Source organism: Pedobacter sp. GQ55, from assembly GCF_059758925.1.
Genome location: NZ_JCAXEI010000002.1, coordinates 1 through 57,671, shown reverse-complemented (window position 1 = coordinate 57,671; position 57,671 = coordinate 1). Strand labels below are relative to the sequence as shown.

Sequence of the window (57,671 nt, the reverse complement as noted above, 5' to 3'; positions counted from 1 at the left end):
ATCTGTTTCTGATGAAAAATACCGCTGCAAGTGGCACACTCCTTGGCTATTGGATCATCACTAAAGGTGGCGGGATACGTTTAAATGCCAATACCATGCAGGAAGATCCAAAATACCCTAACACCATTGCTGATAACTTTTTTGCCGCCCCTGATGATCTGGAGGTTGGCCAGCTCAAACAGCACCCTCAGGGTATCCTGGCTGGTGTGATCAGCAACGCACTAACCTACGGAACAACCAATACCTGGGATCAGTCACCTACTTATGGCATGTTCAGCGCGGCGGAGGGAGCGTATCAGCTTTCACCTTCATTTATCATGAATTTTAACCAAAACCTGGGGACTTACTTTATCGGATTCGAACGCAATCTAAAACAGTTTGTCAGGCTCAACGTATATAATGGGCCTACCTATTTCGGTACGCAGTACGATGCTGAATCGACGGCTATATTTGATCCGAAAAACGTTGGTATGGACCTCATTCATATGGAACAGCTCAACGGCAGCGATTGCTTTGCGTATTGCAAAAATGGAGAAGGAAAAGTCTATGAGCTCTCTTTCAATGTGAAATTTACCGGTCCTTTTACCTTCAGTCCATTAAAAAAACGTCTTTTTATTCGCCAGGAACTCATCACAGAGAAAACCAAATGGCAAGGGGCCAAAAACGGAATCATCTATCTCAGTTCAGGATCCAAAGTATATAGATACAACCCAATCAATGAAGATGTAAGGGAACTGTTAACTGACTTTGGCGGGGGGGAAGTAACGATGATCAGGCTTGCTGAAAATGAAGAAAGCATTATGGTGGGTGTGGCCGGTAGTATTTACTACCTGGATATCTCGACGGGAAAACTGGGCACATTGATTAAAAAGATTGAAGGAATCCCGGGTGCACCGATAGATGTGGCAGTACGATAAATATAACTTATAAAACATATGAAACTAAAATTTTTAATTCTTGCCGCCCTGGCACCCGTTGCTGTGGCCGCACAAACGCCTAATTTTACCATCACAGGAAAAATAGGAAACTTAAATAAACCGGCAAAGATATACCTGGATTATACCGCTGAGGGTAACGGCCGTACCGATTCTGTGGAATTGGTTGATGGGAACTTTAAGTTTTCCGGAAACATCTCGGGGATTGCTTCCTCAAGGATAACACTTTCACGTGAAGGCATTAAAGACAAGGAAATCTATGGTTCCAAGGGTGTAGGTGATGTCATCTATGTTTACTTTGGTAAGGAGAACATCAGCATTACCTCTGCAGATTCATTGTACAATGCGAAATGGACAGGTTCAAAGGTTTACGATGAAATGAAGGCTTTTGATCAGCAGGTGGGACCTACAGTAATGACCGTACACCACAATGCGAATGCTACCATCAACAGGGCAACGCCAGAACAGCAAAAAGACACGATGTACTTTAAAGTATTGGACAAACAGGTGCAGGCGTTTAGAAAATCGCGTGGGGAGAAGATAATCGAATTTGCCAAAGCCAACCCCAAATCTTATTTCGCCTTACAGGCATTAGCGGAGTCGGTAAGTGGTTATAGCCTGAAATCAGATATAGCCATGCCCATCTTTGATAAGCTTAGCGAAGAACTTCGCCTTTCCTACGGTGGCCAGGGACTTTATAAGCTTTTAAATGCACATACAGTAACTGCTGTCGGTGCTGTGGCCCCAAATTTTACCTTGAAAGATGTAAACGGGAAGTCCGTTTCCCTGTCAGATTACAAAGGGAAACTGGTACTAGTAGAATTCTGGGCGAGCTGGTGTTCACCATGCCGTGCGGAAAGCCCAAATCTGCTTAAGCAATATGCTGCTTTTAAAGATAAAGGGTTTGAAATCCTTGGTGTTTCCGTAGATAGCGATAGAGCCAAATGGTTGGATGCGATAAAGAAAGATGGCCTGACCTGGACCCAGGTATCTGACCTGAAAGGTTGGGATAACGATGCCCGAAAAGTATATGGCATTTCTGGTGTTCCTGCCAACTTCCTGATTAGTGCTGATGGAAAGATTGTTGGCAATCACCTGATGGGCGAGGAGCTGAACAAAAAGCTGGCTGAATTACTGAATTAACCAAAATTTCTGTCACTGCATTCCTGCCCCGACAAATTGCTTTATTGCATTGCCGGGGCAGGAATGCTAAAATGAATGGAAATCGACGGCTGTCTAAAAAATTGTAAATGATCTTAATTAAAAACACCCTTAAAATAGCATTGTTCCTGCTGTTTTTGCTGCCCGCTGCCCAATCCTTCGGTCAGAAATTTCATCCCAAAAAACTAGAAGAAACACTATCCCTGGCTATAAAAAAAGCTTACGGTGCCAGTGTAAGAATATGGGGGTATGATACGTTGAAAAAGGTGCAGACCAGTGCTCAGTTTACGGGGGTAGTGGTTTCTGCCGAAGGCCATGTGCTGACAGCGGCGCATGTGAATCAACCTGATAATACGTATTTAATCATGTTTCCTGACGGGAAATCACATGTCGCACGCGGCCTTGGCGAAATTGAATTTAGTGAGAATAAGATGTTTCCTGATGTAGCACTCATAAAGATCATCGGAACCGGTGTCTGGCCCTATGCTGAAATGGGCTGGTCATCTTCCTTAAAACTAGATGAACCTTGTTTGAGTATTGCCTATCCCGAAACGTTAAATCAAACATTACCCACCATTAGATCTGGCCGGATCACAGACCTGAACAATCAGTATGGGTTTATTCAGTCAAGCTGTATGATGGAGCCGGGTGACTCCGGAGGCCCGCTGTTCGATCATTTTGGACGGGTAATCGCTTTACACAGTGCAATTGGAACCAATGAGGATGAAAATTATGAAATCCCGGTAGATCTCTACCGAAAGTATTGGACAGCCTTAAATATTCCTAAAACCTACGGATCACTTCCTTCAACTGAAGACGCTGTCGGCAGGGATGCACAACAGTCAACTATTCTCAGTATTCCGGGCCTCAGGAATCTGCAATCAGACTTTGCATCATTACCTGCTAAGTTAAAGGAAAGCCGTTTGCGTATTAGTAGCATGATCAATGGCAAAGAACAACAAGTCAATGGAACTTTGTTTTCGTTATCTGCAGGTGCTGCCGGTAAGGACATGGTCGGCAGTCTTGTGATCAGTAAAAATTCCTTAATTGGCGATCATCCTGTTGTATTAGCCCAAAATAGATCCTTTGCCCTTAAAATTATTTTGCGTGATTCCGAAAACGACCTTGTGCTGTTGCAGCCGCTAGTTCCGATTCAAGGTGGTATACCATTAAAACAATTTAACCGGGACAGCCTCTCCTTTGACAGACTGGGTAAATTTCTGATTTCTCCGCTACCGGATCATCGTGATCAGATTAGCATTATTGGAAGTATGTATTTTAAATCTCCAAAAAGATTTAGCATTGGATATTTAGGCGCCATGGCTACATTAAAAGACAATAATATTGTGATTGCAGCAGTGCAGGCAGGCTCTCCGGCAGGAGCAAGTGGGATAGCCGTAGGCGATCAAGTGGTAAGCATTAATGGCATAGACATTAATAAACCCGAAGATTATGGAACTGAGCTGATGAAGTTTTGGCCATATGATCATCTTAGCTTTAAAATAAAGCGTTTAGATAGCTTTTATTCCAAAAACCTGACTTTAGATGTATTTAGACCACCTTTGACAAATCATCCTGCTGAGCAATTTGCAGGAGGTAAAAGCATAAGACGTGATGGATTTGCAAAGGTATTTAGTCATGATGCCAAAATTAAGCCGGAGGAATGCGGCGGACCTGTTTTTGATATTAATAACCGTTTCTGTGGCATTAATATCGCACGTTCCAGCAGAACAACTACACTTGTTGTTCCTGCAATTGTGCTACTGGGCGTGATAGAGAATTATTTAAGCACATTAACCAATTAAACACATAACATATGAAGAAAATACTAGTAGTTACGCTGTCACTGCTGTTAAGCCTTTCGGCAAGCAGCCAAATTCTTAAGCCAGTGAAATGGAGCTATGCGGCCAGGAAAACTTCTAAAACAGAAGCTATCCTCTATCTCAAAGCGACTATTGAAGACGGTTGGCATATCTACTCCCAAGACGTTAAAGAGGGTGGTCCTGTAAAAACAACGTTTACATTCACTCCTGGGAAAGCATACAAACTAAGTGGAAAAACCATCGAGCCCAAAGCCATTACCAAATTTGAAAAATCTTTTGAAATGAATGTCAGCTATTTTGAAAAATCTGTCGTTTTCCAGCAAAAGATAAAATTAACAGGCCCCAAAGCACTGGTCAAAGGAACCCTTGAATTTATGGTTTGCGATGACCATCAATGCCTGCCTCCGGAAAGCGTCGGATTTTCTATCCCTGTAAGCTAGTATAAAATGAGAATGATTCGCTCCCTGATGACTTTATGTTTAAATTAAATGGCATCCGAAGAATAGGAGATTTCAAGGTGCCAATGTGGTGCCTTGAAATAAGGTGATAAGGTATGCATTAATTTATCGTGGTGGCCGTGCTTAAGTTCGTGTGGTCGACCATTAATCTACGATAATCTCACTTTAATCTGAGCGAAAAAATACCGTTTGGTGTCGTTTCAAAACCATAATTATTCAAAACATTACTCATTATTCAGTTTCCTAAAAGCAGCACTAACCACTACGATTAAAGCATGCATTTATTAAGTCGATGGATAATTTACATTATTTACATTTCTTTTTACAATACGGATTCTCCTTTATTCATCTTACCGCCTTAGGTTTGTTAAAGAAGCCCAACACAGTATGGAAATGACAATAAGAAAGTTAATACTCCTATGTTTACTATTCAGCCCAATCGCAGGACGTACCCAGGTAAGGGAAAACTGGATTGATAAGCCTGTGTCCGCATGGCCGCGGATCGCATTGATCAACCATGTTCAGTATAAGAACGGCGACCGCTATGTGGACCCGTCATTTAAATACGCCGCAACAGGTTTTCTGATTGATAACGGTAAAGATACCCTGGCAGCGACCGCCAAGCACATTCTGTGGATCGCAAAAAACAGGAAGACCAAAAGCACGGAAATCAATAAAGAGCTAAAACAATGGGTAATGACGCCAAAAGGAGTGGGTAAAGATTCAGCCCTTATCGGCAGGCTGTTGAATGAAGATCCTGGCGAACAGCTGGAAGGCAAGGGTTCAACGAGTCTGGATCGGGATTGGATTGTTTTCAGTACCACAAAAGTTACTTCAGGTTTGTATCCCTTAAAACCACGCTATACCCAGGTGAAACCTGGTGAAAAGGTTTACATTCTGAGCTGTGCCTACGAAGACAGTTTGTGTACGGTGCATGAGGGGAAGGTGTATAAAAAGCTGGGAATGGACATCCTGATCCGAAGAGATATGAAAACACATAAAGGAGGCTGCAGTGGCTCTCCTGTAATTGATGCAAACGGATATTTAATCGGCGTTTTGTCCCGTAGCTCTTACTCCGCGCAGGGGAATGTTTCTGTGGCCATATCCACTGAATATCTAAAAGAGGTACTGGCTAAAAATCCGGATCTGAATATACCTAAGAAGGACTATGGAGAGCTCCTTTACCATACGGTGCTTAAAGATGGAACTGAAAAGGCAATCAGACAGTATCGCGCCTTAATTAAGGATCCGCAGAATTATTATGCGTATAACCTATACAGCCCTGACCGGAATGGACTGCGAGAAACCGGAGAAAAGCTAATGCTGCTGGGAAGAAATAAAGAGGCAATAGAAATGCTGAAATTTACCATCCAAATGACGGGAGATTTTTATGTTCATTACAACCTCCTGGGCAAGGCACAAATATTGGTAGGTAATCAAGCCAAGGCCATTGAAGCCTATAAAGCCTCTGTCAAGGCAAATGGGGACAAAGAAAATGAAGCCTATGCGGAGCTGGAGAAATTACAAACTAAACCTTAGCGCGGAGGGAAATGGAATTCTGCAAGAGATTTCCATTTTTAAGCACTGTTCCTAATGCGGTTTTAGTTTCACTTTCAGAACTCATTTGCCTCCCCACAAACGCACTAACATAGGCAGATCAACATTGTTGTAAGATCTAATAAGGAATAGTCTCCTTTCTTAACCTTAAAACAACCTTCTGACTCTGTGGTAAACAAAGAAGAATAGCAATGATGAAAACTACCTACAAGCATCAGATCGTAATAATCTCGGGTAGCACGGGGGAATATTTGTTGTCTTACTAGTTTATTAAAATACGCTCCTGAAGCTCCTTTTGCTGTATAGATATCGCTACGGGCATTTATATATTTGTTTTGAATGTCCAGTAAGGTAATAGGCAATTGCGGGTTAGTTTCGGTTAATGTTTCTCGAATCTTCTCCCTAACTGCAGATTTGGAAAACAATTGAATTTCGTTATTAAGAGCCAGGCTGGCTGTAAAACCAGTGAACCTCGCAAATATTCCGACAAGTGACGCATTTAATGCAATCTTTAATTTAAGACAATGCCAAAAGTGTAGAATAACATTTAAACTATGGTAGGAGGCTGCCGCCAGAGCACCTGAAAGTATGGCCGCACGCCTAACTCTAAAAAAATAGAATTTGATGACGACGGTATAGCATTCTTCTTGAAAAGTTGAAATACTTTGTTATTTTTGATAAAACAATATTATTTAACGCTTCTTATTAATGCACTATAAGCCTGGTCTTCATATCCTCTCTGAATTTAATTCAGATAAGAGAGATTATCTTTTTTCGTACGCGGCCTGTGAAGTTTTATTTAATGATCTGATAGATAGATACGAACTGGCAAAGGTAGGTGAGGTGTATCATGATTTTGAAAATGGTGGCTTCACTGCAGTGGTCTGTCTTACGGAATCTCATTTATCTATTCATACATGGCCTGAATTCGGGTTGGCCACATTTGATATTTTTTTGTCTAATTACCAAAAAAATAACGAGGAAAAGGTCAAAGCGCTTTATGCTGAGGTATTAACTTTCTTTGATGGAGTAGAACGTCAGAAAACAGAACTGATCAGATAAGGTATGGCTACAATTTCTATGACTTGCTTTCCGATCCCAGAAAAAATTACCTGTCAGCATTGTAATTCAGTAATCACCTTATATGATCCCGCCGGAAGTGAATTTTGTGTTTGCGGATTTTGCCACACCTATATTCAGTTCGTGGATGAAGTCCCCAAAGAAGTAAAAACGTTAAGTCCGCCACAATTGAAGCCCACTATTCCATTGGGAACTGAAGGTATATTGCAGGATATTCCCTTTAAGGTAATCGGATATATGGAAAAGGACGAGGGAAACAGTGCGTATGCGGGATGGAGAGAGTATTTGCTCTATAACTATGAAAAAGGGTATGCCCTGCTGTCGGAATATAACGGGCATTGGAACCTGATTTTTGATAAAACCTATTTACCAAAACTGGAAAAGGTGCTGTACGGGAATGACTATGTGATGTATGATGATGTTGAATATAAGTTGTTTCATAAGTATAAGCCAAGGGTACTTTCCTTAATGGGTGAGTTTGATTGGGATGTGCTAAAAGAAAGAATAAGGACCGCTGAATTTATCGCACCGCCTTATATTATCGCCCGTGAAGCGGGGCTTGGAGCAAATCATAAGGATATCAATTATTACCGAGGAGAATACCTCGAAGAGGGAACAATTGCCGATGCCTTTAATCTGGACCTTGCTTCATTTCCAACTAAGGTTGACCTCATATCCAATCAACCTTCAAAAGCTTATAGCAATTGGAAGTGGTCATTGCAGACTAGCCTTGCTGTTATTCTCGCTTTACTGCTAATTGAGTTGTTTGTAGTGTGGATAAAGCCTGAACAGGTACTGGTAGATAGTGTATACAACCTAACCTATGATCCGGAAAAGGGAATCAATGAGTTTAAGCCATTTGTGACCTCAGCATTCAATGTTGAAGACGACTCCTCGCCACTGGAAATAGGTATCAGCTCCGCTGTAAATAATAATTGGCTGGAAACCACGATTGTACTGGTAAATGAAGCAAGTAATCAAACCTGGGAGGTAACCAAGGGATTTGAATATTATGAAGGTATAGAAGCTGGCGAAAGATGGACTGAAGGAGAAACAAGCGCGGAAGTATTGCTTTCCGAAATTCCCAAAGGAAGGTATCACCTGAATATTTATCCAGCCTCGGGCGATTCAATGAGGAACGTATTGGCCGTGAAGGTGGTTGGCAATGTAACCTTATGGAGAAACCTATTGGTTTGCCTCCTTGTTTTAAGCATTTTTCCGGCTTACAGCTATATAAGGATGCGCAATTTTGAAAAACGACGCTGGTCGAACTCTGATTATTCACCTTTTGAAGAATGATATGAATAAAATTTTTAGAACTATTTATCTTGCTTTAAGCCTGGGTATCACGGGTTACTTTGGCTATGCTGTTTATTACGGAAAAGCTTTCTGGGAAAGCAGCACGGTACAGAAAAACACCCAATATAACGGTAAAAGATTCTATGGCGGTTACGGAAACAGATTAAATCATAAATAATTACAACGATATGAACCTAAGCGAACTCATCAATTACAAATACATAGTTGCCTCTATGGTCTTCTCTGTATTGGGCATTCTGATCTTATTTCTGGCCTTCTGGATCGTAGAAAAGATTACACCAGAAAATCTTTGGAAAGAGATTTTGGAGAAACAGAATATGGCATTAGCTATTGTCTTTGCTGCCTTTATTATTGCCATAGCAATTATTATAAGCTCTTCAATCCATGGATAGCAATGCATAAAAAGCTACCTGTTTTATTATTGACTTCTGTATTTGTTGTGGCCACCTGCGGGTTGATCTACGAACTGGTCGCCGGGACACTTGCCAGTTATTTACTTGGAGATTCTGTTACCCAGTTTTCAACAATTATCGGACTGTACCTCTTCTCCATGGGCATTGGTTCCTGGATATCCAAGTACTTCGAAAAGGACATTTTGTTCTGGTTTATTCAGATTGAAATTCTGGTTGGTCTTGTCGGAGGAACCAGCTCCAGCATTTTGTATATGGTTTTTGAAAGTGCCGCTTCTTTTCGTGTCATTTTATATAGTCTGGTGGGCATCACAGGAATCCTGGTCGGACTGGAAATCCCTTTGCTCATGCGTATTTTGAAAGATCGTTATGAGTTTAAGGATTTGGTTTCGAAAGTATTTACCTTCGATTACATAGGAGCGCTGTTGGCTTCTATTGTTTTTCCATTACTACTGATTCCCTATCTCGGACTGATAAAGACTTCTTACCTTTTTGGTATTCTTAATGTCGCTGTTGCCTTAATCGTATGTTTAAATTTTCATAAAGAGATTAAACGGGCAAGTTATCTTAAAGTAGCTTCAATAGTTTGTTTATTGGCACTAATGGCCGGATTTGTTTTGGCTGATGCCATAACCAGATACTCAGAAAGTTTGGGATATAATGATACGGTCATCTATTCTAAAAGTACCAATTACCAGCGTATTGTATTGACCAAAAAAGGGAAAATGCTGCGCCTTTATTTAAACAGTAACCTGCAGTTCAGCTCAGATGATGAGTACAGGTATCATGAAGCGCTGGTACATCCTGGTCTTTCGGCAATACCAGACGCTAAAAAAGTACTGGTAATGGGAGGAGGTGATGGCTTGGCAGTAAGAGAAATTCTTAAGTACCCAGGAGTTGACCAAATCTCGCTAGTTGACCTTGATCCGGGCATGACAAATTTGTTTAAGTCTAACCCAATGCTGACGGAATTGAATAAATCTTCATTGCTGTCGCCCAAAGTTAAAGTCATCAATGCAGATGCTTTTTCCTGGATCAGGTCTCAAAATGAAAAGTATGATTTTATAATTATAGACTTTCCTGATCCTTCTAATTATTCAGTTGGTAAGTTATACAGCAACTCTTTTTACCGCCTGGTTAGATCCATTCTTTCAGAGGGCGGCAGGATTGTGGTGCAGTCGACTTCACCTTTCGTGGCGCCTAAATCCTTTTGGTGTGTGAATAAAACACTGGAATCTGTTGGGTTCTTTACCACACCATATCACAATTATGTTCCTTCTTTCGGTGACTGGGGATATATTATGGCAGCAACCAAACCTGGATACAAAGTTCCCGAACATTTTCCTGAAGAGGTAAAGTTTCTAACTAAAGAAGGAATAGCTCAGATGCTGTATTTTCCTAAGGACATGCAGAAGCAGGATGCAGAAGTTAATAAACTGAATAATCAGGTGTTGGTTAAGTATTTTGAAGAGGAGTGGGGATCGGTTTCCTATCAGTAATATGGGGTTTAACAGAAAAGGCTTCTTATTGCGTTCTGCACTGGCTATGGGAGGGATCTTTTTAAGCGGTTGCGTTCGGAAACTTAGTGGCAGGAATGAAAAATACAGACACATAAAAGGTCGCCTTAATGGACCTAATGAAAAGGCCGGGCACATGCTGAGGGATAAAATTCCTATTGCGGAACCCACCTACTCCAAAAAAGTAAAAACGCTGATTATAGGGGCCGGGATTTCGGGGCTTTCTGCTGGCAGATGGCTGAAAAAACAAGGTGTAGTGGATTTTGAAATACTGGAACTCGAAGACCATGCAGGTGGAAACGCACATAGTTCAGGAAATTCTGTGTCATCCTATCCCTGGGGGGCACACTATATTACCATCGCAAATAACGATGACGAATTATTGATCGATTTTCTTGAAGAAAATGGGGTCATTACTCATTTTGAAAACGGATTGCCATTTTACAATGAATTTTACCTGTGTTTTGATCCCGAAGAGCGTTTGCTCATCAAAGGTCAGTGGCAGGAAGGATTAATCCCTAAATTTGGCATTTCAAAACAGGATCAGGAACAAACAGATAAGTTCTTTGCACTTTGTCAACAATTAAAGTATGCAAAAGGAGGAGACGGGAAATATGCATTCAATATTCCCCTTGATGCTTCGTCTGAAGATCAGCTTTACAGGAACCTTGATCAGATCTCTTTTAAAGATTACCTGACAAAAGAAGGTTACACCTCTTCTCATCTGCTATGGTATCTGAATTATTGCTGTAAAGATGATTACGGCCAGCAGATTAAAGATATTTCGGCATGGGCCGGTTTGAATTATTTTGCAGGACACAAAGGTACAGCTGCAAATGCGGAACCCGGAGCGGTACTCACCTGGCCAGAGGGAAATGGTTTTTTGGTGAATAAATTGAAGGGTTATTTAAAGCCACACATCAGAACTTCTGTAATGGCTACTGCCGTGGTAAGTAATAAAGATCATGTTGAGGTTACAGTTTTTGACCTGCTTAAAAACCAAACTTATGCAATAGTGGCTGAACAGGTAATTATGGCCTGTCCACAGTTTGTTAATAAACGGATTTTGAAAAATGTGAACAGGAATCTGTTCGACTATGATCAGCTAAATTATGCACCCTGGGTAGTGGCAAACATAACATTAACTGATTTTCCTGCTTCAGGTCTGCAAACTTTGTCCTGGGATAATGTTCCTTTTGGAAGACCGTCGGTAGGCTATGTGTATGCAGGCCATCAGCAGGTTGATCGTGGTCAGCAGGCTAAAGTGATTACTTTTTATTTGCCCTTATGTGATCGTGAACCCAGGGTTTCTAGGCTGGCCGCTTATTCGAGGGGTTATGAGCAGTGGCTGGATATAATTATTCCGGAACTGGAATATATGCATCCGGAAATCACCCCCTTAATTGATGGTATAGATGTTTGGGTATGGGGCCATGGAATGATCAGCCCATCGGTGAATTATATTTGGGGTGAGCAAAGGAAAAAAGCCCGGTCTTCAGTTGCAGATCAGATTTTCTTTGCACATACAGATTTGAGTGGCATTTCTTTGTTTGAAGAAGGGTTTCATCAGGGGATAGATGCAGCCAGATCTTTATTGGAGGCCAGTCGATGAGCAGCGCGGAAACTGAATGGAAACAACCCTGGATAAATACCGCCTTATCGGACAGTATATTTATTTTATCACCACCATTTTTATCATTGTTGCTGGTGTTCATTTTTCCAGAGCAATTTAAGGTAAGTACGACCATGCCTGTTGAGTATTGGGTTTTGTTGGTGGTATTTATCGATGTTGCACATGTTTATTCAACACTTTACAGAACTTATTTTAATGCAGCCAGGTTAAGGAAGCAACATACTTTATTGACAATAGCGCCATTGCTGTGTTATGTTTCTGGTGTCCTGTTATACCATATAGACGCGTTGTTGTTTTGGAGGGTATTGGCCTATCTGGCTGTATTTCATTTTATCAGACAGCAATATGGTTTCATGCGTTTATATTCAAGAACGGAAAATACCTCTAAAATTGCCCGGATTATTGACGTTATTTCCATTTACACGGCAACATTATTTCCGATGCTATACTGGCATTTTGGTGAGTCCAGAAATTTTAACTGGTTTGTAGCGGATGATTTTATCTATTTTCCTTCTAAAGCTTTGGCTGCACTTTGCAGCGCTTTATACCTTATTGTGATATTGGTTTATATCGCAAAGGAAATCTGGTTGTTGGTCGGCAAACGCGGCTTAAACATTCCAAGGAACATGTTGATCATGGGAACGTTTTTATCCTGGTACTTTGGTATCGTCTATTTTAATGGTGATATGGCTTTTACTACTTTAAATGTGATCTCTCATGGTATTCCCTATATGGCATTGATCTGGTTTTTTGAAAAGAAAAGTAATGCCCAAATCTCTTCCCGGAAAAGCACGCTGGTACGGGCTACATTTGGTAAATATGGTATTTTGGTATTTATCCTGCTACTTATTTTACTGGCTTATATTGAGGAAGGTTTGTGGGATGGTTTAATATGGAAGGAGCATGCTGGTGTATTTTCTATTTTCTCTTCGTTACCAAAAGTAATGGACATCAGTATACTGACTTTACTGGTCCCTTTACTTGCATTGCCACAAAGTACACATTATGTACTGGATGGCTTTATATGGAAATTGAAAAGCAGCGAGGAAAAATGACCTTTCCTGATTTCCATTGTCTTACAGGCTGTAGAGAGGGTTTTGTATTTTAGTAAGATTTTTATCGGCTTTAAGGCTGCTTTATGGTTCGAGCCCATTAGCCGTAAACTCAATGTGCAATAAAATTATTCTTTTAAAAGTCGAATAAAACTCTTTGGTAAGAAACCCTAAGTCTATAACCTATCTGGGTGTAAGATACTTTATTATAGATATTACTGCAAAATACATAATCTTTATTGATTTTACTGCAATGTTAATCAAATTACTGCATTTGATGCAAGTCATTCAAAATGACTGATGTAAGTGTTTTACTGCATTTGAACTTGTATCAAACCACTGTTTTTAAAACGATGATGAATTACTTGCGGCAAAGTCTTGTTTAGGGATCGACATAATTAATTAAGCATGTGACATTCTATTATTTATAAGGTGAATCAGACCAGCTGGCGCAAGAACCGCATGCTTTAATTCACAATAGTAATAGACTCAAAACTCAGGTAATCAAAAGGGGGTGGAAGAATTCTTCCACCCCCTTCCAGCATTTTTGACTTATAAACTTATACGTTAAAGTTTGACTATGTGGGCACCTGAAAACACCCCTTTAGCTTCGATAAACCTGCTGCCTGAGGACAATGTACCCAGATCGACAGGAGCAAAGCCGATTGTATTGATCAGTTCGATTGTTTCTGTTTTTGCACCTTCATCATCTCCGGCAACAAAAACCACCCGGAGGCCTTCATCGACTACTGGATCTGCTGCGATCCTTGCTGCAAAAAGGGTATTGAATGCTTTAACAATACGGGCACCCGGAATCTGTTCCAGCACAATGCCTGTTGATGTTTTATCTCCTAAGTCTGCGATCTTACCATTCGGGAGGAACTCGTTGGTGATATCGATCACAAGTTTATCTTTCCAGTCAATCAGGGTGGTCAGTTTATTAACTTCCCACCAGGGCAGGGCCAGCACCACAATTTCAGCGGTGGCTGCTTCCGCAGTTGTTACCGCCTTTGCATCCTTGCCTAATTTCTGAATGACAGGTTCAAGCGTTTGAGGCCCCCTGCTATTACTGATCAAAACTGATATGTTATTTTTCAGCAGTTGTCCGGCAACCGATTGTCCGATATTGCCGGCGCCAATTATCCCTATTGTTTTCATGCTATTCTTATTTACTGATGATTGTTAAAATGCAGATTTGATCACTCCGCCATCGGCACGAAGTGCCGCGCCGCTTGTGGCCGCTGAAAGGGGGCTGGCGATGTAGGTGACCAGGCTCGCAATTTCTTCCGGCTTGATAAAGCGCTTAAGTAGTGAGGTGCCACGCATGCTTGTGAAAAACACTTTTTCCATTTCCGCACCGCTGATGCCTTGCTGTTCAGCGGTGGCTTTCATGAAATTAGTAATGGCCTCCGTTGATGTCGGCCCCGGTAAAACGGTATTCACCGTAACTGCTGTGCCTACGGTCATTTCTGCTAATCCACGTGACAAGCCGATTTGCGCGGTTTTGGAAACCCCGTATTGTATCATCTCCGCAGGGATCTGAACACCCGATTCGCTGGAGATAAATATGATGCGGCCCCAGTTGGCTTTCAGCATCTGGTCTATATAGGCACGCGAAAGACGCACACCACTCATTACATTCATCTGATAGATATCCAGCCATTCTTCATCTGGAATATCTTTGAATGCTTTCGGCTGGGCAATACCTGCGTTGTTCACCAGGATATCTACTTCTGGATATTGCTGAATAAGGGTATTTACCTGGTCGACCTGTTCTAGATCTGCTACCGCCCCATAGATGTTCCGGTTACCGGTTTCCGTTTTGATCTGCTCGATAGCTGCGTTAACCCGCTCCGGGCTGCGCCCGTTAACAATAACCTTTGCGCCTTCATGTGCCAGCGACCTTGCTATGGCAAAGCCTATCCCGGTAGTTGAGCCGGTGACAAGGGCGGTTTTTTCTTTTAATTGGAGATCCATGATCTTTATGTTTTAATTGTTTTTATAATTTTTTCTAAAATGCAACCTGCGAAAGGGGTCAATGCCTCTTCCGAAGGTCTTTCCTTCCGGGATTTATTTGCCTGCTGCCATTGCTTCTGCTGCAACTTTAAGCCTTTCCACCCAATACTGGTGGTAAGTGTAAAGGCCTCCCGGATGTTTGTGGCCCAATATGTCCAGGAACCATTCACCCTGCTGTGTTTCTTCAGTCAGGACATGGACGCCCCCTTCCGTGGGTGTGATCACCCAGCCGTGGTAAGCGGTTGAACCGGTCTGGTCACCGTCAACGGTCGTTTTCCAGGCCAGTCTGTGGTTAGGTTTAAACTCGGTTACGGTCAGGTGCATCAGGTAGCCAACAGTTGTGCGGGTCCATTTGGTACCCAGTTCCAGTTCTTTTTTATCACCTAATATCTTCACCTGATCTTCAGGCGGGAAATAACTTACCCAGTTTTCTGCGTCGACCAATAATTTCCAAACCACCTCTGCCGGTGCTTTAATATCGATATCATTCAGCGCATAGATTGCAGACATTTTTGGATCCTGATCTACCGGCCAATTTGTTTTGTTATACATACTATTATTCTCCTTTATTTTTTACCAAAGTTCCGGTAACCTGCTCCAAACAACGAGGACATTTGAACGAATTTGTATGTGATAAATGTCACAGTATATCATTCCAAACGGACCTGTGTGCCATGAGAGATTCATAAAATCCGATCACCTTTATCCCGATTCTATTTGCAGTAAGGCGGATTATATTCAGCGTGGTATTACGTTTTATAGCTGTCTGTGTAGAACTCTATAATGATCATGTACAGCTAAGAATCAATTTTGATTGTCGGATTTACTGGAAATAAGAACCGGTTTTGCAGAGCCGTTTGTTCATTGGCTACAGGAGGATTTTAATGATACATGGAATTCAGCTTATTTGGTGCGGATCAGCGCTAATTGCCCTGCATGGTGAAAAAGGTGGGCATTTCTGTTCAACAGCACATTGAATTTGTTCCTCCTGGGTTCAAAGATAAAATCAGTTTCGCTGATATAATTATGTTTTGATTTCCAGTCAGCCGGACTCAGTTGCCTGAGATAGGCAGACAATACTTCATTGATGGAAACCCATTGCTGCAATAAAAGCTCATAGGCAGGATATTCATTTGCATGATGTTGAGGCGTAAGAAAGAGCTCGTCGTATTCCGGATAACGTCTTGGTTCAGGCTCCAAAGCCGCCAAAAAGCAGTCACTCGCAACGATCAGGTGGCCTAAGAGATAAATCACCCTGTTTTTTCCCGGAGCTACCGGTTCCATTGCAAACTGTTCTCCAATAGCTACAAACAGATCGGTCGTTTCCTGTATCTTGTTTTCCCATTGATCCAGGAGTTGATCAATCATAAAATTATAATTTCCCATTGACCTGTTAGAAAAGCTATTTGAATAAAGTACGGAACAATATCTGTCTTTTCTATTGCAAAGTTGCTTATATTGAAGCCTAGCTAACAAGGACATTTAACACAAATGGAGCGTGACATTTATCACATTAAAGGTTCGTCTGAAACATTTTGTGACATGAAAGGAAAACTTTAAGAAGCCTGTTTTGGGAATTGGCTGTGCATAACCAGTATAGTTAATGCGCTTTAGCGTATTGCGTTCTGATCCGGCTTAATGTCTCGCGGGACACACCAAGAAAAGAGGCAATCATATGAAGTGGTACGCGGTTAAAGATGTCCGGATAAGATTTTATAAAATTTGTATATTTTTCTTCGGCAGTGTCGCTGATATTGCTCATGATTCTGTTTTGACTGACATCATAACTCCTGGCTTTTAAGGTATCCCTGAAAGTCCTAAAATTTGGAAAGTCACTGACTATACGGTTGAAATCATTTTTCTCGATCAGTAAAAGTTCACTGTCTTCGAGTGCGTCAATATTGTTTTTGGAAGGAATTCCATTATTATAACTCTCCTGATCGCTGATCCACCAATTTTCTACTGCAAACCTCAGAATGTGTTCCACGCCGTCCTCGCCAACGCGGTATAATCGCAGGCAACCTTTTGCCACGAAACAATTATAGTGACATACATCGCCCTCCTGCAGGAGGTATTGCCTTTTACGTAATCTTTTGTTGATTGTAACGGCACGTACTTCTTCTAATTGTTCGTCGGTAAGACTGGCTTTTTCCTTTAAATACACTGCGAACTTTTCAAACATTCAGGTCACTTTTTAACAAATCTATTTAAAAAAAACTTCCGATGATCACGGCAAATTACAAATATGGATTTAATGTGACTAAATTATAAAATGCGTAAATGACTTAAAAAAATAGTACAGATGTTGCAGGGACGTCTACTCCAAAGGATTCTTAAGGCTGCTGTTGAAGTTAATATAAATTTTGCCTCATAATAGGGCGGTTAGGCTAGAAGACTCATAATCGTTTATCCCGGTAACCAAAGTTGTCCCGGGTTGGTGCCGGTCGTTCTGCCAGGTTAACCATAATGGATGCTGAAAGTAAGCAGTACCCGCAGTCAGATCCGATGGAAGAACAAAATAAATACCTGCTTTTTTCAGTACATTACTGTGCCTCGCGGTACATTTTTGGGGTAATGCCTTCCAGTCTTTTGAACAGTTTTATAAAAAAGTTAGGACTATTGAATCCGGACATGTAACAGGCCTCTGTTGTTGTTATAGTTGAATCTGCCATGATCTTTTTGGCCAGCTCAATCCTTTGCCGGATAACGTAATCTAAAGGTGACATATGGAATGTCTCTTTAAAGGCCTGAAAGAAGGAAGGCTTACTCATACATGCCTGCTTTGCAAGTATATCCACGCTAATCTTTTCTGTGAGGTGATCATGAACATATTGTATCGCGGGCATAAAGCGATGGTCTTGTTTTGACGACCGCTCATGGATGTTTTCCATGTTTTGGGTCTGGATTATCCTAAGTAACAAAAATTTCAGGGAAAGGTCTGCCAGTGCGTCCTTAGCCATATTTTCTTCCATACTGATGCTGATCAGCTTGTTGATGCTGCTGGCCAGCTCCCTGTTGTTAGAAAAGTGATACCGTGTAAAATTAAGTTTCCACTGGAAAGGGTATTCGGTATTGGGGTAGTGCTCGTTAAGGAAAGCCAGGTTTTTATTGACCATGTCCCAATCAAGAGCAAGTGTGGCGCACTGTACAGGATGTTTCAGGTCGGCTTCTGGAAAATCGACCTTCATCGAGATGCCTCCGGGAAGAATAACGCTTTCTCCCGGCAAAAAAACAAACCCATCTTCGCCGTCAAGTGACAGCACTTTTCTTCCACGCATCATACTGGAAATGACCAATCCGTCATAAGACAATACCACATCACTACACTGGTGAAAAGTTTCAAAGATATTCAACTCACAATTTTTCAGATTGAATACTCTTCTGTGTTCCACCAGGGTGTCCAGCGCCGTGCTGTCACTCAGGTTTATCGGAGCAAGTTTGCAAATATGGTCCATAATTTATAGATCAATTTATTTTTTCTACTAAACGCAAGGCGGATATCTATTTCTAAAATTAGGGAAAATAATCATAACCTGAGATTACTCGCTTGGTTTTCAAGAGGATCGTTCCATTAAAAGATAGGATCGTTCGGTATCCTCAGGAACCCTTTGGCTATATTGTACAAGCATATTCCAACAAAAAAAACAAATTATGGACATTACCTTAAAACAGGCAGAAGCCGCCATTGCAGCGGCAAAAGCCAAAGCGACCGAGATCAACACTTTGATGAACATTGCAGTAGTGGACAGCGGCACCAACCTGGTTGCCTTCGCGCATATGGACCAGGCCTGGCTCGGATCCATTGACATTTCCCAGAGAAAGGCACGCACGGCCAGGTATTTCAACATGAATAGCGGGGAAATAGGTAAACTCTCACAACCCGGCGGCCCGCTTTACAACATCGAACATTCAAATGGGGGGCTTATTTCCTTTCCCGGTGGCGTGCTTATCAAAAGTTCTGATGGTGTGATCTTAGGAGCAATTGGCGTCTCTGGTGATTCGGTGGAAAACGACCATATCGTTGCCCAGGCCGGTGCAGATGCGATTCTATCAACTATTTAAAATCTAATTTTATGTGTCAAAACCATGGAGTAGCTTACATCAAACCCGGAGTGGTAGAAGTAAGAGAAATAGACTATCCCAAGCTTGCACTGGGTAACCGTAAATGTGAGCATGGCGTAATACTGAAAATAGTATCAACCAATATATGCGGGAGCGACCAGCATATGGTCCGAGGACGGACCACCGCACCAGAGGGGCTTATACTTGGCCATGAAATTACCGGGCTGGTGATAGAGGCCGGGCGGGATGTTGAGTTCATTAAGACCGGCGACCTGGTTTCGGTTCCGTTTAATATTGCATGTGGCCGTTGCCGCAATTGTAAAGCAGGCCAGACCGGTATATGTCTGAATGTGAATCCGGCCCGGCCTGGTGCTGCCTACGGTTATGTCGATATGGGCGGATGGGTTGGCGGCCAGGCTGAGTATGTCATGGTTCCGTATGCAGATTTCAACTTATTGAAATTTCCGGACAGCGATCAGGCTATGGCAAAGATAAAAGACCTCACATTGCTCTCGGACATATTTCCTACCGGTTTTCATGGCGCGGTAACAGCCGGTGTAGGACCGGGAACTATTGTTTATGTTGCCGGGGCAGGTCCGGTGGGACTTGCCTGTGCGGCTTCCTGCCATTTGCTGGGTGCGGCGCTGGTAATCGTTGGGGATATGATCGATGAAAGGCTCGCGCAGGCCCGAAGCTTTGGCTGCGAGGTGATCGACCTGAAAAATGATGCAACGCTGGCCCAGCAGATCGAAGCCATTGTGGGCGTTCCTGAAGTAGATTGCGCCGTTGATTGCGTAGGCTTTGAAGCTAAAGGTCATGGCCATGACAGTGACCATGAACAACCCGCTACCGTTCTGAATGCCATCATGGAGGTAACCCGGGCAGGTGGGCAGCTGGGAATTCCGGGTCTGTATGTAACCGGGGATCCGGGTGGTGTTGACGCGGCAGCTAAAAAGGGAAGCCTGAGTATCCGGATTGGATTGGGCTGGGCCAAGTCGCATTCTATCCATACCGGACAATGCCCGGTCATGAAATACCACCGGCAGCTCATGAATGCGATCCTTTACGATAAAATAAATATTGCGAAAGCGGTCAATGTTGAAGTGATTTCCCTACAGGATTCGGTGAAAGGATACCGTGATTTCGACAAGGGTGCTGCAAAGAAATTCGTGATCGATCCGCATGGAATGATCGCTTAGACATTAATCTATACTCATCAAATGAGGCGTCAGCAAAACTGACGCCTTTTCCCTGGCCTTGCGTCAAAAAGGTAACGTGTCAAATATGTTCATATTTACATAGATTAAAACTAGGTGTACGTTTCAGAAAATTCTGAAGGGATGTACAAAAACAGACATGCCCCGGACCAATGACATGCCGGTTTCATGCACTAAAACGCGTATTTAAAAGTAAGGCTGAAGCGTGCCGGTTCGAAACTGGTACCATGTGTCAGTTCCCACATTGGCCGCCAGTCGAATCCTGCAGCAATGGGGGCTTTTGGAACTTTAAATTCCAATCCGGCCTGAGGACGTAGCAGAAAACCATTTGTACCGGTACCAAAATAAAATTGAGGACCGATTCCCAGATTCCAGTTTAAGCCAGGGGCACCGGGTATCCCTTGATTATAAGAATATTCCGCGCCAAGAACAGTCAGACTGTTGCCAAATAAAAGCATAGCCTGTCCTGCATGGTTGCCTGTAAAAAAATGCTTGGCATGCGGGCCAACGAAAGTACCACCCGTACCCAGGTCAAGCATCAAACCAAAGCCCGTGTTATAGGGAGCTTTTTCCTGGGCGGATGATACTTTCGCGGAAAAGATTTGTGTGACCGTAAGGCATACGGCGATTAAAAGGGATTTTTTCATAAGTCAATAGTTTTGGTTTAACGATTCAAAGTTGATGAATGTACTGCGATTATAAAATCCTGCGATTTGCTGATTTTTGATCTCATGGTTTTCCGGTATATTGAGAAAATGCCTGACGAACTTGATCTGCATTAGGTATATTGCTGATTAATTTATTGCCTGTTGTAGATCATATGAAAAATCTATTTCTGCTCATATATCTGATTAGTTGGTCCCTGACTGCCAGTACTCAGCAATTGGTAAACTCCCGGGTCGATGATTTGGAGCGAAAGCTTAAAAGCAGCCTCAGGTATACCGACAGTGCAAAAATAATGATGGAACTGTCTAACTACTGGGCCTATACCGACTCGGCGAAGTCGATGAGTTATGCCCGGCAGCTGATGAAGCTGTATATGCACCATAAAGACCGTCAGGGTATTGGCGTCGCTTACTATTACATTGCCGGGGTGTACATGGATGCCGGTAAAAATGAAATCGCAAAAGCACACTTCGGTAAAGCCAGGGCGATTCTGGAAAAGGATACCGCTTATAATGCACAGCATTACCTGGCTAGGGTCTGGCATAACATTGGCGCCTTGTATCAACGTCAGGGAGACAGCAAGGCGTATGTGGACATCCTGCTGAACAAAGCCGTACCGATTCTGGAAGCGATTAACGATACGGTAACACTTGCGCGTAACTACAGCGACATCGGGCAGATTTTCGTCAATACCAACCAGTTTGATAAATCTCTTTCCTGGTACAAAAAGGCAATCCAAACTTTGCAGCATTATTCTGGTTATGAAGATCTCGCGCTGGCCTACCTTGGGGCTGCCAGGTCCATCCTGTTTAAAGGAGATTTTAGCAAGGTACCGGCACAGCAAATTAGATCTTACCTGGATCAGGCCGCGAAAGTTCTGAAACCCAATCCCAGGGCTCCCGCATGGATTGAATATTTTATGAACATGGGCCTGTACCGTATGGAGATAGATAAAGATCCGGCAGGCGCTGTCAAAAGCTATGATGAAGGATTGGCCCTGGCATCGCAGCTTAACGATGATTATTTACAGCTGGAGCTACTTAACCGAAAGTATTACCTTTATGACAAGCAGAAGCAATACCCGCTGGCAAGAGCTACCGCCTACCAGCTATACGCTTTGGTAAGCAGATATCCGATTTCTAAAAATAAGCTTGTTGTATTAAAAAACCTGGTTGATGCAGAGGAGAATAGTGGCAATTCGGAAAAAGCATTTGAGTTGCTAAAGCAATATACCAAACTGGCCGATAGCTTAAAGATAGAAGATACCAACCTGCAACTCAATGAACTTGAGAAAAAATATGAGCAACAAAAAAAAGAAAAAGAGATCGTACATCTGCAAAGTGAGAACAGACTAAAAAGTACCGCATTGAGCCAGAACAAAACCATGATGCTGGCCATCTCAGGCCTATTGATAGGTGTTATTGTGGTTCTGGCACTGGTTTATCTGCTGCAGGTGAATAAGCATAAACTCGCTCAAAAGCAAAAGCAACTGGAACAGGAGCAAGTATTTTTTGACGCACTGATCCAGGGGCAGGAGCAGGAGCGTAAGCGATTGGCGGGAGACCTGCATGATGGATTGGGTGGCTTACTGGCCAATATCAAACTGTTGATCTCTAAACAGCATGATCAGGAAAACTTTAGCGATTTTAAAGGGCGTATTCTGCATAAACTCGACGATGCAGTTAATGAACTCAGGCGCATTGCCAGAAACCTGATGCCCGAGACCCTCCTGCGATACGGCCTGGTGATTGCTCTCAGGGATTATTGCGAAGACTTTAAAAAGTCAGGAGTTGAGATTTCTCTGCAAACTTATGGCATGGAAGCCGCTTGCGAGAAAAGTGTGCAGCTAATGATATACCGTATCCTGCAGGAGCTGATCAGCAATGCTGTAAAACATGCTGCGGCCAAAACAATATTGGTGCAATGCATCCAAAATGACAAAAAGATCTTTATCACAGTAGAGGATGATGGAAATGGCTATGACCAGCAAACGGCAGAGCGCAAATCAGGACTTGGGCTTTCCACCGTTAAAAGCAGGGTGGCTTATTTAAAGGGAGTCATGGAGATCCAGACACAGCTTAATATTGGAACAACCATTAATATTGAACTAAATGACTGCAAATCAAATTAAAATCAGGGTGTATGTTGTGGATGATCATCCTATAGTATTGGAAGGCATCAAGCATTTTCTTCAATCCAGCGAAGATCACATTGAGCTTGTCGGCGGATGCGGGAACGGACAGGAAGCGCTTTCCGCATTGGCCACAGCGAATATAGACGTTCTGCTCCTGGATATAAATCTGCCTGATGTGAGCGGAATCGATGTTTGCAAACAGGTAAAGCAGCAGTTTCCTGCCATTTCCATTATTGCGATCAGCAATTACAATGAACGCAGCATGATAACCAAAATGGTTAATAATGGTGCAACTGGATACATACTCAAAAATGCATCAGCGGATGAAATCCGTGCTGCGATTGAAACAGTATATAAAAAATCGCTTTATTTTAGTCCCGACGTGCAGCAGGCCTTGTTTGAGGCTGCGCTGGACGATCCAGCGGATCGCCCCCGACTCACACGACGGGAAGAAGAGGTGCTGCGGAGCATCGCAGAAGGTAAGACAACCAATAAAATTGCAGAGCAGCTTTTTGTGAGTATCCATACTATTGAAACGCACCGTAGAAACCTGATGCAAAAGTTCAATGTCTCCAACTCTGCGGCACTCGTAAAAATGGCCTCAGAGTATAACCTGATTTAGCGCTGATGATTAAAAATGATTGTGTAAGCTAAAAAGCAGTTTTTCGAGAAGATGGACGGTTTTTTGAATTAGTATGATCCCGCTGGGATTTACACCTAGTGTAAAAATCGGCGTTTTGCAATATCTAGAATGGTTCTGAGATTCGAACTCCCCGAATGACGCACCTATTTTTTAAAACTTTTTGTATGCAAATGCTATGATTTAAATATACCAGTTTGTATCAAAAATTCCAAATTTAATCGCATAAGGTAATCTTTAATACAAAGAATTTTTATTGCTTTGATAAGCATTGTAATGGTCGAAAAGATTTATTCAGTCATCGATTTATAAATAAAGTAGAAGACTTTGAATCTTAGACTCGTTAAGTTCGTAAAGTTTAGTACTCCCACCTAAAACTAATCATAATTCATCATTTCATAACTGAATCTGAACCGGGTCAGTCAACAATCCGCATCTGTTTTAAAAGATCACTGGTTAATTTTGAAAGTGGTCTCTTTTCGTAGCTTGTTCTGTCTATGTAGTTCCCAAAAATCAATCTATGAATTTCATTCTTGGTTTTGCCGATTTTCGAAAAATTCTCCACTATGCCTTCATAATAATCCTCATTGTAAGAGTATGCTTTAATCACCATTTCTTCGATATAGTCGGAATGTTGTTCATAGAGCTCTTTCAACGCAAATGTCTCAATGCTGTTTTTGCATTTTTCTATGAAAAGCTCATCGCCATGAGCTATGGTGTCAAGTTGTAGCTCGATTTTGTCATTGTTGAGCATAAAGCTCGTATGATTTACCTGAAATTGGCATTTATCATCAAACCCTTCACTGTAAGGATAGAGAATGATGTTTGTGCTATCCGATTTTATATGATTACAAGTGGGACAGCACGGTATCAGATTATAAAATGATAATGCTAAGTGCGGATATTTTGATTTTGACAGGAAATGATCGAACTGCGGTCTGATTTTCTTCTGTTTGTCAATAGTAAAAGTATATTGCCTATTACAATAAGGGCAGGTATCCACGTTCAACTCCTTAGCTAGCCAATAGGCATCTTCTCTACACATTCTTTTATATTGGTTGTACATGTATCGTTGAAAGGCACGCACCTCCATTGGATAAAGTTGGTAAAGGCTATGGAACTGACTATCTATAGAGCTAAAGGTTGAAATTTTTGCCAATATTATATCGTCAATATGGTCAATGAAATAGGTGATAATGGGATTCGTTCTTCGGAACTTATGATGTTTTACTCTATCTAAATACCGATTTGAAATTTCTTCAAGATTACAGCAATTAATTTTAATCATTCAACCTCCCTTTTAGAATGCCTATTTCTTTTTCAAGTTCAGCTATCCGTCTAATTACGTCTTCTGGCATTCCTTCCCTCTGCTTATACAATTTCATCAGTTGATCGCGGACAATCGGTTCGCCTATCAACTTGATTTCCTTTAATAATGATGGACGGATTAATTGTGCATTTTCCAATTCGTCGAATAGTTTGTTAATCTTTTTTTTTGCAAATTCACCGATTGGAAGTCCGTCAATGAAAAAGCTATTCCTGTACAACGTGTGTATGTTTGCTCCAAAAGTATTGTCCCGGCTGATCGATTCTACCACCTTACAAGTACCATCTTTCTCATTTTTATCTAAGAAAATTATATTGTTTTTTGGGAAATCAGAAATAATTATTGGCGAATGTGAGGCTACTATAATCTGAAAAGTGTGATGTGGGGTGGTCTTGTTTAGAAAATGCAATAAATTGCTCAAAAACAATCTTTGCCATTCAGGATGAAAAGAATTTTCTGGTTCATCAAGCAGTAAGATAATATTGTTATAAGTTTGCGGCTTTGTTTGCACATGCAGTTTTTGCTCGTGGTCAATAATGACCTCGTTGATGGAAGCATAAATACGGGATAGGAAATTTAGGTATTCCAATTCTCCAGCAGACAACCCGTGCCATGCTATCGTCAAATCACTAGCCGCTAACCCTCTATGATTTAGCGAGCTAGGGCTTGAAAACACGTCTCCCTTGAAATAGTAATGATATAATCCAATGCGCAGGTAAAAAGATATGTCTTCTGTTCTAACACCAAAGGTCCAACTATAGTCTGATCTCATTCCTATATTGTCAGGATATTTGGTGAACAAAATTTTACCTGCTTCATTTAAGCCTATCAGTTCGTTGTACAGTTCTCTTGCATAACTGTTTTTGATAAATTCATCAGCGGTGATATCTTCGAGCTCAATCTCTAAATCCAATAGATTCTTAGGGTCATTAAAATAGGCGTACAAAAATCTGTTTATGAAGTGTTCAATAAAATCCATTTCAGATAACGGCTTATCAATAAACAGCTTGTTGTATATAGGATTGTCGATCTCTAACTTTTTAGCTCCTTTCTTAAATGTAATATTCAGGTTTTTTGGCAAGCTGATGCCTTTGAAATAAGTCGCATTCGAAGAGGAAATCAAATTGATTTGCCTAAAAGTATCGTCAATCATTAACCTGTCTATATCTGAAGAAGTTGTATCCTGAAATTTCATTACTTTTCTATCTTCTCCGTATTTTCTTAGCAAACCTCCGGTAGAGATGTCTTCAGACGTAATTCCCCCGCCAATGTCAAATAGAATATTCTTTTCGTAATGAGCAGAATAGTACAAGAATTTTGTATTCACATCCTTCCGGAAATTGTTCAGTGGATATTGAATGTAATGTTTGTTATGCAGGTTATAGTTGCTTGCGACATCATTTCTATTTGAGTATAAGTTTCCATTTAGCTGATAGATATGAATTAAATTCATCCTGGGTATATGGCTTAGCCCAGAGGAGCTTGCATAATATCTGAAGATAAATTCCAATAGGTTGCTTTTCCCCGCTCCATTTTTCCCTATGATCGCAGTGATGTTGGAAATGTTGTCCGCTTCCCAAAAATTGGGTAGGTATGCCTCATTTTTAAGAACGTTGATAAAGTGTTTATTTTGATCGTAAGAAATTCGATACTCAGGAGAAAAATTGAACTCGCAGTCTTTTATATTCTTTCCATCGTCTCCAATGTATAGGTAAATTAGTTCCATATTCACTTTAGAAAAATACGCCTGTTTTATGTGTAGACCCCCCAACCTTTTTATGAGTTGGAATTAAATACCTAAAGATACACTTCTTTGGACTATATAAAACCGCATTAACTAAGCGGTTCGATTTTGGATTTGTTTAGCCATGGTGACAATATAAAACAACCAATAGCATATACTCTAAAAATCGGGTCAACTCATGGATCGTGATGAATAATGGTGTATTCTGGAATCATGCTTTAACGTTAAAACCAAATGTAATTTTTTATTTTAAAATTATATTAGTCGACTTGCTGGTTATAGAAGGCAATTATTAAATGGTTGCCATGGATAGAGACGACTGTCAAACACAAGTTTGCTGTTTGCGCATTTTAGTCTGCAACACATTACATTTTAGGAAACTTTAAACATAGATAACTATCTTGAACCCAGATTAACAGTTTCGAATGGAAGACCAAATAATTAACCTTAGTAATAAGCTTACAGAATTGATCAACAGCAAGACCCTGAGCTTTCAGGAAGTCAAGAATAACAAAAATATTATGGGAGTTTATTTGATCTATGATCAGTTGGGACAGTTAATGTATATAGGGAGCACTAATAAATTTCACATTAGGTTTGGCACTGACCTTCTACATGAATCTACTCATACCTTAATGAAAAAGCTGATTAAACTGGAAATCCATATTGACAGGTTGACCGCCCAGAACCATTTTTCTAACCATTATAAATACAAGATTAGTATTTGCAGTAATAAGAGGGAAGCTGAGGCTTTGGAGCATTTAGCAATTTGGATCTTGCAACCGATATACAATAAGTAAAATAACTGAACACGCAATGCATTTTGAATTTCTAGCACAATCAGAGTCAAGTCTCTCTTTTATTGCATTCGAAGATACATCCCTTGATGTTCAAATAGGAGCTGCCGAAGGGTATGTTGGCAAGGATCAGCAACTCACGATGGTTGTTAAGGTTTATAATGGATTTCATCAAAAAGGGATCGGTTATTTTTTCTTTACAAAGGTTTTCGAGCATTTTTCAAATTTTCAGCCGATTAATACGATTAATGGTTCGTGGTCAAAAGATGCTGAATTTAGTTATTGTGAGGACGGTGAGTCAACTAACCTGAAAGTTTTCAAGAGCCTTGTTAAATCTGGTTACAGCATGGAAGAGGCAGCACTGAATACACCGACTGGAAAGTGGGCAAGGAAACTGGGTTATAATCAGGTGAAGATCCTAAGTGTCAGCGACGAGAATGTAAATGTTGCTTTCACCCGCCTCAGTATATAAAAAAGAAGTGGTGTAATTTATTTTAGTGACATTTATAGTAATTCTGGGAAACCGTAAATTTTAAAATCCTTGATTTTATATTTTTGTATATTATTAATTACATACATTTATAACCTGTGATGGCGACTTTATTATATTTGCTAACTAAATAATGCTCATGGTAGAATTCTTAAAAAAGGGACACGATATTACTGTCACAAATATCATTGTACATAAGTTAAATAAGGAAGGTGGTAAAAAAAATACTGCCCTAAAGCTAGCTGATAAAGAATTGATAATTAATGAGCAAGAAGTGTTCTTTGTTGCTGATGTCCGAAAGAGCTTTCAAAATAAATCCAACCCCACTTATGGAATTTTTGATGACGCACGTATTGCTAATAATTTTAGGGATACTGTTTCAGATTATCGTTCAGGACATCTGGATTTTCTTGCATTTACTCATAAATCTATGCAGTTTTATGAACTGGAAATTGCAAAGAGTGCTCCGGCAACAGGTGCATTTATGGTTTTTGCTGACTATGTTTATAAGAATAATGGAGACAGGTATGTGCTACTTTTTTCCATTAATAATAAAGATGGATATAACCTCAGCGAAGAACTTACCATTAAACAAATTTTAAACTTAGATTTAAGTAAATTAGATGTTGCTGCACAGATAAATCTTTCTAAGTGGGAGAAATATACCGAATCTGAAGAAGATAATATAAAAACTTATCTCTCCTTCATTAAGGGTAAGAAGAATTTGTCTGATTACTTTCTAGATTTTATAGGTTGTGCAGATAAAAGCACGAATACGGATTCTTCACAGGCGATGGTAAAGGCGCTAATTGATTTTCTTAATGGTAAAGGTTTTTCGACGGATGAAGTTAGGGATAGAAAGAAAATCGTTTTTGACTATTGTAATACCTGTATCAAGGAAAAAAGAGAGGTTTTACTGAGTCAAATATCTTATATGTTAGACGAGAACGAGCCAAATGAATTTGCTGAATTTGCATCTTCGGAAGCATATGGCGTAAGTGAAATAGTAAAAACGGATACAAAAGTATTAAGGTCACTTCATTACGTTGAATACCGTAGTAACGATCTTACTGTAATTTTTAATACAGATCTATTAACCAGTAAAAAGATTGATTATAATCCTAATACTAAGAGCCTTTTAATTAAGGAATTGCCAGCGGATCTTATTAAAGAATTAGAGCAAAATGTCAATTGATCTCCAGGAGCTTAAGTCTTTAGTAATAAACAATCTTACTTTTTCTGACGAAAAAGAATATCACTTAACCTTAGAAGCTGATGCAGAAAAAATTACCCTTCTTTCTAAGCTTAGTTACTTAGGAGCTATTGAAGAATTTTCAAATGATCAGGGAGTCATTTTTGCCTCGAATATGAAAGTTGGAGAAAAGTTAGTTGTAAAACTTGTTCAATTTCGGCTAGAACGTTTTGGTTTTTACAATACTTTTAAGCGTTTTTTAGATGCTAATTCATTGAAAGAACCTCAAATGTTTTATGTGAAAGATCTGAATTATATTCACAATCAGGAAGAACACAATGAGGAGATTGATGCATACTTTGCAGGATTGAAACTTTCTGACTGCTTAACTTCTTTAGCACTTTTCAGGAATGAGGATGACGGTTTGATGTTATATCTGATGCAAGAAAAGTCGGCAACATCTTTCAAAGTTTTAAATACACTGGAATCCGTTCGCGGATTAGTGTCAATCGTCAAGGAAGTGAATTCTTTCTGTGAGGGATTTACAGAAAACCTTGAACGAAAAATGATTTATCAGAAAGAGCTAATTGATTTTTTAAATGATTTTCCTTTAGAAGAACGTTATCTTAAATTGAGTGATGGGTTTGCCAATTTCTATCGAAGATGTGAGGCCGCATATGGTTTTTTCTTAAGTGACTTTTCTTATGGAAAGTTAAAACTTGAGTTAGAAGCTACAGTATTAGATTATTCAAAAAATGTTAGGTCTATAATTAATGATTCTCAAAACAAGCTTATCGCTATTCCTGCTGCATTTTTGGTGGCATCAACTCAACTTCAATTTGACAAGCCATTTGGTTTAAAGAATTGTATGATAGTTTTTGCATCATTCGTTTTTTCTTTACTAATAGAAATTTTTATTAGAAATCAAGAGAGCTCAGTTATTATTTTCCTGGACAACGTAAAAAACTATAAAACAACTTTTGGTTTTAAAAATAAGTCAATCGATCAGAGAGTAAACGTTTCGTTAAGTAGTGTGATTAATAAAAGTTTTACTTCAATAGATAGTGAGCTTGATAATCAAAAGGCTCGGTTAAATATAATCAGGTGGGTGAATTGGGGGATGTCGGTATTATTAGTTATGGTAATTGCAATAGTGTATACTTTTTCGAATTTTTAAAGCGTCATCAAACTGTAGCAGTTCTTCATGCTCCAGCCAAGAGAATTAATCAACCTGGAAATAAAAAAACTACAAGCAGCTAATCGAAAAATTGAAATCCAAAATAAAATAACAGTATTGCTTACGTCAATAACCTGCCATTGGCGAATTATCTTCTATGTTCAGAGAAGAGATTTTCCATTCTTCAATGCTCTTTATTTTCATGGAGCTTTTTGGTTATTTTTGCAGCAGTATCCAACCAAATTAAATCGTAATGAATAGACAAGATCACCTTTTTCAGATCAGTAAATATCTTGGCTATTTTGAAAGTCATCTTTTCTTCGAAAACTCAGGAGGAAAGTTTGACATCAACAAAGAAGCGGAATCATTTCTGAAACCTATTCTAGATATTATGTTTAAAGGGGATTTCAAAAGGCTGGAATTGGAAAAGGAAAACTTTCCTGCTATTGATCTTGGTGACACTGGTAGCAAAGTTTCTTTTCAGATCACTTCCCAAAAGGGGTTTGCTAAAATTAAAAAGACAATTCAGAAATTTATTGAACATAAATTGTTTAATCAATATGACGAGGTGTATCATTTGATCATCAACCGGAGCTATCAAACAGACAAAAAACAGGAGGACATCGATCAGATCATCGCTGATACCATTGCTACCCAGGGTCTACCTGACGGTACGGCGGTTTCTTTTCAGCTGGATACTCACCTTTGGAATCTGGAAAAATTTCGTGAAAGAATAGAAACATTTTGCAGCACAGAGGAACTACAGGCGATAGTAGCCCATCTGAAACAGAATTATGGCCCGGTCACCGATCTGCCTTCCTTCAATGAAGTACTGGTCCCCTATAGGGTTACCTTTGAAGTTCCTCTGGATCTGAATACCAAGATCTCGAGCTATCAGTTTCACAATACCTTTTCAGGGAGAACAGAGGTTTTACAGCAAATGGAACAATTTGCCAATGATCATAATGAACAGCTACTGGTCATTACCGCCGATGGCGGTTTTGGAAAAACAAGGACTTGCATTGAATACTTTGAAAAGTTTGTAGATGTCAATGACTTAAGGATCGCTTATACCTTTAATGAAATTCATTACGATATTGCCCGTTTTGTTTATGATCTCAAAAACGAAAAGCAAATCTTCATTCTCTATGATGATGTTGACCGCAAACTTGGCCCGCTCAATTCAGTAGTAGAGCATGTTAAGCATTTCAAAAATGTGAAATTGATTCTTACCACACGTGAAGCTTCCTACCAGGATGTGATCGGTACACTCTCATCCCACAATAACCGACATCAACGGATTCAGCTGGGAAAATTAGGGTATGAGGAGACCAAAGCTTTGCTGAAATCTCAATTGCCTAGTATCGATGAGCAGTTTATCGTTGGCCTTGCTTTAAAATCAAATGGGGTTCCGCTGGTCATACTTTCACTCGCCGACTTGATCAACCATGGAACTAACATTGACGCACTTACAGGAGATCAGGCTTTTAAAAACCATGTGCTCCAGGTATATGGCCAGGCTATAGACTTGTGTCATGCTGAAACTTACATTGAAAAAGCTAAAATTGCGAGGATCATCTCTTTATTGGCCTTTTTGGGCCCTATTCAAAATGTTGATGAGGAACTCGAGATCCTTAGTGAGATCGCTGCTGCCACCATAGATGAAACCTCAGTTATACTTGAAACACTCCGGAGAGTTGGCTTTTTAGGAAAACAGGAGCTCCAGTATTCCATTAAGCCCGATCCATACAGTGATATGATTTTGTTAAAGGATGTGGCTAGGATAAAATTCTGGCTGAAAAATCCGCATATTACTCCGTTTAAAGATAGGATTTTGAAAAACCTGATGCAGTTCGGGGATAGCAGCCAGTCGCCAGTAAACTTGAATGAGATCATGAGCGATTTTGTCGCCCACTTAGTTTCAAAAGCTGAGAACCGCGAATATAATGAACTGGTGAGCGGACTTGAAACCATTGAAAGTTTTACCTACAAAAAACCGGATCTGGCCATTTATGCCCTCAACAGTATCCTTGGGAAACTGCCCGCTGAGGATGAACCAGCAGATGAGGATTTCTGGTTCTCCGTGCACAGCGTAAAAGATGTACATAGCAAAGTAGATAAAATTTTCAGTATCGCTACCCTGAACACTCGCAGTAATCTGAAGTTGAAACGAAACATGGAATCAATCATAGGCTATCTTAAACTGACGGGGAATTTCGCAACACTGAGATCGGCGTTCCGCTACCGTGTCTTTGATTTTTATGAGTTTAATTATTACCCTGAAATACCTTGTGAAAGGCAGCTTTTTCTTTTATCCGAAATTCAGGGACTAGCCCAAGCTGATCCGATTGATGAATTTCATCAGCAGATCATACTAAACAGCATTAAAGCCCTTTTGAACACCGAAATTGTTCTCGAAGAATTCTATGAAGCCCAAACAGGGAAATTTAGTTATGGGACTGCTGAAGTACCTTTTAACAGTACAATTAAAGGAATTCGTACCAGTTGTTATAAACTTCTGATGGATTGCTTTGATAAATTTGACCCCGGAATGCAGGAGCAGATCTTATCCATGTTAATTCACAAGGTACGCTTTGTACGCAAAGACCCGCCAGAGCCAATGCGCAGATTTGATCTGACAGAAGAGTTAAAAATGATCCTGCCATTTTTGAAGGACAGGATCTCGGCCAATGCCTTCCCGAAACAGAAAGGAGAACTTATCAGAACATTGCAGGCTTGTGAAGATCTAGGAATTAAAGACGAGTTCTCGCAGGATATAAAAATATTGAATGAGATGTTGCTAAAGGCAGCATCCATCGAGGAACGGCTAAATACCTTTTTAAATTTTGATCATTTCGCCCTTAAAAAGCAGTTGAGTTCGGAGTTGCAGGCGCTAATTAAAGAATCACAGTCCAAAGAAGCTTTTTTTGATTTGATCCGCAAAGCCAGATCAACTTCTGACATCTCTGAATCTCAAAACCTTGACTTGATCCTAAATGCGTTGATTAAAGAACATACAGCATTAGCCAAAGAAATGTTGCAATACGTAATTGCGCAGAACTTTGAAGATGCCCATAATTTTGCCGTGCTGGTCAAGGCCGGGCATACGGATGAGCAAGGTTTCTGGAGCCAGGTGGATTTTTTCTGGAAACGTGGGGACCAGGATTCCAAAGCAGCTGTAACCTGGATGCTTACCTTTGGCAGGGAGCGCAAAAGAGAATATTATGCAAAGAAGGATCTTGATTATTTTGAACAGGTCATCAGTGAAAATAATAAGGGAGCAATCCACCACCTGGTGTATGTTCTTCCCGAATATCTTTCAGTTAATCCGCCCAGGGTGCTTGCCATGGTGTTACAGCTCTTTGATAAAGAAGTGAACTACAACAACCAAGGAATGATGCTACGCATGTTGTTTGAAGAGGAAAATACCAATGGCGTAAACCCTGAAATACTGAAGGATTTTCTTTTTAAGGATACAATAAATTTGACACTGGACCATGACTTCGATTCCGGAATTCTTTATTTGGAGTCCAAGTTTGGATTTGATACGGTATTGGATTTCCTTGTACACAAGTTTGCGTATTTCCATGATAAAGAAGAAGGTCGGGGCAGCTATATTGGATATTATTATCACAATCCGGCAATTTCAGTTGAAGAGTGGGAAGACAGGTTTGTAGCCTTGATCTCCAAATTTTTGGAGAAGGACATCTCAAAATTCAAAGATATCTTTAAGATTCTTAGACCACTGGATGGTTTTACCGAAAGCCTTGCCGCTAAGTTGAAGGTATTTGCCGGATCACTTTACACAGACAAACAAAAGTTACTATCACTTATGGGGCTGCTAAAAGAAGTAGACCTGGTCAGTGACAGTTATCTTTCTTTTATTGCAGAAATCGGAAACCACCTCAGCAGCAATCATTCTGCTACAAAGGAGGAACTTCAGAATTTATTTCCCTGGAGCTTCTATCATAATCTTGGCTCAAAGGGTAAATCGGCCAATGCTGCCGCTTTCCCCGTAGATATCCAAAAACAGACGCGGCTTAAGGATCTCATTGCCAGCCATACCTTAAGTCCGCTAATGAGTACTTGCTTTCATGAAATACTGGCCAATGTCACTAAGAGCATTGAACAGGATGTGGCAGAAAGCCAAAAGCGTAATAATTTTGATTGATGGAAGCTAATAACCCTTCTTACTTCAATATTACCCTAATGACCTGAATTACTAACCAAAGCGCAAATTTTAGAGGTCCCTTGTATCTTAAAATAATTTTAGAAATCGGGCCTCTTTTTTTTTGCGAATGAGCGGATAGCGGCTTTTTTTCCTCTTCAGTTCCAGGTTTCCTGTTTAGCAGCATAGTCAGCAATTGTATAGCCAGCTGTAAATAAATATCGTTCATAATTCTATGATTATTAATGTGTGACAATAATAATCATGAGCTGTAAGCAATGAATGAGATTAGTAATCTTAGTATTACTTTCGTGAATTTCGTATAATTTTCGTAGTTATTTACTAAAATTTGAACTTACGGTACTGGTGTTATAACCTTGAAAATAATCACCAAGCAGCGCTGCATATTGCTTTTGCTTTCGGTGAGGCTTACCTGCCAATTCGTAATAACGATAAAATATTTTATTTACTTTGGCTTTGATCGGAGGATTTACAAGGCTGAACTTGGTAGAAGAATTTTTCAATTCAAAGGCCGAGGTTAAGTATTGATGGAGATCACGCTCAGAAAGATAACCTGGAGTTACCAACTCGTTAGTAAAATATTCATAAAGACGATCAGCACTTACATTATCGAAGTTATTCGTTAAGGCAGGAAGTTTTGGTACATTCAATTCAACACTGACTTGTTTGTTGAAATACTTTGCAAAATGTGAATGATGTTCAATGATCAGATACCAGCTCCGATAAATATAGCCTGCTTCGATTCCTGTTTCCTTCCAGTGGCTAAGCGGATGGATATCATTTCCATATGAAATCGGGAATCCTGCAGAGCGAAAAATTCTGCCGGTAACAAAGTCCAGGATCTTTCTGATCTTGGTTTCTTGATCATCCACTATACCGGGTTTAAGAATAGTGCTTTCAAAGTTATTATAGCCTTCTTTAAATCCCAAGGCATAGTTTTTTAAACCATCCTCGATTTCATTGCTGGCTAATTTATCATAAGGGCTATGCTTAGCCTCAATTTGATGCATCAGTACATCATAATCGTCGGTAAAGACCCAAACGCCATATAAATGGTATTTATACGGTGAGTTGTGCATGCTGAGTTCACCTACATAATTTTCACTGACATCACTTCTGCATTTCGGCTGTCTTGCAAGTCCATAATACGCCCTGCGAACCCCCTGGTCTATATTTAAATTGTTCTTCAATAAATCGCTAATCGAAGGTACATCAAGCCATAGACCCGCCTGCTCCGTTTCTTTTTTAAATGGCTCAAGCTTTCTCTTCAGCCAATCCAGATACAGGATAGCTTTACCATAAACCATACAGGCCATACTTCCAGCTGTATAGTCGCAGATATGATTTAGGTAAAATCCATTGATAATTCTTAAGTATTCTAATGTTAGAGAATCATTAATGAAGGTATTTCCTGATTGCGCAAATGCGGTAGCTACATCAAGTAAATTAGCTTCTCGTATGAAGTCTTCAACCGGTTTTATTTCGGCTTCCAGAATTGCCTGATTGATCATTAAGTAACGCCTTTCAAAGTCCCTGACTAATCCTTCAAACCAGTATTGACCTGTATATTTTCTCAGTCGCTCAAAGGCTTCAGAAGGATTTCGGGCTTCAGGAATTATGGTATAGACATCTCCGATTTTGATGTCAAAGATTGACGCCTTTTCCTTATCCGCTACTACTTTAACCCGGATGCTTTGTTCATATTCAGAGGCAAGTGATTTGAATACCACATCCTCTTTCTCCTTAAACCACGCTAAAATTTCAAGATAAACATCTTCGATGGCAGCACTGTTTTTGGAGTTACTATAACAGTCAAGGAACATTCTTTTTGTGAAACGAAGAAAATCACCTTTTGGAAGCGGACAGCAATTAAAATGATACTCCAAGAAGGCAGATTGATTGAAATCTGCCCTTCCTATAGCACTGCTTTGCGTGCCTCTCATTAAAAATTTATAGAATTGCTGGAACAAAGTATATCCTTCCACAGGCATTAGTTCACCGTTGGATAACATATCACGCCGAATTACCAGCTGATAGGGGCTATCCGGCTCTTCGGTATTGTAGCAATAAGAATAGTAGGATACAGACATGAGCATCAAAATTTAACAGCTGTAATATTACAGTATTCTCATTAATTCTTCTGTTATAAATTTAGCTTAGCTGACCAGATTGCAGCATCATTGAAATTACACTGGACTGCCCAGAAACGTACGCCTGCAAATTAATCCCGCAACTTAAACTTCATGGAACCGGTTATAAAGCTCAATTGACTCAAAATTTCTGCGTTCCAACATCATCGTAACCGCCCTGTCAGCAAGTTCTCTATTCCCCTTCTGATATAATATTTCTATCAGGTTATCCACCTTTTCAGTTTCAAATCCAAGATTAATTTTTTTATTTTCCAATATAGCTACCAGCATTATTCCACAATTGTCGGTGTCTTTATCGAACTTTTCAGAGATCATGCTGATGATATTGAAGGTTCTGGTACTTTCATCAGCCGCCTTCAATACTTCCAGGAAAAGGCTCAGCGCCTTATCTGTAATTGCAGTCAGATGTTCTGGAAAACGCAAGGACTCAGTAACCTCTAATCTTGCTTTCTTCGTGACTTGACTACTAAAGGCTCCAATTAAGCGTTCCCACAACACCAGGATTTTATCATCACTGTCAATATCTCTGTCCAGGTTGATCACCTTGGTCGCATATTTTAAATGTTCGATCTGATTGCATTCAAACATTTTCTCTATTAAAACATCATATCTGGAAATATCATATAGATAGGAAATAATGATGTGCTCTATTAGTTTATTTGTCACATTGGATGAATTGGTAAACCTTTCTATTCCCCGCAGGTAATTATCGATCAGTAACTCAAACACATCCTCATATAGCTGGGAACTCGTCAATAAATAGCCGGAAAAAGCATAGTCATTTCGTTTTTCTTCTCCATCAAATATTATTGGCTTGTATCTCATTAGCCAGGGCTGATCCAGGTAGCTGATCGGTGGCGTATTTACGCCAACAGTCCAATAAAATTCAAGATAGTTGCTTCCGTCCTCCAGTCTTTTGGTAAAATGCGCTTTTACTGTTTCATCCCACTTTTGCTCTCCAGGGGCAATCCCTTTCACCTTTCGGATCGCACATTTCATCAGACCATCATAGATCTTTCCCCGTGTTGAATTGATGATGTCAAAACTGGGGTCAGATTCTTCGTTGTAATAAGGCTCTGTATATTTTTCATCCAGGATAATCAGCAGTTCAATTGCTTCTCCGATGAGCTCAAGGTTAACTTTATTTTGCGGGTGTTCGACCACCGACCTGACCATCCATGCAGTCATTCCAATCGCTGAGGAATTACTTTTGGCTTCGCCTGCTTTAAAATTCCAAAGGTCATCACGGTTGGTTGCAAACTCCTTCGCAAAGCTGATCACTTTTTTCCATTCGATATTATTCTCTTTTTCAGCCAGCCCCCTGAATCCGTCCATAAAGTTATATACAAAGGTCAGTGGCAGATTTAGAAAGACAGGAAATTGTACGATCACGTCCTTGGTTCTACTGATAATATAATTCCTAAAATCCTGTTCAAGCCCATATATGTTATACCCGTCCCAGCTTTCTTTGTTTTTCAGTTTCTCGATCAGCGTAACTACATCCAGTTCACCGATCCTTTCGGTCGCGCTGAATTCGCCGGCACTTCGTACGTGGAAAAAGCTGTCATATCCCGGGTTTGTTGGACTCCGGTCTTCACTGGTTTTTAGCAAGTCTTTTCGTGTGGGAGTGATCAATTCCTCATGGCGTACCTCCACAGGCTCCAAAGCCTTAAACCATTCCAGTTTGCGATAGGCAATATACTTGCGTTTGTCTTCCCCGGTTTCCTCATCCTCTGTACTGATCACAAGATTCTCGATCCATTTCAAGACCATCTTGATTTCAGCTTCGGAAAAATTATTACAGTTCCTGTTGATCAGCCGATAGATCTCCAGTTTCGCTTCATGTTCGTTCAGCGGGTTTGACCGTTGCCAGAAATACTCCTTTAGCTGCTGATAACTTTTGCTTACGAAATAGTAGCCGATCCTGTTCAGGATGGCTTTCTCAATTTTAAGCAGTAATCCGACATGGCTTTTGATTTCTTCAGGCGTTTCCAGTTCAATTAGGCCGACAATAAACTGGACAATTGAAAAATTAAGGCCTTCCTCGGAACTGTTCTGCATATCGGTTTCTATAGAAACGATGTTGAACTTTTTAAAATGGCTGGGTGACTTATCATCCAGTACATCCAAGTGGTGGATCGCCCAATCCGCAGCCCATGTTCCAAATTTTTCGTAAAGTTGGCTCGGCGCTCGTTTTGCGAAGTCTTTCAGACGATAATCGTCAATTTTGGAAGAGATCTTAAAAAAATTGTCGTTATTCTCCGTGCTGAAAAACAGTTCCAGAAGAAATTTAACCATCTCTTGGTTGCCTTGAACAACAACACTGTCAAAAAAATTTCCGCACAGTTCCGAACTTACAATACTTGAATTGCTCCGCATTGCAAATTCAGTGATAAACCTGAAATATTCTGGTTTGATCTTCTCTAAAGGGAGTAAAAAGATACAGTGAGCAAAGTAATAATCAGTTGTGAAATTGCGCTCAGGGTTGCCTTGATTTGCATCGGTAAACTCAATATAATTCTCGATCAGTCGGATCAGGATTTCAGTTACCTCAGCACGCTCTTGTTTCGCATTTTTTCTTGCAGCCTCCCAGATTACGAACGCAACGTCCCATGCATTGAACCCGGATGTTCTTTTGTCCTGGGCGTCAGTGTCAAAATATACAGGGCCAGGTATCCGCTTAAAATCAAAGGCTTTTAATTGGTAAAGTTGTATAAACCAGTCTGCCTCGAAATGCTGCCTCAGTAGTTCAAATAAAAAAGCACTCAAAACCGGTTTATCCAGTGCCGAAACAATAAAGGGAATCTCCTGACTTAAATGATCGGGATAAATTGCCTTGATATGGTTAATGTCGTCTATAAGTTCGCTCACAGGTCTAAGATAAAGTAAAACGTTTTGATGGTGCAAGTTGGGGTTTGTTGAGCTCCCTGAGGATGTGCTCAATTTCCAAATAGTTACTTCCGGTAAAATAAATTGGTTTGATGTTTAGCTGCTTCAGTAGATTCGCTTTTGCCTGCCTTTCATTTACATCCTTCAGTAAGGAAAAAAGAAAGTTGTTTTTGGAAGGGCCCAGATCCGCACCTTCAATGATTGCTTTTGCACCAGGTGTAAATTTAAATCGGTGTTCCCCTGAGTCAAGAACCACTTCTTCCAAAATACCCGAGGCTTTAAGTAAAGGAACGTCGAAATCTTCAGCTTCAAGGATGACACTGGAAAAATCTTCCCCACTGAATTTGTCACTGATAATGCAAAAGTGTTCAGGAAGCTCATAACCATATTCCCGCCGATCTTCACCTATCTGCTCCAGAGCCTTCTTTAAAAAAGACACAAACATGGCGTCATCAAAACTAAAACCAATAAACAAAGTATTTAAAGATGAAAACAATGTATTGATCAGGGTGGCCACTCCGGAACCTGGATTTTCATACTGTTGAGTATATGATTCATAGGTCAACACAATGTCGCCCGTATCCGAATCGCCGTGTATTTTGTATAAGGTACGTTCTGTTCCAAGGCCAAGCGGTTTGAGATTACCCACCAGGCGTTTGCTAAACGTAGCATCAAAATTATCTGAGGCATCAAACCTCTTGCTCAACCTTTGTAATGCCAGCAAAGCCTCCTCGAAACTGCTGTCATAATTGGTGGTGACGATCGTTTTAGTTAGTGAAACAATCTCCAGGTGTAAGGAAGTGAAATGACAGGAAACAGCCTTGGTCTGACGGGAAATCACTTCTTTATATGTCGTTTCATTACCAGCTTCCAATGCCTTTTGTTTGAGTTTGGAGGCGACCTCATAAGGCCCGATCTGATTTAAAGCATTATAGACCTCATCTTTGTTCTTATAGCAGCGAAATTCTTCGTTCAAAGTCGCCAGCATCTCTTTCCAGAGTGGGATATTTAATACTGCTGAGCATCCGGCACCTATAAAAACAGCTATTCCATGTTTTTGGCCAGCGAAAGCTCGTAATTCTTCTATATGTGTAGCGTTAACCTCGTTCATAATTTCAATTAAAGCCCTCAAAATTAGTTGCCGTATTCCGTTAATCCGGCTCCTCCAAGCTACGGCTTTCATTTGTATTCTAAAATTTTCTGAAACACAAAGTAGCCCCCTATCTTATCACCTTCTTCAAAATCTGTTGCCCGTCTGCAACCCGATGTGGGTTCTCATAATCTTTTACCCTACGTGGGTCGTTTAAAATACCTAAGCCTTTTTCATAATTATCTTATTAATTTCGATGAGAGAATCTGCGCTTAATGCCATGGAAGTCGCGGTTAATTTATTATCCAAACATAATTAATTGTACACATATTTCATTGACTCTCTCCAATTATTTCCCATGCTACTTTTGATATTACTGACATTACTAAGGATATACACATACTTGTCAATGACCGAATTGCTAAATAAGTACACGGTGATTTAATCAGCTGTAAAACAGCAGTTTAATTCAAATTAGGGGAGTTTGATATTATAAAGAACGACGCCCCGAATGACGCACATTTTATATGTGATTTCGTGCATATTTTGATATATCCACCAAAAACAAAAATATTGTAATAATTTGATTTGCAAGGTTTTAAGCCTTTTTTATACTGTTATCTGTGAACCCACTGGTACAAAACTCGAACCATTTAAGGAATGATTTAAGATTATTAGGAGAAATAGGGCTATGAAATAAGTGAGTTGATAGTTAAAGAGCGTATTAATTTGTAAACTTTTTTAGATGATCAGCCTTATATTTTCAGCCACCGTTTCCGTCTTGGCTAAATTTTTTTCCAATTGAAAACAACTAAAGGGCTGGTTGTCCAAATATATCCTTTTAAAAAATCACAATGTGGTCATCCGCTTGTCGTTTCTTGATTGCATTTAGTACTGATGAACAGTGTTAAATTTATCATCCAGAATTTAATAAATGATAAAAGGATATTTAAAAGTGTATTGTTTCAGATAAAAATTGGTACTCCTGATCTGACAATAGTTAGGCAACAATAAACCCAAGAAATAAACAATCATATCGATGCGTTCAATTCTATTTACATTTGAGAAAAACGATGTATATTGTAAATAATATAAAAAGCGCTGTCAATGATTATATCGTCAATTTTTGTAAACAATTTCCGACTATTAAAACATTTCAAAATTGAGTTGGAGAATAACCTCTCTCTAATCGTCGGAAAGAACAACTGTGGAAAGACTTCGCTTTTGGCTGTAATGAACAAATTTCTTAATGACAAAGGAGGTACGGCTTTTCTTGCTGACGATTTTAACATTGAATTCCGCGACACCTTTCAGCAAATTGTTGAAAACCCCAACAATTATTCGGGAGAAAATATCGGGATTGAAATGAAGCTTTATATCAATTATTTTGAAAGCGATGATCTCTCATCGGTCAGCCATCTTATTATGGACTTGGACCCAGAGAACACTACCATTGTCTTGGTTTTTGAATACATGATACGCCCAGAATATTTTTCAGCATTCGTTAGAGATTACAACGAATATCATTCCGAATCTATAACAAAGATCTCCAAAATAGCGAATCAGCTCATCAAAGATAATAAACTAGAAAAAGATGAAGAGGCTGCGTTTAAAAAGGAACGAACTGAGCGGATCTTCTCAATGTTTTTTCGAAAAAATTATCAGGATTATTTCAAGCTCGGACGGAAAAGCGTTTATTATGACCAGCTAACCAAAAAAGAATTGGGCAACGTCTTTATTGATCTAATCAAGGAAAACATTAAAATAGACAATGTCATCAATTTTAAAGTTATCAATGCCAAGCGAGACGTATCAAATAAAGAAGCCGATAAAGCACTTTCTTCTCTTTCTTCGGATTACTATGCTATAAAGGAAAGTCAGAACAAGGATTCTGAACCAATTAAGCAATTTAAAGATACCTTGGAAAACACTGATGATCATCTAGATTCCGTATATAATGGCATGTTTGCTGATGTGATTGAGACGGTCAAGCAGTTTGGGGGGACAAAAGCTGGTGAATCTGTGATTAAGGTGATTTCGACGCTCCAGCACCGCGAATTACTTAAAGGGAACACGACTGTTATGTACGATCATAATAAAAGCCATTCATTACCCGAAAGCTTCAATGGGCTCGGTTACATGAACCTCATCGGGATGATCTTTCAAATCGAAGTTTTGCTCAGTGATTTCAGGAAGGAAGGCAAGGAAAATGAAATACCCGTACCAATCAACTTGTTGTTCATTGAGGAACCAGAAGCACATACGCATCCGCAGATGCAATACATCTTTATAAAAAATATCAAGGAAATACTCATAAAAGCCAGCAATGGCAGCAGTGGCAAAAACAAATTCTCGCTCCAAACGCTGATCACAACACACTCATCGCACATCACCGCAGAAAGTGATTTTCCCGATCTGAAATATTTTACACGCACCACTGAAAACTCAGTAACAGCAAAAAATCTCAAGGAACTTAAAGAGCAATATGGAGAAGATCAAGATAGTTATGACTTCCTCAAACAATACTTGACAATTAACAGAACAGAGTTGTTTTTTGCAGACAAAGCCATACTTATCGAGGGCGATACCGAAAGAATTCTCTTATCTACCATTATGCGAAAAATCGACTTGGAATACGAAGAGAAATCTATTTTACCCTTACTTTCTCAAAATATTTCCATCGTTGAAGTAGGTGCACATGCACAGATTTTTGAAAAGCTGATTGAGTTTCTGAATATCAAAACTCTGATCATCACCGACATTGACACCTATCGCATGGAACCTCTTTTAGGAGGCGATGGGAAACCAAAACAAAAAAAGAACGGTGAGGAACGCTTTGTGCGTGCAAAATGCCGGGTATCAGAAGCAGAGAATTACGGCAACAACGCCATCAGCTTCTTCTGTGAAGATCCGAATTTCGAAAGCCTATTGAAAATGACCCATGGGCAGGCCATTTGTAAAAAAGGTGTGGATGGATGGGTACTTGCGCTGGACGGGAATGTATATCTAGCCTGGCAACAGGAAGAAAAAAACTACCATGCTAGAAGCTACGAAGATGCTTTCATCGCCTTGAACAAAAGTTTTATCGAAAGCAATCTGGATAAATTCCGGAGTTTGAAGCATATTGACGAGCTTTCAGACCTGGACGCATATGAGATCGCTGAAAAATGCATATCTAAAAAAACATCTTTCGCCCTTGATATCTTGTTTGTTACTGGTGAAGATTATAGTCTATGGGATATCCCACAATACATCAAAGAAGGACTGCTATGGCTCAGGAAATAGAAGTACAGAATATCTTAAAACACATCAGCGAGAATCAGAATTTTTTACTGAGTGGTGGTGCCGGCTCCGGAAAGACCTATTCGCTAGTGGCTGTTATAGAAGCCGTAATTACGCAATATCCTACTGCTGATATTGCCTGTATGACCTATACAAATTCTGCTGTAAAGGAGATCGAAGAACGAATTGATCATGAGAACCTTTCAGTAACAACAATACACGATTTTCTCTGGGATCTCATCAGTCCATACCAGAAAGACCTTAGAACTGCCCTGGTAGAAGTCATTAACGATGAAAATTATAAGAAAACCAAAAACCCCGAAGAAAACCCGCTGCCACCGGATTACTTCGATGTACTTGATCACCCAATCAGGTATCGGCAAAGCACAAGAATAAAGGATGGGATCATTTCACATGACAACGTCGTTGAGCTGGCGGAATATATGTTCAGCAAGCATCCTAAACTCTGCGACATCCTGAAGGACAAATATAAGTTCATTTTCGTGGACGAGTATCAGGACACACATCCAAGGGTAATTGCAATCTTGCTCGATCATCTGGAAAAAAGCAATAAACAAAATGTCATCGGTTTGTTCGGTGATGCCATGCAAGCAATTTACGACGACGGCGTGGGAGATATTAAACACTATCTTTCGGCTGGAAAAATACATGAGGTCCAGAAAGTGCAGAACAGGAGAAATCCTCAGAAAGTAATCGATCTTGCTAATTCACTACGAACCGATGGACTTGAGCAAGAACCTTCAATAGACCACAATGCACCAAATATGAATCAGGGCAAGGTAAAAGATGGCGTCATAAAATTTATTTACTCAGACTCTGACGACTTAGATTTTATCAAAGAAAAAACGGGTTGGAATTTCGAGGACGTGAGGGAAACCAAAGAACTAAATTTGACTCATAATTTGATCGCCGGGAAGGCGGGCTTTGGCACCCTTATGGAAATTTACGATGATGATCCTGTCTTCAAGTTGAAGGAAGAAGTCAGGGCGGCCATCAAAGCTACCTTGAATACAGACCGCCCTCACGAACCGGATGAGAATTCCACATTTGAAAATGTACTGGATCATCTTCAGCTGACTAATCGGGAAGGTAAACTTAGAAAACTTATCCTAATGGAGGAGCACCCAAAACTCTTTGAAATGGCTAGAAGTGTTAAGTATGCAGAACTGAGTAAACTTTATCTGGATAAGGATAGTCTTATTGACGATAAAAAAGATTCAGCAGAGGAAGACAATAAAACAGGTTCAAAGCGGGACGCTTTGGTTAGACACTTGATGCGCCTTTACCATAACATCGCGCTGTACCGAAGCCGAAAATACAACGAATTCATACGCACTACTCATTTTCGAATCAATCGCCTTGCCGATAAAAGAGCGCTGAAGGAAATCATCGATACACTTAGTGAATCTAAAGATCTTAGTATAGGCGAGGCAATAGACTTCGCCGAGGCAAAAGGGGTTTGCATTAAAGACGATTCTTTACTGAAGCTCATTGAAAATAACAGCTACTTAGTAGAAAGAGTCCGTTCTGTTCCATTCCAGGAATTTATTGCATTGTACAATTACTTGGAGGGGTATACTCCATTTTCTACACAGCATAAGATTAAAGGTGCTCAATTTGACAATGTGTTAGTCGTTTTGGACAGAGGAGGCTGGAACAAATACAATTTCGAATACCTGCTAGACCCGGATATTTTTGCGACGCTTACTCCAGCCAAAAAGAGAACTTATCCTACAATCCTAAGCCGGACGCAAAAAATATTTTACGTCTGCTGTACAAGAGCAAAGGAAAACTTGTTCGTTTTTTATCACCAACCGAGCTCTGAAATTATTAAACATGCTACAAAGTTATTCAATGGAAACGTTTTTAAAATTTAAGTTCACTTCAATTCGGATCTTGGTGAATATGTCTTGTCCGCAATTATAACAAGACAATAGAACAACTACTCCCTTTACTATATAAAAAAGTCCATTTCTCAGTTCATGATTAGTCAGTTCAGTCAATGATATAAAATTCCGGATAATAAATTGTCGAAAGTATAAACAAATGGAATTACTCAAACCCACTGGCTTCAGAAAAATAATTGACGCTGATAGCATTTTTCAAATACTAATCCCACCCACTTGGAGATATTGGGTAATTGAAGGCAGGGTGCACAATTTTGAGGGAAATGAAAAAGAGGAAAATGATGACTGTTTCCAGCTTTCTGTGATGCATTTAAGCGAAGCAGAACGTAACAAATTAGCTGAAGCATTAGGGTACTTGCCGCCGATACAGGTCGGCGACTTTGATTGCCGAGGTCATAAAGACTCAGTGAGTGATGGTTATGTGACTAAAGCTTGGTCAACCATTTATGGTGATTATCATGTCTACTTTACATTTACCTACCAACCGCATTACAAAAAAGAGCATCGCAAAATTGAGCTGGAGAACAAACTTAAAGTGGTCTTTACGGCCTTTTCCACCTTTGAAATGTTGCCCGAAGAGCATCGTGAGCAGATAGTGACTTCACATCGATTTGGGGTGTTTTTACAGGGCATGGGTGCGACTAATATATTGGTGAAAAAAGCAATCGAAAACAAGGCTTTTTTTGAAGCGACCTGTCTGTTTGGTAACCAGATCGATTCTTTGTTACGCATAGGCATCATTTTGAAACAGCAAATCATTGAGAAAAATGACGAGATTGAAAGAGAATGGATTTACCAAGGCCCGAACGACAAGAAAAAATCCGAAAAAGATGTCTACAAAAAGGCTTTAGCTTTTGGTGTGATCACCGGTGATCTATACGATAGCTTATTCGAATTATATGAAGATCGCAACCGCGTTATTCACCGCTTTATTATCAGCGAGATCACATTAGTCGAGGTAGAACAGATTGCCTATGAATATTATTTCTTAAGAGAAGATATTAAAGTAATCGTCGATGATTTGGAAACCGAGCAAGTTAAACTAAATGTTGGTATGACTACTACCGATGAAAATGACCCGGGAAACCGGTCGCCTAACCTGATTGATATTTTAGGCAAGATTGGTACAGTAAGTTATTTTGAAAGTAAAGATTAGAGTCCCAAATGGCTTAACTCCAAGTATTGGAAATACAATCAAAGAGAGCTAGCTGTGTGTTATTTTTTATATTGATAATATGCATTTTCATAATTTACTTTGAACATACTCAATTAAATTATGAAATCAGCTTATCTATATGTTCGCGTTAGTACTGACGAACAAAAAAAGAAGGGGTTTTCTCTTATTGAACAAGAAGACCGTCTTCTAAAATATTGTGAGATGAACCAAGTTGTAGTTAAAGGTATCTTCAGAGAGGATTTTTCGGCCAAGGATTTCAATCGACCGGAATGGAAAAAGCTTATCAAGACAATAAAGAAGAGCAGGCATCGCCCTCCAGAAAATATTCTATTTATTAAGTGGGATCGCTTTAGTCGCAGCATCGAGTATGCCTATCAAATGATGGGAATACTGAGGGGACTTAATACTCAAGCGACAGCTATTGATCAACCTGTCGATTTTGACGTTCCCGAAAGTATTGTTATGCTAGCCGTTTATTTATCTATACCAGAAGCAGAAAATACCAGACGAGGAAAGAACACATCTGACGGGATGCGGCGAGCAAGGAAAATAGGTCGGTGGCCGGCAAGGGCGCCAATAGGCTATACGAATCATAGTTCGTCTGACGGCAAGAAGATTGTAATGCCTAAACAACCTGATTCTGATATTATTAGATGGTCATTTGAAGAATATTCAAAAGGTAAACATACAATTAGTCATGTAAGAAGGATGGCTAGCATCAAAGGACTCTGCTGTAGCAGAAATAATTTTTGGAAAGCTCTTCATAATCCATTTTACTGTGGATTAGTTTCCGTTCCCGCCACTAAAACTGAAGGAGAAGAGCTTGTAAAGGGCGTTCATGAACCACTTATTTCTCAGCAGCTTTTTGAAGAAGTTCAGGGGATATTGAATAGTCGGCGTACTCGTGGGTTGACCAAGCAAAAATTGAAACCAGTTTTCCTTCTGAGAGGCTTTCTAATCTGTCCCTTCTGTAGCAGGAGGTTAACAGCTAGCATATCTACAGGACGACATGCGAAATATCGATATTACCATTGCCAAGTTAGCAAATGTAAAGGCCGAGTTAGTGCTGATATCCTGGATAGCAAATATGAAGAACAGTTAAAGAAAATAACCCTTAAGACAGAAGTGTATAAGTTGCTTGAACTTGTGCTAGAAGAAGAGAGTACCTTGACTACAGAGCAGGAATGTATGAACGAACAAAAAAAGATTCAACAAGATATTTCAAAGCAAGAACATTTATTATTAAAGGTTCGTAGGCATTTCCTTCAGGATAAAATAGATATTGATGATTTTAATGATCTTAAAAAGGAATACAAAGAGGAGCTGCGTTCACTCTATGAACAGTTGGCGGCTATGGAAGAAAAATTAGTCATCTGTCTACAGTCAAAAGATGCAGGAGAAATAAAGCAACAGGAAAACAGTGTTTTTGAATTATATAGGAATCAAGATGTAGCGGGTAAACGTCACATTATTGATCTATTTACACCAGTATCAGTCAATCCTATCACAAAGGAATTAGGTCCATTAAAAATAAATCAAGCGATATCAATGATAATTGATTATTGCCAATAGCAGAATATCTATTTTATTTTATCAAAAAAGTCTATGCAACCAAAAACCTCATATGACAAACACGGGATCTTTTCAGATCAAAAAATTTCCGTGGATCAGGCAATGAAAATTTTAAGAAATAATAGTATTGAGACAAATGAAGAGCAAACTAAAGTGATATTAAATTTCCTCTACCTGTTTGCTAAAATGCAGCATAGCAGAGGGACCAATGTTCATTCGGATAATTTCCCCCAGAAGGAAATCGAACACTAAATTATTATTTCAATTGGCAAATGGACAATATAACTGCCTTGTCACGAATTAGAGGACGATGAGTTCACAAAAAATCGAACCGCTATATAGCTTGCAAATTCTTCGGTAAGATGCTATAAGGCAATGAGTTGGTAGAAACAAAAAAGGAGACGATCGAAATTGATCGTCTCCTTAAGTGATCCCGCTGGGATTCGAACCTTGTTCAAATTCCAGCGTTTAATAACTATCTGGAAGGGTTTTTAAATGAGACTTACCGAATCACTAAACCACAAAAAATGGCAGGAGGCTGAATATGGCGACGAGGGCGGGAGGATAGTTGCTATTTTCGGGAATGCAGTAATTTTCTATAATGATATCGAAGATGTGTTTAATGTTCCACCATATGAGATTTGTGGGTAGATCAGCGAACATGCACGTGAACAAGACGAACTTGATTGGACAATTCTAAAGCTTTATAGGCAAATTAAAACAAATAGTACTGTAATCTAGGCGTGAAGATGTAAGGCATAAATCGCGTAACTTGCGAAAACTAAATCCCCAATAAGTTGAAATTTTTAAAGAAGTTATTAGGAAAGGAGTCTCGACTTATAGATTGGGAGAAAGTGAGATATTCAGATAAGGTATATCCACGACATTCATTTACTCTGCTAAAGTTAACTATGCCAAGTGGTGAACCAGGAACGGGGTGGGTTGATAAGGCGTATAGAAAATATGAGTTCAAAGAATTTTGTCCTTACTATACCAGGATAAGTATCGATCTCACTGATAAAGTTGCTGAGGGTAATCCCGATTTGGATATGGGAACAATTGAGGATTTCTTTTCTGATGAATTAAAGAGGATATGCATTTGTCATTTAGTTTCTAGGCTCGTATCAGACAAAGGAATGGATATTGAATGTTATCTGGAAATGGATGAGCCTATTGAGCAATTTTTAAGAAAGGTTAGTCTGGCAGAAAACAGATTGGTATCTTTCACTTACAAAATTAACTTCGATCCTAAATGGAAGCGAGTAAATCGGTTGTTAAGTTTATAAAGGATAAGTTATATTTATGCTATTTACCAAATTACAATATTCTTAAATTCACACTAATGGGAAACAAAATAGTTTGCTTAGACTATCATAAATCCTTTAACCAGGGGACTGACTTTAAAGATAGAGGGGAGGGCGTTTGCCCGGAATGCGGAAAAGACATGTTGCTTTTACCGAATCTATTCAAACCACCACGAAAGAACGATGATAAAAAATGGGAGGTTGTGAAATATTTGATTGATAATGGGTTTCACTATCACCATGTTTATGAAAACATAGAACAAACAAACGGAGTAATTTCATATCAAAATCATGCTCGGTATCCAGAAAATATTCGAGATGCTAAGGAGTTCGTAGAGAAGTACCAAGCTCAGAAAGTAAAGTAAATAGGCAATAGCTATGACGATCATTAGGTTGTCTAAACATATATCAGGATTTGTCGAACGCCCTACTACTATTGATTTTCTTCAAGCAGCCCGAACATTCGTTGATCTCTTAGAAAACAATGATATTGATAGAAATGTCTTTTACAAAGAGTTACAGGCACAACTTCTCGAACTCTATCTCACGGGCTCCAAATTTGATACGATTGAACTTAAACACTCTAGCACAGACACGGCTTTTGAGACTGCGTTTGAAAATAGGAACGTCGGAATGATTTCTGAGCTTGGTCAAGATGATCTAACCAATTAATCTTATTTGGCTAGATATTGCACCAACAAAGCTCTAGGCTGCTATTGGTATGACGTTAATCGTGATTTTTTTTAAAAAATCTTATTTTTAGCTTAATTCAGAATGTTGCTTATGAAAACTAGTTATTTCAAACCCCGAAAATCTTTCTCCTTTTCCTCCAATCCATATGATCTAGGAACTTTCATGGGCTTATCGCACAGCTATGACGACAACCACTTTCTGCTGAAGATTTACAGTATGGACCAAAAGGAGTTTGTCGATTATTACAACTATCACCTAACATATGCATTAGAAAACAATCTCACGAGCGAAGCCGATTTCCTTCGCCATGTATGGCAGATTGTACAAAATAGGATCAGGCACTTCGAGATGCAGAATCCCTTTTCAAGCAGTCATGCTATGCACAAGCTGAGTATTGAAAAACTTCAGCAGTTTCAAGAGTACCTGAAGCGTATAGACGAGTGGAATGCAAGGCCATCCCATATTGTCATTGAAGAAAAAGAAAATATCATACAAAAACAACAGGAATTGATCGAAGAACTTCAGGCTCGTCTGGGTGACTTAAAGGTATTTGAAGTCAGTCAAAAGATTAGGATCGAGGAGGGCTATGTCGCTACGTTCATCGACCTGTTCAAGCAGATCGAAAAACTGGAATTGCCCTCGGGCAGAAAGCTGATATTGAGCGACCATCAGATCGTTTATCCAAGAATGATCGGGAAGTATTTTTCCGATGGTGGCGATGATATACCTGTTGAAACACTTCGAAATTATTATGTGGGTAAGAAAGATGATGTTACCTCCAAAGGAACCGAAATTAAGCCCGAACAGAAATTTTTCAAAATCGTACCCGTAAAACCTACCCAAAAATAGCATCACGTTTATCTGTTGCATTTGACCATGCCGAAGCGATGGTCATTGATTCCAGCGCTTACCATTGCAAATTTGTCATGTAAAATTAAAAGCAGCGACAATTATGCAGATCGAAGTCTTAACCGAACAGAAGCTCCCAACATCCAAATCCGAACTTACAGAGAAGATCAAACAGGCCATCAAATCAGATGTAACCATCACGCAATGGCTTCTCAGTTCAGCAATCAGAAAACTGCCGAAGACTTCAACAGGTACGCTACTGAACCTGCGCATTAAGGATGTGCTCCCCTATGAAAATAAGTGGAATTGTATGGGCAAGCCTCGCCGTGTATTAAATGCGTGAATTCATAAATCTTTAAACAATAATAGAATCTACGATGATCAATCAGAATGATAAAAAAAATAAGGGAGGACGCCCCAAAGTATCCCAAAAAATGAATGTTATTGTAACAGTGCGTTTTAATGTCATTCAAAGGAAACTGATTCAGGATAGCGCCAGAAAATTGAACACCAGCGTCGCAGGCTACCTGAGGGAGCTTGGTCTAAAGGGGGCGGCTAAGATAAAATTGAAAACCCTTCCCAAAGAGGTACTTCAATTTACCGGTACACTCCACCACATCACTGCCATGCTCAACCAGATTGCCCGCAAACGCAATTCCGAAGAGGACCTGGACGCGATGGACAGGGCCCTGATCAATCAGGAAGTGAGGGCAGTTCAACGGATGGTAGAAGAAATAAGGGCTTATTTGAGATGATCGGGAAAATAACCACGGGTAGAAACTTTCGGGGTTGCCTTCGCTACCTGCATGAGGGCCGGTTACAGCAAAGCGAAAAACTTCAGCTGGAAGAAATGGCCAAAAAACAGGCTGAAGTGACTTATTATAACAAATGCTTTGGCACCAGGGAAGAGGTGGTCAAACAACTGGTAGAAGTAAGCAAACTTAATCCAAAGCTGTCAAAGCCCGTGCTTCATGCTTCATTTAGCTTTGCCTATGCCGATGCCGGATTGCTGACCAAACAGCAAAAGACAGACATCGCCATAGCAATGTCCGAAGAGTTTGGATTTGATCAAAATCAGTTTATCGTCATTACCCATGCGGACACCCTTCACGAGCACATCCACATTATGGCTAATCGGGTCGGTTATGATGGTAAAACGGCCAGCGATCGCAACAGCTATAAGCGAATGGCGCAATTTTGCCGGGAAATGGAAAAGAGGTATAAACTGACCCCTGTTTTAAATCCTAACCGGTTTTTAACATCCGAGGAGCGGATGGCTGTAGTTAAAAGGGTGGACAACAGAAAGGAATTACTCAAAGAAACCTTAGCATGGGCGATCAGCGAGTCCAGGACCATTGAGGCGCTAAAGATCAGAATGGAAAAGCAAGGTTACCAGGTGGATCTGGCTAAGGGCATTGCCTTTACCGACAAAAAGCTGGTCAGGTTCAAGGGGAGCCAGGTTGGGTACAGCCTGGCAAATATCACTGCTCAGCTTATCCGCCAGCGCGGGATTGCTGAGCAGCAAAAACAGCAACAGATGAAATTGAGACAGCCGGCTAAAGCGGAAAAATTAGCACGTAAGCAAACTAAAGGAAGATCAATTTAAAATCAATTCTTATGGACTTAGATGAAACCTCAATAACAGATATTTTGAAAGAGATACTGGAGCAGGGCAAGAGCACACAAAAAGTAATAGCGGATCTGGAAGGGAAATTAGCGGATAAAGACAATCAGCTCAATGTTCTGATAGAGGATAGCAAGGCATTAATCGAGAGCTTTGAGCACAAGTATGAAACTATAGAAGTCAAAGCGCCACAGCCTGATCTCACTGAAGTCAATCTGGCCATCCTCAAAGGATTTGTTGGCATTGATCAGGCGATAGAAAAAGGACCAAAGCCAATCATCAGACAGATCAGGTTTACATTATTCCCCGAACAGGTACGAGCGCCTGAGTATTATCATGTGATGATGCAGGGGCTGGTTTGGGTATTATTGGGATCACTGTTTATGGTGCTTACTTACCTACTCATTAATAAAAGCATTTAAGACAGGGTCCAACTATGAATATTGGGTTCCGGGTCTAATGAAGCGCCAGGATCACCACAATGATTCTCTGCATAATAAAAGAATCTTTGATATGTTGGTCTACTTAAACCCATGAGCATGCAAAATAGTTGTCCGCAGTAAAGAGAATTAATGTTCACTCTTGAGAAATATGTTAATATAGGGCCTTAATAAGACAATTTGTTTTTTATGATCTTTCGTGTCCAGATTTGGCCATAAGCCTTCAAAATCACTTAGAAAGTGCTCCCCATAATTTAACGTGGCGTCATATCCCCATTTAAAAAGTATTGGATAAACAACTATTTTTCCATTGAAATCAGGAAAAGCCAAAATTTTCTTCAGTTTGGCAACCAGCTCAGCGTTGGGGTTCAGTATTTTTTTTAACTGCGGTGACATTTTTTCTGCAAAATATACTGTATCGATTCCTCCTTTCATATTGAAAACTAAGCTGATAGAGGTAATGTAACCATCGTTTTTTGGTGTTTTAAATAGTAAATCTGAATTCAGGTGTTTTCCAATGGTTTTTATAACGGCAATTTGCAAGATCTGCCACTGCGGCGTTTGCTTTTTAATTTCTTTAATCTCTACCGGTTCGGAAGGTAAAATTAATTCACCCTTGCCCTGGGTATACCCATATAAGACACTCAATATTAGAATCAGGGAGATGACAGCAGTTTTTTTCATAATTTTAAAGATCACAATGTGTACCTTTCTTGTCGCCTCTGGTTCAGTTGCTGGAGATCGCCGCCCCGTTGTCCCGCAATCTAAGGTTATTCTTTTATCCCTAACATCTCCAAAACCTCATCAAGATCTTTCCAAATAACTTCTCCCTTATCAAGAAATTGCTGGAAATTAAACATTACTGCTATTTTGAATTCTGAGTAATCGCAAAAAGTTTTGTCTTGCGGAAGGTTATTAAAAGCAGTAGTAAAAATCTGTTCCACTGATACATTTGGGGCAATTGGTATTGGCATGATTGCAGCGATAGCATCTTGACCAATTTTTTGACCCACTAAATAATTATATTTACTGGTCTTATCAAATGCTTCATCTCTAGTCATATATCGACTTGCTTTTTTGTCGGAATTAAAATAAACAAAAATTAGTGATTTGTTATATAAAACCTAATTTTTTGACTCATTATCCTAAAGCACCAAATACTAGTATATAATCTGGGATTAACAAGAAGGATGTCCTGATCATGTCTTTGTTCGTACCTATTATGTGAATCAGCTTTTGATCCTGCGGTCATGCGGAAAAAGAGGGATACTTTATTGAGATTGGACCAGTATCGACATTGATTGGGCTTTACATTTGGATGGGAATGTATTTTGTAGCTTGGTTAGAGATATTGCTTTTGGAATTGCTACTTATTGGATGGTGAGCGCTGAATTCATGATCGAAATCATAACGAGAGGTTGGTTGACTACAAGGGTACTTCGGAATGAAGACGTCGCTTAAATCTGTGCAATATTTCAAAATTGGAGTGCACGTAGCGCGTTTATCAATACCAGTCGCCAGCCAGAAGGCGTTGAAGCATTTGATTGAAAAGTACAAATGGCCCTCCGCGCATTTTCGGCCTGCAAAAACCGAAGGTTTTTGCTTTGGTGTTTACGGGATTAGTGTGGCTGTTTATTTGTCGTATCCATTAGTCTGAATTGCCAAGATTAGATCTTTAGCTACGGTGTGGCCAGTACTTGTATTGTTCGTTAAAACAACTACTGCTATTTGTTTACTCAAATCTATGCAAATACTGCTATAGTAACCACCGGTCCCTCCACTATGATTCAATACGTTTTTATGATCAGAAAAGTAGTGCCAACCTAACCCGACTATATTTGATTCTTTATCAAAGGTGACCTGATGTGTTAGTTTTAATCCTGCCTCAAGAGCGGGGTCGGAGGTGAAGAATTGACCTTTCGCATAACTGATGAGATCAGCTACAGAACTTTTGATGCCACCTGCTGATTGAATCGCCTGAAGGTGATAAAAAGGAACTGGTTGATAGAACCCATTATAGCCCTGAGCAAGATTACTAAATTTGGTAGTGTCGATGTAACACATAGTTTCATTCATCTCCAGTGGCAAGGTGATATACTGATGGAGGAGCTCCTGATAGGAATTGTGATAAACTCTTTCTAACAATACACCCATCAAGCCCACGGCTAAATTACTGTACCAATATTTTGCGCCTGGTTCCATTGTTTGTTTAAAATGCTTTAAAAACGAAAACATATCTTTAATCCTATAGTTGCCAAATGGCTGATTGGCGTCTATGATCGTAGTTTCCAGATTGTCTGCATTTCTTGGCAAACCGGAGGTGTGATTGGCAAGTTCTTTAAATGTTATCTTTTGCAACTCGGGGTTTTCAGCCACAGAATCTGGCAGAAATTTGGTAATTGATGTTTCCAAGGTTAGTCTTTTCTGATTAACAGCTATTGCAAGCAGCGTAGAGGTAAATGTCTTTGTTATTGAACCGATATCGTACAATGTATGATTGTCGGGTAGGTTTTTCGTCCCCATTTTACGCTCGCCGTAGTTATAAAAGTAGCTATCCCCTTTATAAAAAACGCCTGCACTGATCCCAACATTCCCTTTGGTTTGGATATAGGTAGACAGCACCTTATCAACGGCGCTGTCCAGATGATTAATTAGTTTATTATCAGTAGATACTTTGTATGTTTTCTTTGCCGTTTCCGCAAACGGCAGGGCGGTAAATGTATTCATCTTACCGCGTTTATCTACGCTCCCAAACATAATCTGTATGGGTATTTTCCCATCTACTTTGTATATACTGACAGAATCGTTCCTGCTTATTAAGGTTAGGTTTTTTAGAGGTAACAATCTATGGATTTGTTCTTTGTATATACTGGTCCATCTGGTTGCTGAGACATGTTTTCTAAAAGTTTCTCCAAGTAGCAAATAAACACTGTCTGGCTTATTTTCATTCATATAACGAATCGTCAACTTAGCAATAACATCTGTTTTTTTTTCTGAAGTGGTCTGCTTGCAACCGGCCAACCCCAATAGTAATACAAAAACAGTTTGAATGATGAGGGGGCGACGATTTGTAGTTGGCATTTGATGATTATGTTAGGAAAGTCATTCACTGGCTATTCTTACTAAAATAAACAAAGTGAAGGATAAAATGGTCTTCTTTACTAAAAATCATCTTTTCATAATTATACAAATTTCGACATTTATTTATCTGCTTATTTTATCATTATATAGGCGCTATCATTTTACCTTTTATTTTTCGAATCAATAGAGCCCATAGCGGTTGTATGACCTGTTAAACTTAGTGAGTACATGTTTGTCTCACCCTACGGCTGTACAAGCAGCCTCAACTTTCTTTATTTTTTTCTTACGAGTCTATTATAGGTTATTAGCTGAGATGAAGCCCACAACGTATGTATTCAAAAATCTCTTTGTCAGATGAATAAGAAACACCGCCCTTTGTTTATCAGTCTAAAGACACACAAGGCAGTTGTATATCGATTCCTATTTAGTAAGTGTAATTTCCGCTCAGGCTATGGCTATAGAAGTAGCCTGTTAAGCGTGTAATTTGGCGTTCACATCCGCGATAAGCAACAGTTCCTCAAAAACGATTGCAATAGAGCCCATGGTGGTTGTATTATCTTTTAGATTTAGTGAGTACATTTTGTCCCACTCTATGGCTGTACAAGCAACCTTTGATGCTAATTTTTTCCAGATCTAATATATTCAAGAGGATTTGAAATAAGCTACCCCGGCATGGTATGTTCGCGATGGAGCAGGCAAATGGCACTACCAAATACTGCCAGGAACTTAGTGAGCACGAATTTAGTCTCACCCTATGGCTGTACAAGCAGCCTCATAGTAAAATATATAAACTTATCAATTCTCTGCCAGCAGGCCTGACCCTAGGTGTCATGCTTTTAAATTTGAAGACAGAACCTACAGAAACATCATCCCATCAGAAAGGAGTTGTACATGATTCTCAAAACGAAGGGCAAGTAACAGAGTCGAAACCAACGTTCGACCATTGGTTATATATTGTTTTCAAAATGAGGTAGTATATAATATAGCTACATTTG

At 39.8% G+C, this 57,671-nt stretch carries 50 protein-coding genes (1 of these 50 running past the window's edge); 34 read left to right on the top strand and 16 right to left on the bottom strand.

Annotation, left to right across the window (positions count from 1 at the left end; all coding sequences use genetic code 11):
* The 5 genes from AC6CH7_RS04840 to AC6CH7_RS04820 form a co-directional block, all read left to right on the top strand.
* Positions 1–917, top strand: partial view of a PKD-like family lipoprotein gene (locus tag AC6CH7_RS04840; RefSeq protein WP_498261613.1) — the 3' portion only. The gene continues 535 nt to the left of window position 1, outside the view; the window shows 917 of its 1,452 coding nt (coding positions 536–1,452); the start codon falls outside the window, past its left edge; the stop codon is at positions 915–917.
* Positions 918–935: 18 nt separating this feature from the next.
* Complete coding sequence (locus tag AC6CH7_RS04835) at positions 936–2,078, top strand: redoxin domain-containing protein (protein WP_498261612.1); 1,143 nt, start codon at positions 936–938, stop codon at positions 2,076–2,078.
* A 107-nt stretch (positions 2,079–2,185) separates the two neighbouring features.
* Entirely contained in the window at positions 2,186–3,901 is a 1,716-nt protein-coding gene (locus AC6CH7_RS04830; protein ID WP_498261611.1) for a trypsin-like peptidase domain-containing protein, read from the top strand.
* 11 nt (positions 3,902–3,912) lie between these two features.
* Positions 3,913–4,359, top strand: a complete 447-nt coding sequence (locus AC6CH7_RS04825) for a protein-disulfide reductase DsbD domain-containing protein (protein ID WP_498261610.1) — start codon at positions 3,913–3,915, stop codon at positions 4,357–4,359.
* A 411-nt stretch (positions 4,360–4,770) separates the two neighbouring features.
* Positions 4,771–5,916 carry a trypsin-like peptidase domain-containing protein gene (locus AC6CH7_RS04820; RefSeq protein WP_498261609.1) on the top strand — a complete coding sequence of 382 codons (1,146 nt, stop codon included), beginning with the start codon at positions 4,771–4,773 and terminating at the stop codon, positions 5,914–5,916.
* 104 nt (positions 5,917–6,020) lie between these two features.
* On the opposite strand, the gene AC6CH7_RS04815 is transcribed toward AC6CH7_RS04820, so the two are convergent.
* Positions 6,021–6,359: a hypothetical protein gene (locus tag AC6CH7_RS04815; RefSeq protein WP_498261608.1), complete on the bottom strand. Its 339-nt coding sequence runs from the start codon at positions 6,357–6,359 to the stop codon at positions 6,021–6,023.
* A gap of 283 nt (positions 6,360–6,642) precedes the next feature.
* On the opposite strand from AC6CH7_RS04815, the gene AC6CH7_RS04810 reads away from it, so the two are divergent.
* Genes AC6CH7_RS04810 through AC6CH7_RS04780 form a run of 7 tightly spaced genes read left to right on the top strand, consistent with a single transcriptional unit; the run spans position 6,643 to position 12,949 of the window.
* Complete coding sequence (locus tag AC6CH7_RS04810) at positions 6,643–6,996, top strand: S-adenosylmethionine decarboxylase family protein (RefSeq protein ID WP_498261607.1); 354 nt, start codon at positions 6,643–6,645, stop codon at positions 6,994–6,996.
* Positions 6,997–6,999: 3 nt separating this feature from the next.
* Entirely contained in the window at positions 7,000–8,313 is a 1,314-nt protein-coding gene (locus AC6CH7_RS04805; protein WP_498261606.1) for a DUF4178 domain-containing protein, read from the top strand.
* A gap of 1 nt (position 8,314) precedes the next feature.
* Positions 8,315–8,491, top strand: coding sequence for a hypothetical protein (locus AC6CH7_RS04800; protein ID WP_498261605.1), 177 nt, complete (start codon positions 8,315–8,317; stop codon positions 8,489–8,491).
* A gap of 10 nt (positions 8,492–8,501) precedes the next feature.
* Positions 8,502–8,726: a DUF350 domain-containing protein gene (locus AC6CH7_RS04795; protein WP_498261604.1), complete on the top strand. Its 225-nt coding sequence runs from the start codon at positions 8,502–8,504 to the stop codon at positions 8,724–8,726.
* A gap of 2 nt (positions 8,727–8,728) precedes the next feature.
* Positions 8,729–10,243: a polyamine aminopropyltransferase gene (locus tag AC6CH7_RS04790; protein ID WP_498261603.1), complete on the top strand. Its 1,515-nt coding sequence runs from the start codon at positions 8,729–8,731 to the stop codon at positions 10,241–10,243.
* 1 nt (position 10,244) lies between these two features.
* A complete protein-coding gene (locus AC6CH7_RS04785) occupies positions 10,245–11,873 on the top strand; it encodes an NAD(P)-binding protein (protein WP_498261602.1) in 1,629 nt (542 codons plus the stop codon).
* Positions 11,870–12,949: a hypothetical protein gene (locus AC6CH7_RS04780; protein ID WP_498261601.1), complete on the top strand. Its 1,080-nt coding sequence runs from the start codon at positions 11,870–11,872 to the stop codon at positions 12,947–12,949. Before AC6CH7_RS04785 ends, AC6CH7_RS04780 begins: the two co-directional genes overlap by 4 nt.
* A gap of 564 nt (positions 12,950–13,513) precedes the next feature.
* On the opposite strand, the gene AC6CH7_RS04775 is transcribed toward AC6CH7_RS04780, so the two are convergent.
* The 6 genes from AC6CH7_RS04775 to AC6CH7_RS04750 form a co-directional block, all read right to left on the bottom strand.
* Positions 13,514–14,104: an NADPH-dependent F420 reductase gene (locus tag AC6CH7_RS04775; protein WP_498261600.1), complete on the bottom strand. Its 591-nt coding sequence runs from the start codon at positions 14,102–14,104 to the stop codon at positions 13,514–13,516.
* A 24-nt stretch (positions 14,105–14,128) separates the two neighbouring features.
* Positions 14,129–14,923, bottom strand: a complete 795-nt coding sequence (locus tag AC6CH7_RS04770) for an SDR family NAD(P)-dependent oxidoreductase (RefSeq protein WP_498261599.1) — start codon at positions 14,921–14,923, stop codon at positions 14,129–14,131.
* A 93-nt stretch (positions 14,924–15,016) separates the two neighbouring features.
* The gene (locus AC6CH7_RS04765) at positions 15,017–15,514 is read right to left on the bottom strand and encodes an SRPBCC domain-containing protein (RefSeq protein ID WP_498261598.1); all 498 of its coding nucleotides are present in this window, start codon (positions 15,512–15,514) and stop codon (positions 15,017–15,019) included.
* 351 nt (positions 15,515–15,865) lie between these two features.
* The gene (locus AC6CH7_RS04760) at positions 15,866–16,330 is read right to left on the bottom strand and encodes a DinB family protein (protein WP_498261597.1); all 465 of its coding nucleotides are present in this window, start codon (positions 16,328–16,330) and stop codon (positions 15,866–15,868) included.
* 232 nt (positions 16,331–16,562) lie between these two features.
* A complete protein-coding gene (locus AC6CH7_RS04755; RefSeq protein WP_498261596.1) occupies positions 16,563–17,144 on the bottom strand; it encodes a Crp/Fnr family transcriptional regulator in 582 nt (193 codons plus the stop codon).
* 361 nt (positions 17,145–17,505) lie between these two features.
* Positions 17,506–18,417, bottom strand: a complete 912-nt coding sequence (locus tag AC6CH7_RS04750; protein WP_498261595.1) for a helix-turn-helix domain-containing protein — start codon at positions 18,415–18,417, stop codon at positions 17,506–17,508.
* Between the two features lie 196 nt (positions 18,418–18,613).
* On the opposite strand from AC6CH7_RS04750, the gene AC6CH7_RS04745 reads away from it, so the two are divergent.
* Positions 18,614–19,024 carry a GlcG/HbpS family heme-binding protein gene (locus tag AC6CH7_RS04745; RefSeq protein WP_498261594.1) on the top strand — a complete coding sequence of 137 codons (411 nt, stop codon included), beginning with the start codon at positions 18,614–18,616 and terminating at the stop codon, positions 19,022–19,024.
* A gap of 11 nt (positions 19,025–19,035) precedes the next feature.
* Positions 19,036–20,223: a formaldehyde dehydrogenase, glutathione-independent gene (gene fdhA, locus AC6CH7_RS04740; protein ID WP_498261593.1), complete on the top strand. Its 1,188-nt coding sequence runs from the start codon at positions 19,036–19,038 to the stop codon at positions 20,221–20,223.
* A gap of 191 nt (positions 20,224–20,414) precedes the next feature.
* On the opposite strand, the gene AC6CH7_RS04735 is transcribed toward fdhA, so the two are convergent.
* A complete protein-coding gene (locus tag AC6CH7_RS04735; RefSeq protein WP_498261592.1) occupies positions 20,415–20,888 on the bottom strand; it encodes a hypothetical protein in 474 nt (157 codons plus the stop codon).
* Between the two features lie 173 nt (positions 20,889–21,061).
* On the opposite strand from AC6CH7_RS04735, the gene AC6CH7_RS04730 reads away from it, so the two are divergent.
* Together AC6CH7_RS04730 and AC6CH7_RS04725 are read left to right on the top strand one after the other, a co-directional pair.
* Positions 21,062–23,038, top strand: coding sequence for a tetratricopeptide repeat-containing sensor histidine kinase (locus AC6CH7_RS04730; protein WP_498261591.1), 1,977 nt, complete (start codon positions 21,062–21,064; stop codon positions 23,036–23,038).
* Positions 23,019–23,663, top strand: a complete 645-nt coding sequence (locus tag AC6CH7_RS04725) for a response regulator (RefSeq protein WP_498261590.1) — start codon at positions 23,019–23,021, stop codon at positions 23,661–23,663. The genes AC6CH7_RS04730 and AC6CH7_RS04725 overlap by 20 nt, the downstream gene beginning before the upstream one ends.
* A gap of 436 nt (positions 23,664–24,099) precedes the next feature.
* Here the strand turns inward: AC6CH7_RS04725 and AC6CH7_RS04720 are convergent, their stop codons facing one another.
* Both AC6CH7_RS04720 and AC6CH7_RS04715 read right to left on the bottom strand, forming a co-directional pair.
* Positions 24,100–24,969, bottom strand: coding sequence for an HNH endonuclease (locus AC6CH7_RS04720; RefSeq protein ID WP_498261589.1), 870 nt, complete (start codon positions 24,967–24,969; stop codon positions 24,100–24,102).
* Positions 24,962–26,734 (bottom strand): AAA family ATPase, encoded by a 1,773-nt coding sequence (locus tag AC6CH7_RS04715; RefSeq protein ID WP_498261588.1) that lies wholly within the window; start codon positions 26,732–26,734, stop codon positions 24,962–24,964. The genes AC6CH7_RS04720 and AC6CH7_RS04715 overlap by 8 nt, the downstream gene beginning before the upstream one ends.
* Before the next feature lie 443 nt (positions 26,735–27,177).
* Here AC6CH7_RS04715 and AC6CH7_RS04710 point away from each other — a divergent pair, with 443 nt between their 5' ends.
* The 5 genes from AC6CH7_RS04710 to AC6CH7_RS04690 all read left to right on the top strand — a co-directional run bounded on the left by AC6CH7_RS04710 (position 27,178) and on the right by AC6CH7_RS04690 (position 34,579).
* Positions 27,178–27,552: a GIY-YIG nuclease family protein gene (locus tag AC6CH7_RS04710; protein ID WP_498261587.1), complete on the top strand. Its 375-nt coding sequence runs from the start codon at positions 27,178–27,180 to the stop codon at positions 27,550–27,552.
* A gap of 16 nt (positions 27,553–27,568) precedes the next feature.
* Positions 27,569–28,021: a hypothetical protein gene (locus AC6CH7_RS04705; RefSeq protein ID WP_498261586.1), complete on the top strand. Its 453-nt coding sequence runs from the start codon at positions 27,569–27,571 to the stop codon at positions 28,019–28,021.
* A gap of 157 nt (positions 28,022–28,178) precedes the next feature.
* Positions 28,179–29,234 carry a nucleoid-associated protein gene (locus AC6CH7_RS04700; RefSeq protein ID WP_498261585.1) on the top strand — a complete coding sequence of 352 codons (1,056 nt, stop codon included), beginning with the start codon at positions 28,179–28,181 and terminating at the stop codon, positions 29,232–29,234.
* Positions 29,224–30,408 (top strand): hypothetical protein, encoded by a 1,185-nt coding sequence (locus tag AC6CH7_RS04695; RefSeq protein ID WP_498261584.1) that lies wholly within the window; start codon positions 29,224–29,226, stop codon positions 30,406–30,408. The genes AC6CH7_RS04700 and AC6CH7_RS04695 overlap by 11 nt, the downstream gene beginning before the upstream one ends.
* Before the next feature lie 253 nt (positions 30,409–30,661).
* Entirely contained in the window at positions 30,662–34,579 is a 3,918-nt protein-coding gene (locus AC6CH7_RS04690) for an SMEK domain-containing protein (RefSeq protein ID WP_498261583.1), read from the top strand.
* A gap of 332 nt (positions 34,580–34,911) precedes the next feature.
* Here AC6CH7_RS04690 and AC6CH7_RS04685 read toward each other — a convergent pair whose 3' ends face one another.
* The 3 genes from AC6CH7_RS04685 to AC6CH7_RS04675 all read right to left on the bottom strand — a co-directional run bounded on the left by AC6CH7_RS04685 (position 34,912) and on the right by AC6CH7_RS04675 (position 40,747).
* Positions 34,912–36,687, bottom strand: a complete 1,776-nt coding sequence (locus AC6CH7_RS04685) for a hypothetical protein (protein WP_498261582.1) — start codon at positions 36,685–36,687, stop codon at positions 34,912–34,914.
* A gap of 144 nt (positions 36,688–36,831) precedes the next feature.
* Entirely contained in the window at positions 36,832–39,618 is a 2,787-nt protein-coding gene (locus AC6CH7_RS04680) for a hypothetical protein (protein ID WP_498261581.1), read from the bottom strand.
* Between the two features lie 4 nt (positions 39,619–39,622).
* Positions 39,623–40,747 carry an SIR2 family protein gene (locus tag AC6CH7_RS04675; protein ID WP_498261580.1) on the bottom strand — a complete coding sequence of 375 codons (1,125 nt, stop codon included), beginning with the start codon at positions 40,745–40,747 and terminating at the stop codon, positions 39,623–39,625.
* A gap of 1,086 nt (positions 40,748–41,833) precedes the next feature.
* Here AC6CH7_RS04675 and AC6CH7_RS04670 point away from each other — a divergent pair.
* The 13 genes from AC6CH7_RS04670 to AC6CH7_RS04610 all read left to right on the top strand — a co-directional run bounded on the left by AC6CH7_RS04670 (position 41,834) and on the right by AC6CH7_RS04610 (position 53,577).
* Positions 41,834–44,011 (top strand): ATP-dependent nuclease, encoded by a 2,178-nt coding sequence (locus AC6CH7_RS04670; protein ID WP_498261579.1) that lies wholly within the window; start codon positions 41,834–41,836, stop codon positions 44,009–44,011.
* A complete protein-coding gene (locus AC6CH7_RS04665; RefSeq protein WP_498261578.1) occupies positions 43,996–45,906 on the top strand; it encodes a UvrD-helicase domain-containing protein in 1,911 nt (636 codons plus the stop codon). The genes AC6CH7_RS04670 and AC6CH7_RS04665 overlap by 16 nt, the downstream gene beginning before the upstream one ends.
* A 169-nt stretch (positions 45,907–46,075) precedes the next feature.
* Positions 46,076–47,092: a hypothetical protein gene (locus tag AC6CH7_RS04660; protein WP_498261577.1), complete on the top strand. Its 1,017-nt coding sequence runs from the start codon at positions 46,076–46,078 to the stop codon at positions 47,090–47,092.
* A 120-nt stretch (positions 47,093–47,212) separates the two neighbouring features.
* Positions 47,213–48,685 carry a recombinase family protein gene (locus tag AC6CH7_RS04655; RefSeq protein ID WP_498261576.1) on the top strand — a complete coding sequence of 491 codons (1,473 nt, stop codon included), beginning with the start codon at positions 47,213–47,215 and terminating at the stop codon, positions 48,683–48,685.
* A gap of 495 nt (positions 48,686–49,180) precedes the next feature.
* Positions 49,181–49,336: a hypothetical protein gene (locus tag AC6CH7_RS04650; RefSeq protein ID WP_498261575.1), complete on the top strand. Its 156-nt coding sequence runs from the start codon at positions 49,181–49,183 to the stop codon at positions 49,334–49,336.
* A 146-nt stretch (positions 49,337–49,482) separates the two neighbouring features.
* Positions 49,483–49,971 carry a hypothetical protein gene (locus tag AC6CH7_RS04645; protein ID WP_498261574.1) on the top strand — a complete coding sequence of 163 codons (489 nt, stop codon included), beginning with the start codon at positions 49,483–49,485 and terminating at the stop codon, positions 49,969–49,971.
* A 56-nt stretch (positions 49,972–50,027) separates the two neighbouring features.
* Positions 50,028–50,354 carry a hypothetical protein gene (locus AC6CH7_RS04640; protein ID WP_498261573.1) on the top strand — a complete coding sequence of 109 codons (327 nt, stop codon included), beginning with the start codon at positions 50,028–50,030 and terminating at the stop codon, positions 50,352–50,354.
* A gap of 13 nt (positions 50,355–50,367) precedes the next feature.
* Positions 50,368–50,661: a hypothetical protein gene (locus AC6CH7_RS04635; protein WP_498261572.1), complete on the top strand. Its 294-nt coding sequence runs from the start codon at positions 50,368–50,370 to the stop codon at positions 50,659–50,661.
* A gap of 111 nt (positions 50,662–50,772) precedes the next feature.
* Complete coding sequence (locus AC6CH7_RS04630; RefSeq protein WP_498261571.1) at positions 50,773–51,531, top strand: hypothetical protein; 759 nt, start codon at positions 50,773–50,775, stop codon at positions 51,529–51,531.
* 103 nt (positions 51,532–51,634) lie between these two features.
* Entirely contained in the window at positions 51,635–51,874 is a 240-nt protein-coding gene (locus AC6CH7_RS04625; protein WP_498261570.1) for a hypothetical protein, read from the top strand.
* A 34-nt stretch (positions 51,875–51,908) separates the two neighbouring features.
* The gene (locus tag AC6CH7_RS04620) at positions 51,909–52,286 is read left to right on the top strand and encodes a plasmid mobilization protein (RefSeq protein WP_498261569.1); all 378 of its coding nucleotides are present in this window, start codon (positions 51,909–51,911) and stop codon (positions 52,284–52,286) included.
* A complete protein-coding gene (locus AC6CH7_RS04615) occupies positions 52,283–53,137 on the top strand; it encodes a relaxase/mobilization nuclease domain-containing protein (RefSeq protein ID WP_498261568.1) in 855 nt (284 codons plus the stop codon). Before AC6CH7_RS04620 ends, AC6CH7_RS04615 begins: the two co-directional genes overlap by 4 nt.
* An 11-nt stretch (positions 53,138–53,148) precedes the next feature.
* Positions 53,149–53,577 carry a hypothetical protein gene (locus AC6CH7_RS04610; RefSeq protein ID WP_498261567.1) on the top strand — a complete coding sequence of 143 codons (429 nt, stop codon included), beginning with the start codon at positions 53,149–53,151 and terminating at the stop codon, positions 53,575–53,577.
* A gap of 147 nt (positions 53,578–53,724) precedes the next feature.
* Here AC6CH7_RS04610 and AC6CH7_RS04605 read toward each other — a convergent pair whose 3' ends face one another.
* The 3 genes from AC6CH7_RS04605 to AC6CH7_RS04595 form a co-directional block, all read right to left on the bottom strand.
* Complete coding sequence (locus AC6CH7_RS04605) at positions 53,725–54,279, bottom strand: hypothetical protein (protein WP_498261566.1); 555 nt, start codon at positions 54,277–54,279, stop codon at positions 53,725–53,727.
* Between the two features lie 86 nt (positions 54,280–54,365).
* Complete coding sequence (locus AC6CH7_RS04600) at positions 54,366–54,656, bottom strand: hypothetical protein (protein ID WP_498261565.1); 291 nt, start codon at positions 54,654–54,656, stop codon at positions 54,366–54,368.
* Positions 54,657–55,227: 571 nt separating this feature from the next.
* Positions 55,228–56,676, bottom strand: a complete 1,449-nt coding sequence (locus AC6CH7_RS04595; protein WP_498261564.1) for a serine hydrolase domain-containing protein — start codon at positions 56,674–56,676, stop codon at positions 55,228–55,230.
* Positions 56,677–57,671 lie beyond the last annotated feature (995 nt).

Coding starts and splice junctions, on each gene's coding strand:
- AC6CH7_RS04835 (WP_498261612.1), top strand. CDS start 936: ATGAAACTAAAATTTTTAATTCTTGCCGCCCTGGCACCCGTTGCTGTG.
- AC6CH7_RS04830 (WP_498261611.1), top strand. CDS start 2,186: ATGATCTTAATTAAAAACACCCTTAAAATAGCATTGTTCCTGCTGTTT.
- AC6CH7_RS04825 (WP_498261610.1), top strand. CDS start 3,913: ATGAAGAAAATACTAGTAGTTACGCTGTCACTGCTGTTAAGCCTTTCG.
- AC6CH7_RS04820 (WP_498261609.1), top strand. CDS start 4,771: ATGACAATAAGAAAGTTAATACTCCTATGTTTACTATTCAGCCCAATC.
- AC6CH7_RS04810 (WP_498261607.1), top strand. CDS start 6,643: ATGCACTATAAGCCTGGTCTTCATATCCTCTCTGAATTTAATTCAGAT.
- AC6CH7_RS04805 (WP_498261606.1), top strand. CDS start 7,000: ATGGCTACAATTTCTATGACTTGCTTTCCGATCCCAGAAAAAATTACC.
- AC6CH7_RS04800 (WP_498261605.1), top strand. CDS start 8,315: ATGAATAAAATTTTTAGAACTATTTATCTTGCTTTAAGCCTGGGTATC.
- AC6CH7_RS04795 (WP_498261604.1), top strand. CDS start 8,502: ATGAACCTAAGCGAACTCATCAATTACAAATACATAGTTGCCTCTATG.
- AC6CH7_RS04790 (WP_498261603.1), top strand. CDS start 8,729: ATGCATAAAAAGCTACCTGTTTTATTATTGACTTCTGTATTTGTTGTG.
- AC6CH7_RS04785 (WP_498261602.1), top strand. CDS start 10,245: ATGGGGTTTAACAGAAAAGGCTTCTTATTGCGTTCTGCACTGGCTATG.
- AC6CH7_RS04780 (WP_498261601.1), top strand. CDS start 11,870: ATGAGCAGCGCGGAAACTGAATGGAAACAACCCTGGATAAATACCGCC.
- AC6CH7_RS04775 (WP_498261600.1), bottom strand. CDS start 14,104: ATGAAAACAATAGGGATAATTGGCGCCGGCAATATCGGACAATCGGTT.
- AC6CH7_RS04770 (WP_498261599.1), bottom strand. CDS start 14,923: ATGGATCTCCAATTAAAAGAAAAAACCGCCCTTGTCACCGGCTCAACT.
- AC6CH7_RS04765 (WP_498261598.1), bottom strand. CDS start 15,514: ATGTATAACAAAACAAATTGGCCGGTAGATCAGGATCCAAAAATGTCT.
- AC6CH7_RS04760 (WP_498261597.1), bottom strand. CDS start 16,330: ATGATTGATCAACTCCTGGATCAATGGGAAAACAAGATACAGGAAACG.
- AC6CH7_RS04755 (WP_498261596.1), bottom strand. CDS start 17,144: ATGTTTGAAAAGTTCGCAGTGTATTTAAAGGAAAAAGCCAGTCTTACC.
- AC6CH7_RS04750 (WP_498261595.1), bottom strand. CDS start 18,417: ATGGACCATATTTGCAAACTTGCTCCGATAAACCTGAGTGACAGCACG.
- AC6CH7_RS04745 (WP_498261594.1), top strand. CDS start 18,614: ATGGACATTACCTTAAAACAGGCAGAAGCCGCCATTGCAGCGGCAAAA.
- fdhA (WP_498261593.1), top strand. CDS start 19,036: ATGTGTCAAAACCATGGAGTAGCTTACATCAAACCCGGAGTGGTAGAA.
- AC6CH7_RS04735 (WP_498261592.1), bottom strand. CDS start 20,888: ATGAAAAAATCCCTTTTAATCGCCGTATGCCTTACGGTCACACAAATC.
- AC6CH7_RS04730 (WP_498261591.1), top strand. CDS start 21,062: ATGAAAAATCTATTTCTGCTCATATATCTGATTAGTTGGTCCCTGACT.
- AC6CH7_RS04725 (WP_498261590.1), top strand. CDS start 23,019: ATGACTGCAAATCAAATTAAAATCAGGGTGTATGTTGTGGATGATCAT.
- AC6CH7_RS04720 (WP_498261589.1), bottom strand. CDS start 24,969: ATGATTAAAATTAATTGCTGTAATCTTGAAGAAATTTCAAATCGGTAT.
- AC6CH7_RS04715 (WP_498261588.1), bottom strand. CDS start 26,734: ATGGAACTAATTTACCTATACATTGGAGACGATGGAAAGAATATAAAA.
- AC6CH7_RS04710 (WP_498261587.1), top strand. CDS start 27,178: ATGGAAGACCAAATAATTAACCTTAGTAATAAGCTTACAGAATTGATC.
- AC6CH7_RS04705 (WP_498261586.1), top strand. CDS start 27,569: ATGCATTTTGAATTTCTAGCACAATCAGAGTCAAGTCTCTCTTTTATT.
- AC6CH7_RS04700 (WP_498261585.1), top strand. CDS start 28,179: ATGGTAGAATTCTTAAAAAAGGGACACGATATTACTGTCACAAATATC.
- AC6CH7_RS04695 (WP_498261584.1), top strand. CDS start 29,224: ATGTCAATTGATCTCCAGGAGCTTAAGTCTTTAGTAATAAACAATCTT.
- AC6CH7_RS04690 (WP_498261583.1), top strand. CDS start 30,662: ATGAATAGACAAGATCACCTTTTTCAGATCAGTAAATATCTTGGCTAT.
- AC6CH7_RS04685 (WP_498261582.1), bottom strand. CDS start 36,687: ATGTCTGTATCCTACTATTCTTATTGCTACAATACCGAAGAGCCGGAT.
- AC6CH7_RS04675 (WP_498261580.1), bottom strand. CDS start 40,747: ATGAACGAGGTTAACGCTACACATATAGAAGAATTACGAGCTTTCGCT.
- AC6CH7_RS04670 (WP_498261579.1), top strand. CDS start 41,834: ATGATTATATCGTCAATTTTTGTAAACAATTTCCGACTATTAAAACAT.
- AC6CH7_RS04665 (WP_498261578.1), top strand. CDS start 43,996: ATGGCTCAGGAAATAGAAGTACAGAATATCTTAAAACACATCAGCGAG.
- AC6CH7_RS04660 (WP_498261577.1), top strand. CDS start 46,076: ATGGAATTACTCAAACCCACTGGCTTCAGAAAAATAATTGACGCTGAT.
- AC6CH7_RS04655 (WP_498261576.1), top strand. CDS start 47,213: ATGAAATCAGCTTATCTATATGTTCGCGTTAGTACTGACGAACAAAAA.
- AC6CH7_RS04650 (WP_498261575.1), top strand. CDS start 49,181: ATGAGACTTACCGAATCACTAAACCACAAAAAATGGCAGGAGGCTGAA.
- AC6CH7_RS04640 (WP_498261573.1), top strand. CDS start 50,028: ATGGGAAACAAAATAGTTTGCTTAGACTATCATAAATCCTTTAACCAG.
- AC6CH7_RS04635 (WP_498261572.1), top strand. CDS start 50,368: ATGACGATCATTAGGTTGTCTAAACATATATCAGGATTTGTCGAACGC.
- AC6CH7_RS04630 (WP_498261571.1), top strand. CDS start 50,773: ATGAAAACTAGTTATTTCAAACCCCGAAAATCTTTCTCCTTTTCCTCC.
- AC6CH7_RS04625 (WP_498261570.1), top strand. CDS start 51,635: ATGCAGATCGAAGTCTTAACCGAACAGAAGCTCCCAACATCCAAATCC.
- AC6CH7_RS04620 (WP_498261569.1), top strand. CDS start 51,909: ATGATCAATCAGAATGATAAAAAAAATAAGGGAGGACGCCCCAAAGTA.
- AC6CH7_RS04615 (WP_498261568.1), top strand. CDS start 52,283: ATGATCGGGAAAATAACCACGGGTAGAAACTTTCGGGGTTGCCTTCGC.
- AC6CH7_RS04610 (WP_498261567.1), top strand. CDS start 53,149: ATGGACTTAGATGAAACCTCAATAACAGATATTTTGAAAGAGATACTG.
- AC6CH7_RS04605 (WP_498261566.1), bottom strand. CDS start 54,279: ATGAAAAAAACTGCTGTCATCTCCCTGATTCTAATATTGAGTGTCTTA.
- AC6CH7_RS04600 (WP_498261565.1), bottom strand. CDS start 54,656: ATGACTAGAGATGAAGCATTTGATAAGACCAGTAAATATAATTATTTA.
- AC6CH7_RS04595 (WP_498261564.1), bottom strand. CDS start 56,676: ATGCCAACTACAAATCGTCGCCCCCTCATCATTCAAACTGTTTTTGTA.